50 protein-coding genes and 5 tRNA genes (2 of these 55 only partly in view) are annotated in these 57197 nt (G+C 65.3%); 18 read left to right on the forward strand and 37 right to left on the reverse strand.

Annotated features, from left to right (window positions below):
• Both VT03_RS08200 and VT03_RS08205 read left to right on the forward strand, forming a co-directional pair.
• Window positions 1-151 carry the end of a DUF1697 domain-containing protein gene (locus VT03_RS08200; RefSeq protein WP_075092541.1) on the forward strand. 404 nt of this gene lie to the left of the window's left edge, so the window shows 151 of its 555 coding nt (coding positions 405-555); its start codon lies off the left edge, out of view; its stop codon occupies window positions 149-151.
• 508 nt (window positions 152-659) lie between these two features.
• Window positions 660-1235 carry a hypothetical protein gene (locus VT03_RS08205; RefSeq protein WP_075092542.1) on the forward strand — a complete coding sequence of 192 codons (576 nt, stop codon included), beginning with the start codon at window positions 660-662 and terminating at the stop codon, window positions 1233-1235.
• 55 nt (window positions 1236-1290) lie between these two features.
• Here VT03_RS08205 and VT03_RS08210 read toward each other — a convergent pair whose 3' ends face one another.
• Window positions 1291-2181, reverse strand: a complete 891-nt coding sequence (locus VT03_RS08210; RefSeq protein WP_075092543.1) for an SDR family oxidoreductase — start codon at window positions 2179-2181, stop codon at window positions 1291-1293.
• Between the two features lie 183 nt (window positions 2182-2364).
• Between VT03_RS08210 and VT03_RS08215 the strand changes: the two genes are divergently transcribed.
• Window positions 2365-3507 carry a hypothetical protein gene (locus VT03_RS08215; protein ID WP_156514354.1) on the forward strand — a complete coding sequence of 381 codons (1143 nt, stop codon included), beginning with the start codon at window positions 2365-2367 and terminating at the stop codon, window positions 3505-3507.
• 59 nt (window positions 3508-3566) lie between these two features.
• Here the strand turns inward: VT03_RS08215 and VT03_RS08220 are convergent, their stop codons facing one another.
• Together VT03_RS08220 and VT03_RS33285 are read right to left on the reverse strand one after the other, a co-directional pair.
• On the reverse strand, window positions 3567-4289 hold the full coding sequence (locus VT03_RS08220; protein ID WP_156514355.1) for a hypothetical protein: 723 nt from the start codon (window positions 4287-4289) through the stop codon (window positions 3567-3569).
• Window positions 4290-4562: 273 nt separating this feature from the next.
• Window positions 4563-4775, reverse strand: a complete 213-nt coding sequence (locus tag VT03_RS33285; protein WP_075096999.1) for a hypothetical protein — start codon at window positions 4773-4775, stop codon at window positions 4563-4565.
• 376 nt (window positions 4776-5151) lie between these two features.
• Between VT03_RS33285 and VT03_RS08230 the strand changes: the two genes are divergently transcribed.
• From VT03_RS08230 to hpnE, 3 genes are all read left to right on the forward strand, one after another.
• Window positions 5152-6000 carry a hypothetical protein gene (locus VT03_RS08230; protein WP_156514356.1) on the forward strand — a complete coding sequence of 283 codons (849 nt, stop codon included), beginning with the start codon at window positions 5152-5154 and terminating at the stop codon, window positions 5998-6000.
• Window positions 6001-6418: 418 nt separating this feature from the next.
• Window positions 6419-7912, forward strand: a complete 1494-nt coding sequence (locus VT03_RS08235; protein ID WP_075092546.1) for a PQQ-dependent sugar dehydrogenase — start codon at window positions 6419-6421, stop codon at window positions 7910-7912.
• Complete coding sequence (gene hpnE / locus VT03_RS08240; protein WP_075092547.1) at window positions 7909-9360, forward strand: hydroxysqualene dehydroxylase HpnE; 1452 nt, start codon at window positions 7909-7911, stop codon at window positions 9358-9360. The genes VT03_RS08235 and hpnE overlap by 4 nt, the downstream gene beginning before the upstream one ends.
• A 362-nt stretch (window positions 9361-9722) precedes the next feature.
• Here hpnE and VT03_RS08245 read toward each other — a convergent pair whose 3' ends face one another.
• The gene (locus VT03_RS08245) at window positions 9723-10892 is read right to left on the reverse strand and encodes an efflux RND transporter periplasmic adaptor subunit (RefSeq protein ID WP_075097001.1); all 1170 of its coding nucleotides are present in this window, start codon (window positions 10890-10892) and stop codon (window positions 9723-9725) included.
• A gap of 501 nt (window positions 10893-11393) precedes the next feature.
• On the opposite strand from VT03_RS08245, the gene VT03_RS08250 reads away from it, so the two are divergent.
• On the forward strand, window positions 11394-12593 hold the full coding sequence (locus tag VT03_RS08250) for a M28 family metallopeptidase (RefSeq protein WP_075092548.1): 1200 nt from the start codon (window positions 11394-11396) through the stop codon (window positions 12591-12593).
• Between the two features lie 36 nt (window positions 12594-12629).
• On the opposite strand, the gene VT03_RS08255 is transcribed toward VT03_RS08250, so the two are convergent.
• A complete protein-coding gene (locus tag VT03_RS08255) occupies window positions 12630-13142 on the reverse strand; it encodes a MarR family winged helix-turn-helix transcriptional regulator (protein WP_075092549.1) in 513 nt (170 codons plus the stop codon).
• Between the two features lie 501 nt (window positions 13143-13643).
• Between VT03_RS08255 and VT03_RS08260 the strand changes: the two genes are divergently transcribed.
• The 3 genes from VT03_RS08260 (at window position 13644) to VT03_RS08270 (ending at window position 16177) form a co-directional block, all read left to right on the forward strand.
• Window positions 13644-14426, forward strand: a complete 783-nt coding sequence (locus VT03_RS08260; protein ID WP_075092550.1) for an SDR family NAD(P)-dependent oxidoreductase — start codon at window positions 13644-13646, stop codon at window positions 14424-14426.
• A gap of 218 nt (window positions 14427-14644) precedes the next feature.
• Complete coding sequence (locus VT03_RS08265; protein ID WP_075092551.1) at window positions 14645-15646, forward strand: DUF1559 domain-containing protein; 1002 nt, start codon at window positions 14645-14647, stop codon at window positions 15644-15646.
• A gap of 114 nt (window positions 15647-15760) precedes the next feature.
• Window positions 15761-16177: a hypothetical protein gene (locus tag VT03_RS08270; protein ID WP_156514357.1), complete on the forward strand. Its 417-nt coding sequence runs from the start codon at window positions 15761-15763 to the stop codon at window positions 16175-16177.
• A gap of 52 nt (window positions 16178-16229) precedes the next feature.
• Here VT03_RS08270 and folK read toward each other — a convergent pair whose 3' ends face one another.
• From folK to VT03_RS08365, 19 genes are all read right to left on the reverse strand, one after another.
• Window positions 16230-16760, reverse strand: a complete 531-nt coding sequence (folK, locus tag VT03_RS08275) for a 2-amino-4-hydroxy-6-hydroxymethyldihydropteridine diphosphokinase (protein ID WP_075092553.1) — start codon at window positions 16758-16760, stop codon at window positions 16230-16232.
• Window positions 16750-17115, reverse strand: coding sequence for a dihydroneopterin aldolase (folB, locus tag VT03_RS08280; protein ID WP_075092554.1), 366 nt, complete (start codon window positions 17113-17115; stop codon window positions 16750-16752). Before folB ends, folK begins: the two co-directional genes overlap by 11 nt.
• Window positions 17116-17145: 30 nt before the next feature.
• Window positions 17146-17895 (reverse strand): SDR family NAD(P)-dependent oxidoreductase, encoded by a 750-nt coding sequence (locus tag VT03_RS08285; RefSeq protein ID WP_075092555.1) that lies wholly within the window; start codon window positions 17893-17895, stop codon window positions 17146-17148.
• A 434-nt stretch (window positions 17896-18329) separates the two neighbouring features.
• Window positions 18330-21317: an MMPL family transporter gene (locus tag VT03_RS08290; protein WP_075092556.1), complete on the reverse strand. Its 2988-nt coding sequence runs from the start codon at window positions 21315-21317 to the stop codon at window positions 18330-18332.
• Between the two features lie 660 nt (window positions 21318-21977).
• Window positions 21978-26279 carry a DNA-directed RNA polymerase subunit beta' gene (gene rpoC / locus VT03_RS08295; protein ID WP_075092557.1) on the reverse strand — a complete coding sequence of 1434 codons (4302 nt, stop codon included), beginning with the start codon at window positions 26277-26279 and terminating at the stop codon, window positions 21978-21980.
• Between the two features lie 150 nt (window positions 26280-26429).
• A complete protein-coding gene (rpoB, locus tag VT03_RS08300) occupies window positions 26430-30137 on the reverse strand; it encodes a DNA-directed RNA polymerase subunit beta (protein WP_075092558.1) in 3708 nt (1235 codons plus the stop codon).
• 731 nt (window positions 30138-30868) lie between these two features.
• On the reverse strand, window positions 30869-31267 hold the full coding sequence (gene rplL / locus VT03_RS08305) for a 50S ribosomal protein L7/L12 (RefSeq protein WP_075092559.1): 399 nt from the start codon (window positions 31265-31267) through the stop codon (window positions 30869-30871).
• 86 nt (window positions 31268-31353) lie between these two features.
• Complete coding sequence (rplJ, locus tag VT03_RS08310; RefSeq protein WP_075092560.1) at window positions 31354-31908, reverse strand: 50S ribosomal protein L10; 555 nt, start codon at window positions 31906-31908, stop codon at window positions 31354-31356.
• Between the two features lie 93 nt (window positions 31909-32001).
• Entirely contained in the window at window positions 32002-32706 is a 705-nt protein-coding gene (rplA, locus tag VT03_RS08315) for a 50S ribosomal protein L1 (RefSeq protein WP_075092561.1), read from the reverse strand.
• 47 nt (window positions 32707-32753) lie between these two features.
• Complete coding sequence (gene rplK / locus VT03_RS08320; protein WP_075092562.1) at window positions 32754-33179, reverse strand: 50S ribosomal protein L11; 426 nt, start codon at window positions 33177-33179, stop codon at window positions 32754-32756.
• Between the two features lie 110 nt (window positions 33180-33289).
• Window positions 33290-33973: a transcription termination/antitermination protein NusG gene (gene nusG, locus VT03_RS08325; RefSeq protein WP_075092563.1), complete on the reverse strand. Its 684-nt coding sequence runs from the start codon at window positions 33971-33973 to the stop codon at window positions 33290-33292.
• 137 nt (window positions 33974-34110) lie between these two features.
• Window positions 34111-34548: a preprotein translocase subunit SecE gene (secE, locus tag VT03_RS08330; protein WP_075092564.1), complete on the reverse strand. Its 438-nt coding sequence runs from the start codon at window positions 34546-34548 to the stop codon at window positions 34111-34113.
• Window positions 34549-34597: 49 nt separating this feature from the next.
• Window positions 34598-34670 (reverse strand) — tRNA-Trp (locus VT03_RS08335).
• A gap of 84 nt (window positions 34671-34754) precedes the next feature.
• Window positions 34755-34910 carry a 50S ribosomal protein L33 gene (gene rpmG, locus VT03_RS08340; protein WP_075097002.1) on the reverse strand — a complete coding sequence of 52 codons (156 nt, stop codon included), beginning with the start codon at window positions 34908-34910 and terminating at the stop codon, window positions 34755-34757.
• A gap of 238 nt (window positions 34911-35148) precedes the next feature.
• Window positions 35149-36345 carry an elongation factor Tu gene (gene tuf, locus VT03_RS08345; RefSeq protein WP_075092565.1) on the reverse strand — a complete coding sequence of 399 codons (1197 nt, stop codon included), beginning with the start codon at window positions 36343-36345 and terminating at the stop codon, window positions 35149-35151.
• Between the two features lie 146 nt (window positions 36346-36491).
• Window positions 36492-36564: transfer RNA gene (locus tag VT03_RS08350), tRNA-Thr, on the reverse strand.
• A 74-nt stretch (window positions 36565-36638) separates the two neighbouring features.
• Window positions 36639-36709 (reverse strand) — tRNA-Gly (locus tag VT03_RS08355).
• Between the two features lie 159 nt (window positions 36710-36868).
• Window positions 36869-36950, reverse strand: a tRNA-Tyr gene (locus VT03_RS08360).
• Window positions 36951-37080: 130 nt separating this feature from the next.
• A tRNA-Thr gene (locus VT03_RS08365) sits at window positions 37081-37152 on the reverse strand.
• A gap of 484 nt (window positions 37153-37636) precedes the next feature.
• Between VT03_RS08365 and VT03_RS08370 the strand changes: the two genes are divergently transcribed.
• Both VT03_RS08370 and VT03_RS08375 read left to right on the forward strand, forming a co-directional pair.
• The gene (locus tag VT03_RS08370; RefSeq protein ID WP_075092566.1) at window positions 37637-38425 is read left to right on the forward strand and encodes a DUF3050 domain-containing protein; all 789 of its coding nucleotides are present in this window, start codon (window positions 37637-37639) and stop codon (window positions 38423-38425) included.
• A 249-nt stretch (window positions 38426-38674) separates the two neighbouring features.
• Entirely contained in the window at window positions 38675-39487 is an 813-nt protein-coding gene (locus tag VT03_RS08375; RefSeq protein ID WP_075092567.1) for an FHA domain-containing protein, read from the forward strand.
• A 415-nt stretch (window positions 39488-39902) separates the two neighbouring features.
• Here VT03_RS08375 and VT03_RS08380 read toward each other — a convergent pair whose 3' ends face one another.
• A complete protein-coding gene (locus tag VT03_RS08380; protein ID WP_075092568.1) occupies window positions 39903-41423 on the reverse strand; it encodes a hypothetical protein in 1521 nt (506 codons plus the stop codon).
• 461 nt (window positions 41424-41884) lie between these two features.
• On the opposite strand from VT03_RS08380, the gene VT03_RS08385 reads away from it, so the two are divergent.
• From VT03_RS08385 to VT03_RS08400, 4 genes are all read left to right on the forward strand, one after another.
• The gene (locus tag VT03_RS08385; protein WP_075092569.1) at window positions 41885-42523 is read left to right on the forward strand and encodes a PRC-barrel domain-containing protein; all 639 of its coding nucleotides are present in this window, start codon (window positions 41885-41887) and stop codon (window positions 42521-42523) included.
• Between the two features lie 158 nt (window positions 42524-42681).
• Window positions 42682-43611, forward strand: a complete 930-nt coding sequence (locus VT03_RS08390; RefSeq protein ID WP_197489252.1) for a hypothetical protein — start codon at window positions 42682-42684, stop codon at window positions 43609-43611.
• 316 nt (window positions 43612-43927) lie between these two features.
• Complete coding sequence (rpsU, locus tag VT03_RS08395; protein WP_231870629.1) at window positions 43928-44122, forward strand: 30S ribosomal protein S21; 195 nt, start codon at window positions 43928-43930, stop codon at window positions 44120-44122.
• Between the two features lie 165 nt (window positions 44123-44287).
• Complete coding sequence (locus VT03_RS08400; protein ID WP_075092572.1) at window positions 44288-44950, forward strand: phosphopantothenoylcysteine decarboxylase; 663 nt, start codon at window positions 44288-44290, stop codon at window positions 44948-44950.
• Between the two features lie 10 nt (window positions 44951-44960).
• Here the strand turns inward: VT03_RS08400 and VT03_RS08405 are convergent, their stop codons facing one another.
• Together VT03_RS08405 and VT03_RS08410 are read right to left on the reverse strand one after the other, a co-directional pair.
• Entirely contained in the window at window positions 44961-45650 is a 690-nt protein-coding gene (locus tag VT03_RS08405) for a metallophosphoesterase family protein (RefSeq protein WP_075092573.1), read from the reverse strand.
• Window positions 45651-46645: 995 nt separating this feature from the next.
• On the reverse strand, window positions 46646-46978 hold the full coding sequence (locus VT03_RS08410; protein ID WP_075092574.1) for a hypothetical protein: 333 nt from the start codon (window positions 46976-46978) through the stop codon (window positions 46646-46648).
• A 142-nt stretch (window positions 46979-47120) separates the two neighbouring features.
• Here VT03_RS08410 and VT03_RS08415 point away from each other — a divergent pair, with 142 nt between their 5' ends.
• Complete coding sequence (locus VT03_RS08415; RefSeq protein ID WP_075092575.1) at window positions 47121-49583, forward strand: vWA domain-containing protein; 2463 nt, start codon at window positions 47121-47123, stop codon at window positions 49581-49583.
• Window positions 49561-50043 carry a hypothetical protein gene (locus VT03_RS08420; RefSeq protein ID WP_197489253.1) on the forward strand — a complete coding sequence of 161 codons (483 nt, stop codon included), beginning with the start codon at window positions 49561-49563 and terminating at the stop codon, window positions 50041-50043. The genes VT03_RS08415 and VT03_RS08420 overlap by 23 nt, the downstream gene beginning before the upstream one ends.
• Here VT03_RS08420 and VT03_RS08425 read toward each other — a convergent pair.
• From VT03_RS08425 to VT03_RS08470, 10 genes are all read right to left on the reverse strand, one after another.
• Window positions 50028-50984, reverse strand: a complete 957-nt coding sequence (locus VT03_RS08425) for an MDR/zinc-dependent alcohol dehydrogenase-like family protein (protein WP_075092576.1) — start codon at window positions 50982-50984, stop codon at window positions 50028-50030. The genes VT03_RS08420 and VT03_RS08425 overlap by 16 nt on opposite strands.
• A gap of 399 nt (window positions 50985-51383) precedes the next feature.
• A complete protein-coding gene (locus VT03_RS08430; protein ID WP_075092577.1) occupies window positions 51384-52139 on the reverse strand; it encodes a hypothetical protein in 756 nt (251 codons plus the stop codon).
• Window positions 52140-52254: 115 nt separating this feature from the next.
• Window positions 52255-52851, reverse strand: coding sequence for a GTP cyclohydrolase I FolE (gene folE, locus VT03_RS08435; RefSeq protein WP_075092578.1), 597 nt, complete (start codon window positions 52849-52851; stop codon window positions 52255-52257).
• A 155-nt stretch (window positions 52852-53006) separates the two neighbouring features.
• On the reverse strand, window positions 53007-53591 hold the full coding sequence (locus VT03_RS08440; RefSeq protein WP_075092579.1) for a bL17 family ribosomal protein: 585 nt from the start codon (window positions 53589-53591) through the stop codon (window positions 53007-53009).
• A gap of 125 nt (window positions 53592-53716) precedes the next feature.
• Window positions 53717-54727, reverse strand: coding sequence for a DNA-directed RNA polymerase subunit alpha (locus VT03_RS08445; protein ID WP_075092580.1), 1011 nt, complete (start codon window positions 54725-54727; stop codon window positions 53717-53719).
• A 128-nt stretch (window positions 54728-54855) separates the two neighbouring features.
• Window positions 54856-55266 (reverse strand): 30S ribosomal protein S11, encoded by a 411-nt coding sequence (rpsK, locus tag VT03_RS08450; protein ID WP_075092581.1) that lies wholly within the window; start codon window positions 55264-55266, stop codon window positions 54856-54858.
• Window positions 55267-55429: 163 nt separating this feature from the next.
• A complete protein-coding gene (rpsM, locus tag VT03_RS08455; RefSeq protein WP_075092582.1) occupies window positions 55430-55816 on the reverse strand; it encodes a 30S ribosomal protein S13 in 387 nt (128 codons plus the stop codon).
• A gap of 113 nt (window positions 55817-55929) precedes the next feature.
• Window positions 55930-56046, reverse strand: a complete 117-nt coding sequence (rpmJ, locus tag VT03_RS08460; protein WP_075092583.1) for a 50S ribosomal protein L36 — start codon at window positions 56044-56046, stop codon at window positions 55930-55932.
• Between the two features lie 173 nt (window positions 56047-56219).
• Window positions 56220-56729, reverse strand: coding sequence for a 50S ribosomal protein L9 (gene rplI / locus VT03_RS08465; RefSeq protein WP_075092584.1), 510 nt, complete (start codon window positions 56727-56729; stop codon window positions 56220-56222).
• A 117-nt stretch (window positions 56730-56846) separates the two neighbouring features.
• Window positions 56847-57197, reverse strand: the 3' portion of a protein-coding gene (locus VT03_RS08470; protein ID WP_075092585.1) for a single-stranded DNA-binding protein. Its footprint extends 171 nt past the window's final position; 351 of the gene's 522 nt are visible here — the last part of the coding sequence; the start codon falls outside the window, past its right edge — the gene reads right to left on this strand; its stop codon occupies window positions 56847-56849.

A 57197-nucleotide genomic window follows, 5' to 3' on the forward strand; every position in this document is an offset into this window, starting at 1 on the left:
CGGTGCGGGAATGGGGCGTTCCAAACTGGCCATTCCGGCGGCGAAGGGAGCGACGGCCCGCAACATGAACACCATCGCGAAGCTGGCTCAGATGGCCGAGGAGGTCTCGCCCGCGCCCGCGAAGTCCCGCCCCAAGCGTGGCAAGGCGTAACGGTGGAGGGGTGCGGATCGGTGCGTTCGCCGAATAGTGGCCGGTCGAGGAGTGAGTTGGGTCGCGGTATCTCGAAGCCCATTCTTGCCGGCACAGCGTTGATAGCTCAAACCCAACGTGCCACGGCAGCCGGGGTCAAGGGGGTCACCCCTTGCCGCCGGAGGCGCTTCGATGAGGAACCGTGGTAAGTAACGGGCGTCCCCTTTGTGGAACCGGCGGTGAGAACTTCCCGCTCGCCCTGGACTCCCCGCAGGGTGGTGAGGGGGCATACGGCACGGTGTCCGCGTTTGGACACGATCTCCTTCAGACGTCTCTCGACGGCCAGGCCTCCGGCGGGCAAAGGGGCGTTGCCCCTCTGCACTCCCCACCAGGGGTGCCCCCTGGACCCCGGTTCACTTACGCAATGAATGCTCCCGTGCGGATCCGAGCAGGAACAGCCCGTTGACGCCATCGGGCCGGTTCACACAATGAACGCCCTCGACCCGGTCCCACCTGTCACGACATCACCATGCCGCTGACTCTGTCACGCTCGTTCCTCGTCAACGTCCTCCCCGGCTTCGTGGCCATCGCCCCGTGGGTCATCCTCGTGGCAGTCCACTTCCCCCAGTTCGCCACGCTCTACGAAAAGTTCTCCACGGTCGTGCACGGGGCTCTCGTCGGGGCGGCCATCCTCGTCGGCGCAGTTCTCGAAACCGCCATGACCTACCTCGAGAACAAATGGGATGAAAAGACGCCGAAGGAACTGAATATCGACGAGGACTGGTACGAGTACCTCGCGCTGGAAGTGAAGGACAAACCGATCGGCTTCGACTTCATCTCCCGCAAGGTGACCTCGCTCTACTTCGAGCTCACCATGATCCCCGCCTCCTTCCTCTTCTTCCTCGGACTCGGCCTCCTCCCACGCGTGATGTTTCACGAGCCGGCCCCCATCTATCCAATCGGAGCAACGGTCCTGGCCTTCGCTTCCGCCTGGATGTTCAAGAAGACCGCGCGGCACTCCTTCGACGTGCTGCTGCTGACACGCAAGGAACTCGTGACCCGGATCAAGAGAGCCCAGGCCAACCGCGTCGTCGAGAAAGACTGACGGTCGCTCCCGCCGACAGCGGCGGCGGCGGTCTGCCCCAACGGACGCGAGCCGATCAGTACGGCGTGCGGCCCCCGGTCAGGCCGTACACCTCGCCGGTGATGTAACTCGCCGCGTTCGAAGCGAGCAGCACGTAGACCGGTGCGAGTTCCCCCGGCTGAGCCGGACGCTCGAAGAGCGTGTTGTCTCCGAACTTCTTGGTCTTCTCCTCCGACATCGTCGACGGAATGAGCGGCGTCCAGACCGGCCCCGGAGCGACGGCGTTGACGCGGATTCCCTGCGGCGCAACCAGCTTCGAGAGTGCCTTCGTGAAGCCGATGATGGCGCTCTTGGTCGAAGCGTAGTCCAGAAGGTTCGGGGACGGATCGTAGGCCTGGATCGACGTCGTGTTGATGATGCTGGCTCCCGCCTTCATGTGCGGAACCGCCGCCTTGGCGAGATAAAACATCGCAAAGACGTTCGTGCGGTAACAGCGGTCGATGTGCTCCGCCGTGTAGTCCTCGAGCTTCTCGATCGCTGTCTGAAAGGCCGCGTTGTTCACCAGGACGTCGATCCGGCCGAACTCCTCCATCGCCTGATCGACGAGCTTCCGGCACGTCGCCTCCTCCTGAATGTCCCCGCGGGCCACGATCGCCTTGCGTCCCGCCTCTTCGACCAGCCGCCTGGTCTCGTTGGCGTCGCGATCCTCCGAAAGGTAGGAGATCACGACATCGGCCCCCTCGCGAGCAAAGGCGAGCGCGACCGCACGGCCGATGCCGCTGTCCGCCCCCGTGATGAGAGTTCCGTATCCCTGAAGCCTGCCGGTCCCCTTGTACGACTCTTCGCCGTGGTCCGCCTTCGGCGACATCTTGTCCTCATAGCCCGGATACGGTTGCTGCGGCTGAGGGAAGGGGGGCTGAGCCTCTGCGGTCTTGGGATTCTTCGGGCTTTTAGCTGATGTCGACATCGCGCGTGACTCCGTTCCAGATGGCGGGGTGGCCGCGATCCTCCGGCAAATGATGTACCCCCCGGGCTCCGCCGACCTTGTCCTCTCGGACCACGCATCGCCGTGCGCACCGGTACGCGAGTTGCGACTGGACGCCTCACCGATTGAAGTCCATATCGGAGTACCCAGCTCCCGGAGGCTGCCATGATTCGCTTACTGAAGTCGTCACGTGTCTGGATGGTGGCCCTCCTGCTGGGGAGCCCCAGCTTGAGCTCGGCTCAAGGAACTGCGCCTGACCCCGATCGGAACGGCGCCCCGGGGGCGACGACACAGCCCAATCCCGCCCGCCCGAATCCGCCTCCTCCGAAGCCCTCCGACCTGAACCCGCAACCCGTTCCCCTGGTTCCTCTCGGCGGAACGGTGCAGGGGGGAGGGGCCGCGGTCGTTGAACAGCAGTCCGGCGTTGTCGGGCAACAGTCCGGAACGGTCATTCAGCGGACGACGAACCGGGTGGGAGTTCCGATTACGGGCCTGCCGCGCCGTACGATCTCGATCATGAACGTCGAGCAGATTGACCGGACGCTCGCCGGCAGCCGCGTGGCAGGATCGCCCGAACTGGATGCCTACCTGGCGAACGAACTGATCCTCAACAGTCAGGAGGTCATCGCCCGGGCGCGGTTTGCCGCGGCTCGCACGACGAGCGACGCGGTCAAGCGAACCACCGAGCGGATGATCAGCGACCACACGAACTCGATCACCGCGCTGCAACCCTTTGCCTCCTTCCAGGCGAATCTGCTGCGGCTCGGTGTCGATATCACGGAAGCGGTCAACGAAGCGTCACCACCGCCGAAGGCCACCGCGGCCGGCACTCCGAAACCGGAAGAGGTCGTCCCCGCCCCGGGACAGGTCCAGGCGAACGCCGCCAACCAGGAATCGCCCTACGTGCGGTTCAATCCCAACGGATCGAGCACCGAGCTGATCGACGCCTACCTCGGCCCGAACAAGAGCATCCAGAACCAGCGGATCTTCGCGATCAATTTCCGGACCCGACAGGTCCTGCTCCTGCTGACCCTGCGGGATCTCGATGCCGAGCCGGCCGATCTGTTCGACCAGGCCTTCCTGCGGAACGAGCAGACCAGCCAGACGGATCGTCTCGCCCTGCTGACGGCCGCCGAGGGGAATGTCTCGGGGCCGCTGGGAGAAGTCCTTGCGGCCGAACAGGGAAAGACGGCCCAGCACAAGTCCCTGCTGATGGACCTGCGAGCTCTGCTGGAAGCGAGTCAGAAGCCCACCCCCGCCCCCGCGGCTGAGCCGAAGCTGGACGAACCGCCCAAGCCGCAGCCGTAAGCGGCCCGTCCATCGACGCAACGACATCGAAACCTGCGGTCGCACCAATTCAGCGGCCGTCAGGTTTCGATCGTTTCCAGGGCTGGCTCGTAGCGATGGAGCCAGGCCCGGAGTTCTTCAGGGCGAAGGTACTCCCGGCTCCGCTTGACGAACTCACCGGAGGAGCGGCCGAGGAGCCGCCAGCGGACATCGTCTTCCGCGTCGCGGTCGAGCAACGAGAGGACGAAGCTGCGGCTCTCCTCGGCTCGGCACTGGGCCAGGAACAGGGTGGCGGTCAGCCGTTCGATCGCCCGGCACTCCGGAACCGTGTTCCGGATCAGATCCTGGCCCGATTCGTCGTAATGCCACACAAGGGCAAAGGCGGCGGCGGCCCGCCGCGAAGGATGTGTGGCTGCCACCATGATGTGTCGCAGGGCGGTGACCGCTTTGTCCGTCCCGAGGGCGCACAGCGCCATGACGCAGGACTCGTGGTCGTCCCCGTCGAGTCCGAGTGCCGATTCCAGGCAGGCGGAGACGATCATCTCATCCCCTGCGAGCCCGCGGCAGTGAAGACCGAGCGGCGTCGCGGCGAGTTCAGGACGCTGGATCACCAGTTCCCGCACCGCCATACCCTCGGGCGTTTCCGCGAAGCCGACGGAGCAGGGGCCCCGTGTCGCGGTGCCGAACCGCATCTCGTCGGGAAGGGCGTCCATGAGGGCATGGATCAGGTGCCGCAGCACCTGGGCCTGGTCCCGCGAAGCGCCCGCCAACAACTCCGCTACCAATTCTGCAATGGACTTCATGACGATCTCACTGCCGGTTCGATACGTCGAAGCCCTCCTGGCCCTGCCTGCGGATTGATCCTCAAAGCCCGCTCCACCCTCCGTCGGCTCACGCGGCCACTCGGAGAGTGCCCGGTCAGTCTGAGCCCTCCCTCCGACGGTGGTCAAGACCGGTCCCGCCCCGATCGGAGATTCCAGGGTTGCAATCGGCAAACCAGGGATCCTCCGGGTGGGATCGCGACACCGCCGATGAGTGTCGCGGCCCCCCCAGCGCTGGATGCGGTTCGGCCAGCCTCAGGCCACGGTGTCCCGCTCCACCCAGTACAGCTGCTTGTGCCCGTACGATTCCAGCTCCGCGGCGATTCGGTCCGCCTCCGGCCGCGGGAGGTGCGACTCGACCAGAAACCGGTTGCCGTTGTCGTCCTGGCGGTAGACGGACCAACCGGCCGGATCTTTTGCCCGCTCCTCGGGTTCGGTCGGCGGCGCGGCGTCAGAAGTGGAGGTCACGGTGAAGTTCTCCGGCGGACTCCTCACGACGCGTTCACCCGAACAGAACGCAGATCCATCTGACGGCGGACGGCGGCTGCCGTCAAGCCACGGCATTTGCCGACACGCCGAAGGACGTGGGTCGCCGCCCTCGATCAACTGAAACGTCCGCGGGCGGAACCATCGGGGTGGCGAGCGACGACGTAGCGGGTTTCGATCCCCCTCCCGCCCGGACGCCATGTCGGCCGCCGGAGTGTTTTCCCGGGATCGACTCCCTTACACTCGCCTCCGCGCGTCCCGGATCCCCTTCAGAGAAACCGCCGGCATGCCGGATCCCGCTGATCTCCCCGCACACGCGACGGCCCACCCAGACTCTGCGCGTCGCGAGCGGGTGATCGTGAGCGCGCTGTTCATTGCCGCGGCGATCTGGATCGCGTATCGGCTCTTCACCGGCGGGATGGGCTACGCCTACGTGTCGGACCTCAACGGCGTCGTCTCCGAAGCGTCCTACAACGACTTCGCCGCCGGGACCGCCCAGTTCAGCCTCCCCCGCACGATCGGAATCTGGACAGCCGCCTTCTTCACCCTGGCGGTGTTCTCGTTCCTCTATCGCGACAACGTCTTCTACAAGGTGACGGAGGCGATCTTCGTCGGCGTCTCGGCCGCGTACTGGATGGTCGTCGGCTTCTGGACGGTTCTTGTCCCGAATCTCTTTGCCAAACTCGCCCCGGCGGAGGTCCATGCCTGGGCCATGCCGGGCCTGTCACCTCTCCGGGAACAGCACTGGTACATCAACCTCATCCCGCTGGTCCTGGGGGTCATGCTGCTGTGGCGGCTTGCGCCCCGCGGGACGTGGATTGCGAGGTGGCCGCTGGCCTTCATTATCGGGACGACGGCCGGTCTGCGGCTCGTGGCGTTCCTGCAGGCGGACTTCCTCAGTCAGATCCGGGCCAGCGTTCCGGAGTTCGCCTTCGTCTCGCAGGACAGCCTCTGGAAGGTGATTGAGGACCTGCTTACGGTCACGTGCACGCTGGCGGCTCTGGCGTACTTCATCTTCTCGGTCGAGCACAAGGGGACGCTCGGGAAGGTGACGCGGGCGGGGGTCTGGATCCTGATGATCACCTTCGGGGCCGCGTTCGCGAATACGGTCATGGCCCGTATCGCTCTGTTGGGGATCCGGTTCGAGTTCCTGTTTGACGACTGGCTGTGGCTGGTCGATCCTCAGGGGACGCGGATCGGCCAATAGCCGGTCTCGAACAGCGTTCTTGCCGGCACGACGTCCATCGCTCAAACCCAACGTGCCACGGCAGCCAGGGGTCAAGGGGGCCACGTCCCCTTGCCGCCGGAGGCGCTTCCCTGAGGAACCGCGGTAAACAACGGACGTCCCTCTTGTGGGACCGGCGTTGAGGACTCCACGCTCGCTCCGCAGTCCCCGCGGGTTGGCGAGGGGGCATCCGGCACGTCATCCGCGTCTGGACACTCACTCCTTCAGATATCTCTCGACGGCCAGGCCTCCGGCGGGCAAGAGGGCGTTGCCCCCTTGCATCCCCCACCAGGGGTTACCCCCCTGGACCCCGGTGAACAGCTCCCTTCGCTGTTCTCGCACCAGATCACCGACTACCCTCACCCACTCCACCGTGCCGCCTCTTCCCAAGGGTTCCCGAATGCTCCGCTCGTCCTGGCTGGGAGTGCTGTTGTGGTGTCTCGCCGCCGGTCTCGTCGCCCCAGCCTCCGGAGACGAGAAACCCGCAGCACCAACCGAGGATGACTACTACCCGATCACCCGCTTCGAAACGCCCGAAGGCCCCGTCCTGGAAGCAGGCGCCTTCCAGCTCATGCCGGACGGACGGATGGCGGTCTCAACCCGCCGCGGCGAGATCTGGATGATCTCCGATCCACTCGCCAAAGAGGTCAAAGCCAGCCAGTTCAAGCGGTTCGCCCACGGCCTGCATGAAGTCCTCGGCCTCGCGGAGAAAGACGGCTGGCTCTACGTCACCCAGCGGTGCGACGTCTCCCGGCTCAAAGACACCAACGGCGACGGCGCGGCCGACGTCTTCGAAGTCGTCAACGACGGCTGGGAGATCAATGGCGACTACCACGAATACGGCTTCGGCTCCAAGTTCGACAAGGACGGCAACCTGTGGGTCGTCCTCTGCCTCACCGGCTCATTCAGCAGCGAGGTCAAGTACCGCGGCTGGGGCCTGCGGATCACGCCGGACGGAAAACTGATCCCCTCGACCAGCGGCATCCGCTCACCGGGCGGGATCGGCTTCAACGCCACCGGAGACCTCTTCTACACCGACAACCAGGGCCCCTGGAACGGGACCTGCGAACTGAAACTCCTGGAGCCCGGCAAGTTCGTCGGCCACCCGGGGGGCTTCAAATGGTACGACCTCCCCGAAGCCCAGGCGGCGATGGGCAAGAAGCCGCAGGAACCGGTGAGCGGCAGCCGCTTCGCCACCGAAGCCAAGAAGATCCCCGAATACCTCCCGCCCGTGATCCTCTTCCCGTACGCAAAAATGGGACAGTCGGCGAGCGGCGTCGCCTGCGACACCACGGGGAAGTTCGGTCCGTTCCGGAACCAGATGTTCGTCGGCGACCAGACCTTCAGCACCGTTATGCGGTGTTACCTCGAGAAGGTGAACGGCCGCTACCAGGGAGCGTGCTTCAACTTCCGGAGCGGGATCGGGTCGGGCACGCTGCCGATCGAATTCACGCCGGACGGTTCGATGTTCGTCGGCGGCACGAACCGCGGCTGGGGGTCGCGAGGGAACAAGCCGTTCAGCATCGAGCGGATCGGCTGGACCGGTAAGGTCCCCTTCGAGATCCAGGAGATGCGGGCCAAGCCGGACGGCTTCGAGCTCGTCTTCACGCAACCGGTCGATCCGGCGACCGCGGGCAACATCGCCTCCTACAAGCTCCAGACCTATACCTACATCTTCCAGGCCAGCTACGGCAGCCCGGAAGTCGATCACACCGAGCCGACGATCGAAAGCGCGACCGTCAGCGGCGATGGAAAGAGCGTGACGCTCAAGGTGAAGGGGCTGATGGAAGGGCACGTCCACGAGCTGCACTCCGAGGGAGTCCGCTCGAAGGAGAATCTCCCGCTCCTGCATCCCGAGGCGTACTACACGATGATGCAGATTCCGGCGTCATGAGCGGCATGCAGGACGTCATCATCATCGGCGGCGGACTGGCGGGACTCGCCGCCGCGACCGCGCTCGCCGAGCAGGGGCTGCGGCCGCTGTTGCTCGAATCCCGCGACCGGCTTGGCGGCCGGGCGAGTTCATTCGAGGACGCCCGGCAGGGCGAGACGATCGACAACTGCCAGCACGTCAGCATGGGCTGCTGCACGGCCCTGGCCCAGTGGTGCCGGAGCGTCGGGATCGCGGACCTGTTCCGCGTCGAGCCGGAGCTGACGTTCATCGGCCCCGAGGGACAGCAGTGCCGGTTCTCGGCCGACCGACTTCCGGCGCCGTTTCATCTCACGCGGGCCTTTGCCCGTCTGACCTACTTCTCGTGGGGGGAGCGGTTCCGCCTCGCGCTCGGCCTGCGAAAGCTCGCGAGGACGCCCGCTGAAACGCTCCGAGGACGCTCGTTCCTCACATGGTTGCAAGAGAACGGCCAGGGACCGCGGCTGCAGGAGCGGTTCTGGCACGTCGTTCTCGTCAGCGCCATCAGCGAGACGCTGGACCAGATCGACGCGGCCCACGCCCGCAAGGTCTTCGTCGACGGCTTCCTCGCCAACCGCCGCGCCTGGGAAGTCCACATCCCGCAGGTTCCTCTCGGCGACCTCTACGGCCCGCGCGTCCAGTCGCGGCTCGCGGCCCTCGGCGGCGAGGTCCGGCTGCTCGCGGGAGTCGAGCGCGTGGAACTGGCCGGGGAGGGGGAAGCCGCGGGGATCACGCTTCGGAACGGCGAGCGGCTGGAGGCCCGCGACATCGTGGCGGCCGTTCCGCATCACCGCGTTCTCGACCTGCTGCCGGAGTCTGTTGCCGCCAGCCCGTTCTTCTCGCGGATCGCGCGGATCGAGAGTGCCCCGATCGCCAGCGTCCACCTCTGGTTCGACCGGCCGATCACCGATCTCCCGCACGCGACGCTGATCGGGACGCTATCGCAGTGGGTTTTCCGGAGACCGTCGGAGGAAAGTCCACCGGCGGTTTCGGCGCAGTCGAACGAGGGAACGGAGGCCGAGGGCAACGGACCGCGCGGCGCTTACTATCAGGTCGTCATCAGCGCCAGCCGCGGCGTGCGGGAGCAGGGGCAGGAGGCGACGATCGCCGCGGTGGTCGAGGAATTGTCGCGAGTCTGGCCCGTCGCCCGCGGGGCGCGGCTGCTCCATGGCCGCGTCGTCATCGAGCAGAAGGCGGTCTTCTCGGCCCGGCCGGGGATCGACGAGCTCCGGCCGCCGCAGACGACGCCGATCTCGGGCCTGCACCTCGCGGGGGATTGGACGCACACCGGGTGGCCGTCGACGATGGAGGGGGCGGTCCGGAGCGGCTATCTGGCAGCCGAGAGTATTCTTCGCCGCCGCGGTGCGCCGCGGTCGATCCTGCCGCCGGATCTCCCGGTGGAGCCGCTGGCCCGCTGGGCGTTCGGCCTCTGATCGGAGAATGCGTAACACCGCTCCCCCAGAACCGGGTCCAGGGGCACCCTGGTGGGGAGTGCAGAGGGGCAACGCCCCTTTGCCCGCCGGAGGCCTGGCCGTCGAGAGATGCCTGAAGGAGTGAGTGTCCAAGCGCGGACGCCGTGCCGTATGCCCCCTCACCAACCCGCGGGGATTCCGAAGCGAGCGGGGAGTGCTCAACGCCGGTACCACAAAACGGACGTCCGTTGTGTACCACGGTTCCACATGGAAGCGCCTCCGGCGGCAAGGGGGCGTGGCCCCCTTGACCCCGGCTGCCGTAGTACGTTGGGTTTGAGCGAGCAAAGCCGTGCCGGCAAGGACGCGGTTCACGACCACAACGGTCAGAAGTTCGTCTTCGGCTTGCTAGTCGGCGTCGTCGCGCCCGGAGGAAGCGCCGAGTTCGGAGGAGCGGCCGACGGAGCCGCCGCCGGCGTCGTACCAGGCGAACGAGCGACGGTTCCCGCCGCCACGCCGCCGCGCGGCGTCAGACGGTTGCCGTCGACCAGCGGAATCGAACTCTTGACGATCAGCTCGTCCTTGGGACCGAAATCCCCGCTGATGAAGATCCGGTCATCGCCGATCTGCCCCAGCGTCTGGACCTTGATGTCGCGAACGATGCCGTCGCGGACCACCTGGACCTTCCGGCTGCCGTCGTCACCGTTCGCCAGCGTCGCCGTCGAGACCTCGACCACCGGGAACCGCGGGATCAGCGGGCTGTAGACCGTTTGCCCCGCCTGGAACTTTCCGGAGGCATTGTCGATCGTCGCCCGGCCGGTTCCGACCGCCAGGAACAACTCGCGGATCTTGTCCATTTCGGGCGTCAGGGGAAGGACCGTCGCCAGCTTCATCTGGGCCGGCTGGTCCTCGATCTTGACCGCCACGTTGTCCCCGGCCTTCTGAGCCCGACGGTCGACCGGCAGCTCCGCAACGAGCTGCGAACTGTCGATGATCGTCGCCAGCGCCTGGCCGGCCCGGACGTATTCCCCTTCCGCGACGTGAAGCTTCACGACCCGTCCGGCGAAGGGGGCCTTGATCGACGCCTGCTGCACCCGCAGTTCGGCGATGTCGAAGTCCGCTTTGGCGACCTGAACGCGAGCCTCGGCCGCCTCCTTGGCCGGTCCGGTGACCGCGGCGACTTCCGCTTCCGCGGCGCGGAGCGCCGCCTGGGCCCGCGTCACGGCGAGCTGCAGGAGCTTGGTGTCGAGCCGCAGGACTTCCGCCTGCGAGGCCGCCTGGTCGCCCAGCTTCATGAGGATCGACGTCACGGTCGTATCGAGCGGCGAAGCGAGCGTGATTTCGCGGAACGGCGCCAGATGGAGCGGGACCTGATACGAGGTCGGATCGCGGAGGACGAGCGGAGCCCGGTCGACGACCGCCTCCTTGGGGTCCGCGGCCTTTGTGGTGGCCGAGGGAATGGGAGTGTCCTGGGCTTGGGCAAACCCGACAGGGATCACGCCGAAACCGATTGCGAGCCCGGCAAACACGGACGACAGCGACCTGACGGACGGCATCTGACCCTCGAGCGAAAAGAACTTGGCAAACGGGACGGGAATGAACGGGAGTTCGGCAGCTTCCTGATGATCAAGGTACGGCATGGTCTGGCGGCGTTGCAACTTGGAGGGCTCTCGCCGGTCGTCTTGGGAGGTGTCTGCTGGATGGCGGTCAATTGCCTCGTCGCCCCGAATGATCCATCACGCGCCCCCAACCGGGTCCAGGGGCACCCTGGTCAGGGGGTGCAGGGGGCCTGTGTTGTTTTTTGGCCCTCTGCCCGCCGGAGGCTTGGCCGTCAGGAGATGTCTGAAGGAGGGAGTGTCCAGGCGCGGACACCGTGCCGGATGCCCCCTCACCAACCCGCTGGGACTGCAATGCCAGCGGTGCAGCTTGAGGGAGTCCTCAATGCCGGTCCCACAAACGCGTCCCCAATGCGGAGCCAACGTCGCTCTCCGGTCGACGCCCCGGGGAGTCACACCGGCCGCTGGTCGGGGACTTGGCGTTCCCGATAGGATCGCCGCATGATCCCTTCGCCTCGCCATGCGATTTGTCTGACGACCGCCGTTTTCTTCGCTGCCTCGCTCGCGGCGGCCCTTCCATCACTCGCCGCGGACGAGTCGGCCGCACCGATCCCCGTCCCCTCGACGATCACGGCCTCGGATGTCCGGCCGCATATCGAGTTCCTCGCCCATCCCGACCGGATGGGACGCCAGGGAGCAGGACTGGCCGCGGCGGCGGATTACATCGAAAACTGGTTCCGCGACCACAAACTCGCCCCGCTGTTCGAAGGGAGCTATCGGCAAGCCATTCCCGACGGCCAGACCCCGGCGGGCGCCCTGGGGACCAACCTCGGTGCCGTCATCCCCGGCAGCGACCCGGCGGTCCGCGACGAGATCATCCTGATCACGGCCCACTACGATCACCTGGGGAAGCGAAACGGCGTGATCTACCCCGGCGCCGACGACAACGCCAGCTCCGTGGCGATGCTCCTCGAATCGGCCCGGCAGATCGCCGCGATGCCGGTCAAGCCGCGTCGAACGGTGGCGTTCGTCGCCTTCGATCTCGAGGAACGTCTGCTCCACGGCTCGCGGTGGTTCGCCGCTCATCCGCCTTGGGACATCCACCGCATCCGCCTGTTCATCACGGCCGACCTCATCGGCCGGTCCCTCGGCAATCTCGAACTCCCCGCGGTCTTCGTCATGGGGAGCGAACGGTCGACAAAGGCGCGGGAGATCCTCGATCGTCTCCAGCCTCCCGCCGGCCTCGAAGTCGCCCGCCTGGGGGCCGATCTCGTCGGCACCCGCAGCGACTACGGTCCGTTCCGGGACTTCCGGATCCCGTTCCTGTTCTTCTCGACGGGAGAGCATCCGGACTACCACACGCCGCGCGACACGCCGGACCGGATCGACTATCCCAAGTGCGCGAGCATCTCCAACGTGATCCTGACGACGGCCCTGGAAGCGGCGAACGCGGACGCGGCCCCCGTCTGGATCCGCGATCCCGCGCCCGATATCGAGGAGGTGAAGGCCCTGGCCCGCGTGACGCGGCTGCTGCTCGACGCCGACGGAGCCGGCACACCCCGGCTGTCCGATCTTCAGCGGGCGTTCATCGAGCAGGTTCACGCCAAGACGTCGTTCATGGCCCGTCGCGGCACGGTGACGGCGGAGGAGCGGGTCTGGGTCGTCCGGGCGGCCCAGTGGCTCATGATCTCCGTGTTCTGAGGACGTTTTTCCTCGCTCAGCTCAGCCGGGACGGCCTTAACCGATCGGTACGTCGCCGGTAGGACTCTCTTCGCCGTGGTGTGCCGGCTCGTGCGGGCGGCGGGCGGCCTTGAGCAGTTCGATCAGCCGACGCTGCTGGTCGGGAGTCAGGTGGCCGAGTTGTTCCGAATGCATCTGGCGGACCGGCTCGAGCATTTCTTCGAGGAGTTCCAGTCCGGTGGGGGTGATCGACACCTCAACCACGCGGCGGTTTTCGCTCCGGCGTTCGCGGACGATCAGGCTCCGGGCTTCGAGCCGGTCGAGCATCCGGGTGATGTCCGGACCGCGGGAGATCAGGAGACGCCCGATCGCCAGCGTGGGGAGCTTCCCGGGGTAGGCCGATTGCAGGATCCGCAGGGCGTTATACTGCTGGGCCGAGAGGTCGTAGTCGCCGAAGACACGTTCTTCGAGGGCTTTGAGCGTGTCGTACGTCCGCCACAGGTTCAGGAAGACTTCCTGTTCGGGGGAGTCGAACGGGACGCCGGATCGGTCATGGGAGCTGTGGGCCATTCGCAAAAATTCGAGGTTTCGGTGACAAATGTCAACGTGGGAGACGAAGCCGCAGCGTCGAAAGCGGAGCGTGCCGAGTGCATTTGCTCGAACCGCGTCCTTGCCGGCGCGGCTCGATAGCTCAAACCCATCGTGCGACTGCCGCTGGGGTCAAGGGGGTCTCACCCCCTTGACCCCGGAGGCACTTCCATGAGGAACCGTGGAACACAACCGGTGTCCGCTTTGTGGGACTGGCGTTGTGGCTTCGATACTCGCTCTGGAATCCCCGTGGGTTGGTGAGGGGGCATCCGACACCTTGTCCGCGTTTGGACACGCACACCTTCAGACATCTCTCGACGAGAGGGCCTCCGGCGGGCAAGGGGGCGTTGCCCCCTTGCATCCCCCACCAGGGGTGACCCCCTGGACCCCGACTGGCCTCGCTTTTCAAATCTCAGACCGTCTTCCATCATTCGACTCTCCCATCGTTCGACCTCCCAAGGTCCCCTGATCGACGAGTCCACCATGAAACTCTCCGGACGCAACATCCTCATCACCGGCGCCTCCCGCGGCATCGGCCGCGGCTGCGCCATCGCCCTCGCGGAACAAGGGGCCAACATCGGGATCAACTACCGCTCCCAGGCCGCCGAAGCTGAAGAGACCGCCGCCATCGTCCGCAAGCACGGCGGCAAGGCCGAGCTCTACCAGGTCGACGTCTCCGACCAGCCCGCCGTCGAAAAGATGGTCGAGTCCTTCGCCAAAGACTTCGGCAGCGTCGACGGCTTCATCTCGAACGCCGTCTACAGCGACCGCGAAGTCATGATCAAGGCCGACATGGCCGGCTTCCGCAAGACGATCGACGTCTCCATGTGGGGCGCCTTCTACGGAGTGCGGGCCGCCGCGCAGAAGATGGTCGCCCAGGGGAAGGGGGGCTCGATCATCGTCGTCAGCTCGCCGCACGGAAAGATCCCCGTCCCGACCGCCATGGCCTACAACATGGCCAAGGCGGCCATCGACCACATGGCCCGCACGGCCGCGATCGAACTCGCCCAGTACCGCATCCGCGTCAACATCATCCATCCGGGCTGGATCGACACTCCCGGCGAACGGAAGTTCTTCTCCGACCAGCAGCTCGCCGAAGGGGCCGCCAACATCCCCTGGAAGCGGATGGGGACGGCGGAAGAAATGGGGCGGCTGGCGACCTTCATGATGTCGGACGACTGCGACTACATGACCGGCAGCACGGTCCTCATGGACGGCGGCATCAGCCTCCCGTGGTGGTCCAAGCGGGAAGAAGGAAAGCAGTAGGCCGCCCCCTCCCGTAAGTCGTTCCATCACGGTTCACGGGGGCCGGAAGCCTCGCTTGGAGGCGGAGTCACCGCAAAACGACGCAGCGGAAAAATACAGGCCCGCAGCGGCTTGAGACGCGCTCGGCGACGTTTACGGAACGTGAATTCCCCGCTTGTGTTCAACGCAGAGCCCGGTGAGAATGACGGAGTGGGCTCCCCAACATCGAAGGTGGTCGCATGAAGAGGCACGGGTTCACGTTGATTGAGCTGCTGGTGGTGATCGCGGTGATCGCGGTCCTCGTTGCGATCCTCCTTCCGGCGGTTCAGCAGGCCCGTGAGGCGGGACGCCGGGCGACGTGCCTCAACAACATCAAGCAGCTCGGGCTGGCAATCCACAACTACCATGAGACCTACAAGGTCCTGCCCTACGGCAGCGGCTACCGGCTCCGGTACGGGACGGCGATGAACGCGCCGAACATGGGGGGTGCGCAGCACAGCTGGGTCGAACTGATCCTGCCGTACATCGAGCAGGAAAACACCTACAAGAAGCTCGATTTCAAGCTGGCCAACGTCGACCCGGCCAACGTCCCGCATCTGGCCAACAAGCAGTTCTCCGTGCTGCGTTGCCCCTCGAATCCCTTCGCGCTGACGAACAAGCGGCGGGACAACGCCGACTTCGTCGACTCCGGGACGGGGACGCCGGGGCTGTACTATCCGGCCGTCGCGGGATCGATCGAAATCGAGCCCGGCACGCTCTCGCCGGATTGCGGCTGTCGGTCAACCGCCGTGACCGGCGCCTCAAACTGCTTCTGCAACACGGACAACCCGATGGCCAACGGGGACCGGTATCGGTCACGAGACTCGGAATGGTTCCCGATCAACAAGATCCCGGGGGCGTTTAACCGCGGCGTGACCCGCATCACTCTCGAAGACATCATCGACGGAACCAGCAACGTGCTGCTCCTGGGCGAGCGGAATGCCGAGGAGTGCTCGACCGGTGGGGCGTTCAGCTGGAATTGCCCCGTGCTGTTCACGGGGCAGAAGATCAACAGTCCCACGCGGACCAACGTTCCAACGGACACGTGGCGGAACTGCGGGGCGTCGAGCTATCACGTCGGGGGCGCGCACTTCTGCTTCGCTGACGGCTCGGTCAAGTTCCTCTCGGACTCGCTCGACCACCGGGTTTACGTCTACCTCGGCGACAAGTCGGACCAGAACATCGTCCAGGTTCCGGACTGAGCGTTTCTCGACGGCCGGATACAGCGGACCGATTCCGGAACATCGGTCCGCTTCTTCTTTGTGGACTGTGGGCTCGGATCACGCACGCCGCGGGTTCGCGGAATGGGAAAGAACATGATGGGAAGATGGGTTCTCTGCGCGGTGCTTCTCCTGGCCGGGTGCGGCGCCAAGCCCAAGGTGACCGAAGGGCTCAAGGCAGTGACAGGGAAGATCACCTACAAGGATCAGCCGGTCACGAGCGGCGTCGTGACCTTCTACACGGACCGGCGGGAGGGGATGGGCGCGACCGGCAACATCAATCCCGACGGGACGTACTCGCTCCAGACCAACGCGAATTCGCCCGGTGCGAAGCCCGGCGCATACAAGATCCGCATTGAATCGTGGTCCGTCCCTCCGAAGGTCACCGACGATGCCGTCGTCCCCGGAAAATCGGCCATCCCGGAGAAGTACGGCAACGTCGAGCAGTCCGGCCTGACGGCGACCGTCAAAGAGGACGCCAGCCAGACGATCGACTTCAAGCTGGTGGATTGACCGGGGTGGACGGTCCAGGCTGAGCCGGTGGGCGTAAGCTTAACGGGCCCGCTCAAAGCAGGATGTCGGCCCGCGGCTGCAGCCCCGCATCGTTCTCCAGATCGGCGGCAATGTCCGCAAGCCGCCGCCCCGTCACCGGGTGCCGCGTGTCGGGAGCGATCTCGGCCAGCGGGATCGCCACGAACGCTCGCGTCGCGATGTCTGGGTCGGGGATCGTCAGGCCCGCCTCGCGAGAGACCCAGTCGTCATAAAGGCCGATGTCGAGATCGATCGTCCGCGGGGCGTTCCGGTTGTCGGGATCGCGAACGCGACCGAGGGTCGCCTCGATCTCCCGCAGCCGCTCTTTCAGTTCAGCCGGCGTCAGCGCCGTCTGCAGGTGAATGGCCCCGTTGCAGAAGTTGGCCTGGTCCGCGAACCCGACGGGAGGGGACTCCCAGACGCGCGACGCCCGGACCACGCGGCCCAGCCGCTCCAGAAGCCTCCGCGCCGCGGGAAGACACTCCGCGGGACGGATGTTCGACCCCAGCAGCAGAAGAGCGTCATGCAGCGCGCCGGGGGGGGGCGGGGGGGAGCTACTCGCCATCGCGGCTCCGCTCGATCGTCACGCCGACCGAGCGGGCGAACCGCAGCGCCCCCGGCTTGCGGACCGTGACCCCCACCTGCTCGATCCGCGGGTCGAAGGCCAGGCACAGCCCGGCGACCCGCTCGGCGAGATGCTCGACCAGCTTGAACCGGTTCTCCTCGACCTCGTGGATGATCGCCTTGGTCAGCGTCCGGTAGTTGACCGTGTCGTCGATGTCGTCGGAGATCCCGGCCGGACGGCAGTCGACGTTGAGACGGATCTGGAGCGTCACGTCCTGTCGGCTCAGCTGCTCTTCGGGGTTGATGCCGACGAACGTCCGGAGCAGGAGATCTTCGATGTCGATGGAGTCGCTCATAGTCCCAGTTTCCCGCGAGATTGCCCGCCGTCAAACGTCGCGGGGAACGACGAGCTGTTGCCCGCCCGTGACGTGAAGAACCTCGCCGTTGACGAAGTCGTTCGTCAGGAGGAATTCGACCGCATCCGCAATGTTGTGCGGACCGCCGACTCTTTGGACCGGAATTCGGCCGGCCAGGGCTTCGAATTCCTCCCGACCGAATCCGGGAGGGGGAAGGATCGCCCCCGGCGCCACGCCGTTGACCCGGATCCGGGCCCCCAGTTCCTGGGCCAGAAGCTGCGTCATGGCGGCGAGGCCCGCCTTGGCGACCGTGTAGCCGGCCTGTCCCGGAACGGGATGCGTCCCCCGCCAGTCGATGATGTTCACGATATCGCCCGCCGTTCCGGCGGGAAGCTGTCGGGCCAGGGCTTGGCTGAGAAAGAACGGGCTCTTGAGATTGATCGCCTGGTGCCGGTCCCAGGAGGCCTCGGTCGTCTCTTCGAGCGTGGCGTTCTCGAAGATGGCGGCCGAGTTGATGAGGATGTCAGCCGTCCCGAACTTCGCCCGGACCGCGGCGAAGATTGTTTCCGCCGCCCGGACGGGGTCAGCCAGATCGGCCGAGACGAATTCGATGTGCCGTCCCTGCTGGCGAAGTCGTTCGCAGACCGCGGCGGCCTCGTCGACAGACCGGCCGCAGTGGAGGAGGATCCGGGCACCGCGTTCCGCGAGGCGTTCGACGATTGCCCGTCCGATGCGGACTGCGCCTCCGGTCACGATGGCGGTCCGTCCTTCGATCGTCATGAGCCTCCCCTTCACTCGGCGATGCATTCTATGGCGATGATAGAGGGTTGGTGGCTCCAGATTCAGGCACTTGCAGAAATCGGAGGCCTGCGCCGATGAGTGCCCCATCTCACCGGGTCCAGGGGCACCCTGGTCAGGGGGTGCAGGGGGCAGAATGCCCCTTGCCCGCCGGAGGCCTGGCCGTCGAGAGATGTCTGAAGGAGCGCGTCTCCAGACGCGGACACCGTGCCGTATGCCCCTCACCTAAGACGCGGGGATTGCAAAGCGAGCGTGGAGTCCTCAACGCCGGTTCCACAAAGGGGACACCCGTTGCTTACCACGGTTCCTCAGAGAAGCGCCTCCGGCGGCAAGGGGTGACCCCCTTGACCCCGGCCGCCGTCGCACGTTGGGTTTGAGCTATGGATGCTGTGCCGGCGAGGACGCGGCTTAAGCGATTACGAACGCGTCAGAGCAGGCACCGACGAGCGGCCATCAAAAGCAACATCACCCGCCGCATGAGACTCTGCAGCCCTCGGCGGGACATCCTCCGCCAGGCTGTACCGGGAATTCCAGCGATCCAGCACCGTCAGCAGCGACGGCAGGAAGATCAACGACACCAGCATCGAGCAGGTCACACCGATCGTCAGCGTCAGACCGAGACTCACAATCCCCCGGTGAGCCGAAATGATCATGCAGCCAAACCCGACCACCGTCGTCGTCGAGATCATGATGATCGAGTTGATCGTACACGTCGACATCCGGTACCGGCCCGCCTTCCCAGTCCCGATCGTCTGCTCGCGATAGTCGTGGACAACGTAAATCCCGGCATCGACCCCCATCCCCAGGAGCAACGGAAGGACGATCATGTTCGCCGGGTTCAGGTTCATCCCCGTGAGCCCCATGATCCCGAAGGTCATGAAGCCCCCCGCCACCGGCGGAAGCAGAGCACAGAACGTCTTGAAAACGCTCGACCCGTCGAACACCGCCCCGACAAAGAACGCGACCGTCGCATAGATCGCCGCCAGGACCTTCGGCTCGAGCGGAGTCCCCCGCGACGCCCCGGTCCACGCCGCGAACGTGACGACGGCCACGGGCGTCAGCAGTGCGATGATGAGCGTCCCTCGCGGGAGGAAGTCGACAAGCAGGACGAGGACGATCATCGCCGTCGCAAAGACCGCCGCGTCGTAATAGCTGTCACGGATCTGCCGGGCCGCCTCGTAGTTCTGCAGCGGCGTCCCCGTGATCTCCGGATCGACGGAGCGGACCTCGCGAACGAACTCGCTCAGCGGCTCCTCGTCCCACACCTGGTGGGCCGGATAGACCTGGAGAGCCCACTCGCCGTGCCGGCTGACGAACCGGGACCGGAGCGATTCCGGAAGGTCCTGGATCGAGGCCGGCTGCGGATCGGCCACATCGAGCAGCATCCGGAACTGCGTGTGCAGAGCCATTCGCATGGCGTACTGATAACCGATCAGAAGCCGCCCCAGATGCTCCGGCGGCGCACTCTTCAGACCTTCGAGCAGCCCCCGCAGCATCGCGCCGGCACTGAGAGCCTCATTCCGCGAGACGGCCGACAGGGCGCCCGACAAATGCCCCAGTCCCATCATCATCGGCATCGGGTTCATCGAGCCGGGGGGAAGTTCGGCGGGGATCCGCTGGAGACGCGAGTGGAACTCCGAAACGAGCGGCACGACCCGCGACGCTGGAGACTCGGGGAGGGCGGAAGCGAGTTCCACAACCCGGCCCACCGACGGCAGAGCTTCGAACGCGGCCTTCCGCCGACGGGCTTCCTGCGGCGTGTCGGCGATCGAGACGCCATACAGCAGCGAGCCGTTCGATTGTTCAAACACGCGGTGCTGCAGGACGACCGACGGTGCGTCGGCGACCTGCATGTTGAGCAGGTTCGAGTCATAGACAACCCGCGAACCGAGCCGACCGTCCTGGATCTGGAATCCGAGGCACCCGCCGCCGATGACGATCGCCGCGGCGGTCAGCCCCATCAGCCAGGGAGCGGTCGCCACCCATCTCTGGAGCCGGACGCCGCTGAACGGACGCGGAAGGCGGCCCGGCTCGACATTGCGGTCGGCCAGGACGACGAGAGCGGGGAGCGACAGGAACGCCGCGACGACGCAGAGCAGGACCCCGCCGCCGGCGATGATCCCCAGTTCCTTGATCCCCTGGAAGCTCGTGAGAGCCGCGCAGAAGAAGGACATCGCCGTCGCGACGGCGCACGTGAGGATCCCCGAGCCGACCGACCCGGCGGTCCGGGCGAGGGCCGGCACGAGGTCGAGTCCTTCGTGGCGCAGCTCGAGGTAGTGTTCGAGGTAGTGGATCGCGTAATCGACCCCCAGGCCGATCAGGATCGACGCGAAGGTCATCGAGAGGATGTTGAGGTGGCCGACGACGACCGTCGCGAACCACAGCGACCAGCAGACCCCGACCCCCAGCATGACCATCGAGATCATGGGGTGCCGCAGGCCGCCGAACCCGAGGAGCATGATCGCCAGGACGATGACGCTCGAAAGGATCGAGGCCAGCGTCATGTCGTCCTGGGAGCGGGCCATCTCGTCCGCCTCCAGGATCGGGATTCCCGTCAGGCCGACCGAGATCGATTCGTCGCGGCCATTGAACTCACGGATGATTTCCCGCAGCCGGGCGATCGACGCCGAGCCGCCGGCGAAGTCCTGGTCGCGGATCATCGGCGAGACGAGGAGGAACCCCATCGTTCCCGAGTCGCTCAGCTGGTACTGCGGCTTCTGGAGGTCTGAGAGCCCCTGTCCGGCCGAGGCGGGGATGATCTCCGGCCAGGGGGACTGGAAGTCGGTCGGGCTGGCGGAGAATCCCTGCAGGCTGTCGACGAGCTGCCGCGCCCGGATCAGGGCGTCGTCGAGGCGGGCTTCATTCTTCTGCCCGAGCGCCGATTCGATCTGCCGCGAAAGGCTCTCGGCATAGGCTCCGAGTTCCACGCGTTCCCAGTGCCCTTCCAGGATCGGCTCGAAGACATCGAGCTGCCGGAGGCCGAATTCCAGGATCGCCGGGGGGAGGTACTGCAGGCCTTTGGCCCGGAGCCTGGCCGGGTCGGTCCGCCACTGGACACGTGTAAACAGGTCGGGTTCCGCCTCGAGGGCGGCTCCCAGCGTGTCGAGGGTGGAAAGGATCTTCGCGCGGCTGTCGGCTTCGACGACGACGAGGATGTCCGGCGTTTCGCCGAACCGCTCGGTGTAGCGGAGCCAGCGCTGGTGGAAGTCGGCCGAGGGGTCAATGAGGTCCGCGCGGTCCGTCTTGAACTTGAGGACGGCGGCGGTCCAGCCGAGTGAGACGACGCAGCTGATCGTCAGCAGCAGGATTGTGAGCTTGGGGAAGCGAGCAATCGCGAAGGTCAGAGCGGATAGGAACCGCCCCAGCAGGCCGAATTCGGGCTTCCGGGACGCTTCGCCCTCCATGGTCTCCCTTTGTCCTCAATACCGTTGTGGAAAACATCGCCGGGAGCCAGCCACCCGGAGGATGCCACACAGGACCACCCGCCTCATTGCGGGGGGAACGCGTTCCAACCTGATCAATGGGTCCAAGTTAAACACGAAGGGCAATTCGAGGCAAGAGCGGGTCACCTTACAAGGCGGTTACCCTGGGCTGGCGGCGGGAGTTCGTCGCGAAGAACCCGGTCCCCGGCTCCCTCGAATACCGTCCTTGCCGGCTCAGCGTTGTTTGCTCAAACCCAATGTGCCACGGCAGTCTGGGGTCAAGGGGGCCACGCCCCCTTGCCGCCGGAGGCGCTTCCATGAGGAACCGTGGGAACAACGGACGCCCCCTTTGTGGGACCGGCGTTGAGGACTCACCGCTCGCCCTGAAATCACCGCCGGTTGGTGAGGGGGCATCCGACAGGGTGTCCGCGTTTGGACACGGCGCGCTTCAGACATCTCTCGACGGCCAGGCCTCCGGCGGGCAAAGAGGCGTTGCCCCTCTGCACTCCCCACCAGGGGGACCCTGGACCCGGTTCTATGGCAACCGCTTCCGGGCCTCGGAGGTTCTCCGGCCCCTTAAACACAACCGGCCGTCAGCAATGGCTGACGGCCGGTTGGCGAATTTCTTCCTGTCTCCCCAACTCACTCCGGAGCGAGATCCTTCAGCGACGGAACATCGCCCCGCGGCTCGAGGCGATCGATCTCGCCCAGCAGCTCGCGGCGAGCCGCCAGAACGCGCTCCTTCTCCGCCTTGGCTTCCATCTGAGCCTCCGGACGGATCCGGACTTCGGCGCTCTGGTGCGTCTTGAACCCGGTCCCGGCCGGGATCAGGTGACCCAGGATGACGTTCTCCTTGAGGCCGACCAGCTCGTCCGACTTCCCAGCCAGGGCCGCTTCCGTGAGGACCTTCGTCGTTTCCTGGAAGCTCGCGGCCGAGATAAAGCTTTCGCTCTGAACGGCCGCCTTGGTGATCCCCAGGAGCTGCGTCGACCCCTTGGCCGGACGCGGCTTGGCAGTCTTGGCCGGCTTGCCGCCGTCCGCTTCGATCGCCGCGTTCGTCTCCTCGATGACGGCGATCGGGACCACTTCGCCCGGCTGGAACTCGGTGTCGCCCGGATCGGTCACCTTGACCGCCTCCTGGATCTTCCGGTTGATGCGGCGGAACTCGAACTTATCGACCACGACACCCGGGAGGGAGTCGGTGTCGCCCACGTCGTCGATGCGGACCTTGCGGAGCATCTGGCTGACGACGAGCTCGATGTGCTTGTCGTCGATTTCCACGCGCTGCGCCCGGTACACGTTCTGGATCTCATGCAGCAGGTACTGCTGGACCGCCTCTTCACCGGAGACCCGCAGGATGTCGTGCGGGACGAGCGGGCCGCGGACGAGGGCATCCCCCGCCTTCACCCGGTCGCCGGTGTGCACCATCATCTGCTTACCGTGCGGAACGATGTGCTCCACGTCGTGGTTGTTCGTTCCATGCACGACGATGACGCGCTTGCCGCGTTTCTTCTCCTGCATGATCTCGACTTCGCCGTCGATCTCCGCCACGACCGCCGGCTCCTTCGGCTTGCGGGCCTCGAAGAGCTCGGTGACGCGGGGCAGACCCCCGGTGATGTCCTGCGTACCCGTCGCTTCGCGGGGGTTCTTGGCCAGAGCCGCACCGGCCGCGATCTGCTGGCCGTCGGTCACTTCCAGGATCGCCCGCTCGGGGATGTGGTAGAAGTCGAGGATCTTCCCCGTCGCGTCTTCCACGATGATCTGCGGATGCAGGTCACCCTTGTGCTCGATGACAACGCGGCGGGCGTTCCCGGTGGCGTCGGTCTCGGTCTTGATCGTCCGGCCTTCGATCAGGTCTTCCAGGCGGATCTTTCCGCCGACTTCGGCGAGAATCGGAACCGAGTGCGGATCCCACTCGCACAGGACCTGGCCGACCTTGACCTCGTCGTCTTCCTTCACGCGGAGGACGGCACCGGCCGGAATCGTGTACTTCTCGAGCTCGCGGTCCTTGGAGTCGATGATCACGATTTCGCCGTTTCGGGCGAGAACGACCGACTGACCTTCCGTGTTCACGACGCTCCGGATCCGGGCGAACTTGGCACGACCGGCCTTCTTGGCCTTGAGGTCCTTGTCTTCCAGTTCCTTCTGGGCGGTTCCCCCGAAGTGGAAGGTTCGCATCGTCAGCTGCGTACCAGGCTCACCGATCGACTGGGCGGCGATGATCCCCGCCGCGAGCCCTTCTTCGACCATCGCACCGGTCGACAGGTCCATCCCGTAGCAGAGCCGGCAGATGCCGAGCTCGGCCTCGCAGGTCATCGGGCTGCGGACCTGGATCCGCTCGATCCCCATCGCCTCGATCTTCCGGGCGATGTCCCAGGTGATCAGCTCCCCTTCGCGGACGATCACTTCGTCCGTGATCGGGTTGACGATGTTGGTCCGGCTGACGCGGCCGCGGATGGCCTGGGCCAGGCTGACTTCGACCTTTTCACCGCGATACAGCACCCCGCGGGTCACACCCTTGGTCGTGCCGCAATCGTGCGTCGTGACGACCATGTTCTGGCAGATGTCCGCCAGCTTACGGGTCAGGTAACCCGAGTCCGCCGTCTTGAGGGCGGTATCGGCGAGACCCTTACGGGCACCGTGCGTCGAGCTGAAGTACTCGAGAACGGTCAGACCTTCCTTGAAGTTCGACTTGATCGGCGTCTCGATGATCTCGCCGCTCGGCTTGGCCATCAGTCCTCGCATGCCGGCGAGCTGACGGATCTGTTCCATACCACCGCGGGCACCCGACTCCGCCATCAGGTAGATCGGGTTGACGTAAGCGCCCCCTTCGCGAAGGTCCCCTTCCAGGGCGGTCTTCATCGAGTTCGTGATCGACTCACGAGCGTGGGTCCAGATTTCGATGACCGCGTTGTAGCGTTCTTCCCCGGTGATAATCCCGCGGTCGAACTGCTTCTGCTTCTTGAGCACTTCCCCTTCGGCGGCCAGGATCAGCTTCGCCTTGTCCGGGGCGGTCACGAGGTCGCTGACGCCGAACGAGAGCCCCGACCGGGTCGACTCTTCGAAGCCGAGCCGCTTCATCCGGTCGAGAAGTTCGATCGTCGCCCGCCGTCCGAGCTCCAGGTAGGTGTCGGAGATGACGTTCTGGAGGTCCTTGCTCTTCAGCGTGATGTTGTAGTACGACATCGAGGGCTTCAGGATGTCGTTGAACAGCACGCGGCCGACGGTCGTCGTGACGACGGTGCCGGGCTTGTAGGTCTGAGCCCCTTCGCCCTTGACCCGCTTGTCCTTCGGCAGACGCAGCTTGATGACCGCATGCCGCGACACCCGGCCGAGCTGGTAAGCCATGATGGCTTCCTTGGGCGACCCGAAGGTCATCCCTTCGCCCGGCTGGCCCTCGCGCTTGACGGTGCAGTAGTAGCAACCCATCACGATGTCCTGCGACGGCGAAATGATCGGGCTGCCGTTCGCCGGGCTGAAGACGTTGTTCGTCGACATCATCAGCGTGGTCGCTTCGACCTGCGCCTCGATCGACAGCGGCAGGTGAACTGCCATCTGGTCGCCGTCGAAGTCGGCGTTGAAGCCGCGGCAGACGAGCGGGTGCAGCTTGATCGCGTTCCCTTCGACCAGGATCGGCTCGAAGGCCTGGATCCCGATCCGGTGCAGCGTCGGGGCCCGGTTCAGGAGCACCGGATGGTTCTTGATGACTTCGTCCAGAATGTCCCAGACCTCGTCGTCCTTCCGCTCGAGCATCCGCTTGGCGGACTTGATCGTGTCGGCGTGGCCGAGCTCCTTGAGCCGGCGGATCACGAACGGCTGGAACAGTTCGAGGGCGATCTTCTTCGGCAGACCGCACTGGTGCAGGAACAGCTCGGGACCGACGACGATGACCGACCGGGCAGAGTAGTCGACACGCTTACCGAGGAGGTTTTCGCGGAACCGCCCCTGCTTCCCCTTGATCATGTCGGTCAGCGACTTGAGGGGCCGGTTCGACGAACCGAGCACCGGCCGCTTGCAGCGGTTGTTGTCGAACAGGGCGTCGACCGACTGCTGCAGCATCCGCTTTTCGTTGCGGACGATGACCTCGGGAGCGTTGAGGTCGACCAGCTTCTTGAGCCGGTTGTTCCGGTTGATGATCCGGCGGTAAAGGTCGTTCAGGTCGCTCGTGGCGAAGTTGCCCGACTCGAGCAGAACGAGCGGCCGCAGGTCCGGCGGAATGACCGGAACGCAGTTGAGCACCATCCACTCGGGACGGTTCTCGCTGTCGCGGATCGCCTCGATGATCTTGAGCCGCTTGATCAGGTCCTTCTGCTTCTGGACGCTGCCGGTCGCCTTCAGCTCGGCCCGGAGCTTCTTCGACTCGTCGTTGAGCTGAATCGTCGTCAGGAGCTTGAAGACCGCCTCGGCACCCATTTCGGCCGTGAACGCGGTCTCGCCGTACTTCTCCTTCGCCTGACGGTATTCCTCTTCCGTCAGCATCTGCGTCTTGCGGAGCGGGGTGTCCCCCGGGTCCGTGACGACGTAGTCCTGGAAGTAGATCACCTTCTCGAGGCTGGTCGTCTTCATGTTGAGCAGCGCGCCGAGACGGCTGGGCATGCTCTTGAAGAACCAGATGTGAACGACCGGAGCCGCCAGTTCGATGTGCCCCATCCGCTTGCGGCGGACGCGGGAGTGGGTGACCTTGACGCCGCAGCGGTCGCAGATCATCCCCTTGTACTTCATGCCGCGGTACTTGCCGCAGGCGCACTCCCAGTCCTTCTCAGGCCCGAAGATCCGCTCGCAGAACAGACCGTCGCGCTCGGGGCGGTAGGTCCGGTAGTTGATCGTTTCCGGCTTCTTGACTTCGCCGAAGGACCAGCTGCGGATGTCATGCGGGCTGGCGAGGGTGATCTTCACCGCGCCGTAGTCGTTGACCCGATCGTAAACGCCTTCACCAGTGCTCATGCGAACCTCCTTTGGAGGAGTTTTCAGTGGTCGGTATTAGTCGTCAGTCAGGAAGGCCGGCGGACATCAGAGGAGTCTTCGTCACCCGTCAGCAGTTCTCAGCCAAGCCTTCTCTGGCTGAGAACCGATCACTGACAGCTGACAACTCGCTCAGACCTTGGCCTTCTCCAGCTGGAGATTGAGGCACAGGCCGCGGATTTCGTTCATGAGCACGTCGAAGCTGGCGGGGGTGCCCGCTTCCAGCGTGTTCTCTCCCTTGACCATCGACTCGTAAATCTTGGTCCGGCCTTCCACGTCGTCGCTCTTGACGGTGAGGAGCTCCTGGAGGATGTAGGCCGCCCCGTACGCTTCGAGGGCCCACACTTCCATCTCCCCGAACCGCTGACCGCCGAAGCGGGCCTTTCCGCCCAGCGGCTGCTGGGTGATGAGCGAGTAGGGTCCGGTCGCCCGGGCGTGCACCTTGTCGTCGACGAGGTGGTGCAGCTTGAGCATGTAGATGATCCCGACGGTCGTCTTCTGCTCGAACGTCGTTCCCGTCCGGCCGTCGTTCAGGCGGACCTTTCCGTCTTCCGGCAGCTCGGCTTCCTTGAGAGCCTCGGCCATGACTTCCGGGCTGCAGCCGTCGAACACCGGGCAGATACAGCGGTAGCCGATCTTCGAGGCGGCCCACCCCAGGTGGGTCTCGAGGATCTGACCGACGTTCATACGGCTCGGCACCCCCAGCGGGTTGAGGACGATGTCGACCGGCGTGCCGTCGTCGAGGTACGGCATGTCTTCGATCGGCAGGACCTTGGAGATGACCCCCTTGTTCCCGTGCCGTCCGGCCATCTTGTCCCCGACGGAGATCTGCCGCTTCGAGGAGACGTAGACCTTGACCATCTGCAGCACGCCGTTCGGGAGTTCGTCCCCGCGCTTCATGCTGTTGAGCTTGAGGTCCGCGTCGTCGATCGCGTCGTCGACAGTCGGCCACGACTCCTTGAAGAGCTTGCGGGCGTCGGCCTGCTTCTGCGGGCTGCGGACGTCCAGCGTCTCGAAGGCCGACGGGAACTTGCGGGCGTACTCGGAGAGGAACTTGTGGTCCGTCACCGAGCGGAGCTCGCGGCCGTCGTCGTCGGTCAGGTGCTTGCCAAGGACCTTGTCCATCTCGGAAACGAATGCCAGGAAGGCTTCGGCCACGGCCGTCTGGCCAACCTGCTCGACCTTCTTGACGTCCTGGTCGAACTTCTTGCGGTCCGCTTCCGACAGGCTCATCCGCCGCGAGAACTTCTCGGTGTGGATGACGATCCCTTCGACGCCCGACGGGACTTCGAGGGACTCGTTCTTCACGTCTTCCCCGGCCTTGCCGAAGATCGCCGCGAGGAGCTTTTCTTCCGGCGTCAGCTCGGTCTTGGCCTTCGGCGTGACCTTCCCGACGAGGATGTCGCCGGGGCGGACGCGCGTTCCGACGTGGACGATCCCGTTCTCATCGAGATGGCGGAGCGCCTTCTCGCTGACGTTCGGGATGTCGCGGGTGAACTCTTCCCGGCCGAGCTTCGTCTCGCGGATTTCGACGTCGAACTCGTCGATGTGGATCGACGTGTAGACGTCTTCCTTCACGAGCCGCTCGGACAGAATGATGGCGTCTTCGAAGTTGAACCCTTCCCACGACATGAAGGCGACGAGGACGTTCCGGCCGAGGGCCAGCACGCCGTTCCGGGTCGCGGCACTGTCGGCGAGGATCTCCCCCTTCTTGACCCGCTGGCCGACGGCGACGATCGGCTTCTGGTTGAGGCAGGTCCGCTCGTTGAGGCCGGTGTACTTGCGGAGCGGGTAGTTCTTCCCTTCGATCTCGACGCGGTCCGCGTCGACGTAGGTCACCTTGCCCGCCCGTTCGGCGCGGGGAACCATCCCGGAGTACTTCGGCAACTCGTCTTCGAGACCGGTGCCGACGATCGGCGGCTCGGTGACCAGGAGCGGCACCGCCTGCCGTTGCATGTTCGAACCCATCAGGGCCCGGTTGGCGTCGTCGTGCTCGAGGAATGGGATCAGACCGGCCGAGATCCCGACCATCTGGGCCGGGGCGACATCGATGTACTGAACCGCCTTCCCTTCCACCCAGTGCACGTCGTTCCGCCAGCGGGCGAGGACGCGTTCCTGGGCGATCTTGCCGTTCTCGACGACCGTATCGGCCGGAGCCACGATCACGTTCGCTTCTTCGTCCGCCCGCAGCCACTCGACGTCTTCGCCGATCTTGCCGCTCACCACCTTCCGGTACGGCGTGATCAGGAAGCCGTAGTCATCCACCTTGGAATAGATGCTGAGGCTCGAGATCAGGCCGATGTTCGTACCTTCGGGCGTCTCGATCGGGCAGATGCGGCCGTAGTGCGAGATGTGCACGTCGCGGACTTCGAAGCCCGCCCGCTTCCGGTTGAGACCGCCGGGACCGAGGGCCGACAGGCGCCGCTCGTGAGTGATCATCGAGAGCGGGTTCGTCTGGTCGACGACCTGGGACAGTTCGCTCCGACCGAAGAAGAACTCGATCGCCGCCGAGACGCTCTTCGGGTTGACGAGCGTCCGGGGGGTCATGTTCTCCATTTCCTTCATGCTCATCCGCTCCTGAACGGTGCGGCGGAGCTTCAGGAAACCCTTGCGGAGCTCTTCCGAGGCGAGCTCGTCGATCGTGCGGAGACGGCGGTTCCCCAGGTTGTCGATGTCGTCGACATGGGCCGTCTGGTCGTGGACCCGCAGCTTGACGAGGTACCGGATCGAGTTGATGAAGTCGAGCGGCTGGAGGGTCATCTCCTCGTCGGAGATGTCCTGGCCGAACTTGCGGTTGATGCGGAACCGGCCGACGCGGCCGAGCCGGTACCGGTTGACGTCGAAGAACTTCTCCTTGAAGAGCGCCATCGCCTTCTCGAGCTGCGGCGGGTTGCCGGGCCGCAGCCGCTGGTAGATCTTGAGCAGCGCCTCTTCGTGGCTGTTCGTCGAGTCTTCGATCACCGAGCTCAGGATCAGCGAGTCTTCCCCTTCGCCGATCAGATCGACCGCCTTGACGCCGGCTTCGATGATCTCCTGGGCATTCGACTTCGTGATGCGGTGGCCGACTTCCGTGATGATCTCACCGACCCGCTCGCCCGACGGATAGGCGATGTCGTCCGCGGCGAACTTGCCGACGAGCGAGTCGTCGCCCCCCGCCTTCACCTTGACGTGCTCGACCTTGTAGAACAGCTTCAGGAGGTCCGTGCTCGTCGAATACTCGGGGCTCATGGCCCGAAGCAGAGTCATCGCCGAGAACCGGCCGCTCTGGTCGATGCGGACGCCGAGCGTTTCCTTCTTGCTGACGGCAAGCTCGATCCAGCTTCCGCGCTCGGGAATGATGCGGCAGCTGTATCCCTTGCGGTCCGGCTCGTCGCTCTTGACGAAGTCGACGCCAGGCGAACGGTGAAGCTGGCTGACAACGACGCGCTCGGCACCGTTGATGATGAACTCGCCGCCGCCGAGCATGATCGGCATGTCGCCGAGGTACACTTCTTCCTCGATCGGCTGCTCCTTGACGAGCCGCAGCCAGACGCGGAACGGCCGGCCGTAGGTCAGGCGGAGCTGACGGCATTCCGTCGGGGTGTAGCGGGGTTTGCCGAGTTCGTAACGGATGTATTCGAGCCGGTGCAGGCCGTCATAGCTCTCGACCGGGAACACTTCCCGGAGAATCTCTTCGAGGCCCTGGTTCTTCCGCTGATCCGGACGCTTCTCGAACTGCAGAAACCGGGCGTAGGACTCGGTCTGGATCTGCGTCAGATCGGACAGGTCGAACTGCCCCTGGATCTGACCAAAGTGCCGAACTTCCGGCATCTTGAGAATGCGTTCGGAAGAGATTGCCATGCTGAATCCTCAAATCCCGTGAGTCGGGGGTTGTACGAGCGAAAGGCGAAACGAAACCGAAGGCCCGAGGGCTGTGCTGTCACAGAGCAGCGGCGGCCAGACAGCGAGGCGGCCGAAAACGCCACGCCGCCCTGAAGGGGAGGGGAACGGCTCGTGGCGATAAGAGAATGTGGTCCAGCCGAACAATGTGATCTTGCCGAATGCGGCGAGACCGGGCACCATCACCGGGCGACTTCAACCCTTTCAGGCGTGCGCGCAACGGCGGAACTCCTTGCAGCGGCGCGAGGCTTCTTCCTTCCACCACGCGCTCTCCCCCAATGTGTCGTTGACCTGCCGGACCGAAGCAGCTCCCCCGCTCGTCCCGACACCGTCCGTTTGCGACGACCATTCCTTCGCGGCCCGTCGGCCACTGCCGGAACAGTCGACGCCGATTTCCCGGCCCCTCAACGAAGACACGAGCGGCGCGGAAATCCACGCCCCTCGGCTGACTTCTGTGGAGAGACCTCTCCTGCGGGAAGGTCGGCAATCCGAATGATAGGCAGCAAATCCCCCTGCGCCAACTGACTGGCGAGAGATTTGCACTACGTCGCAGCCATCCATGCTGTCAAATGCGAAATCCCAACCCGGCCGAATTTGACGCGAGTTGGGATTGCTGAGAGTTTTCAGTCGTCAGCTTTCGGCTATCAGCAATTCGCAGCCGACCACCGAAAGCCATCAACCGACAACCGAAACTACTTGAGCTCGACCTTGGCGCCGGCCGCTTCGAGTTCTTTCTTGATCTTCTCGGCTTCTTCCTTCGGAGCGCCGGTCTTGACGGGCTTCGGAGCCCCTTCGACGAGGTCCTTGGCTTCCTTCAGGCCCAGAGCGGTGATCGTGCGGACGACCTTGATGACTTCGAGCTTCTTCTCACCGACAGCGGCGAGAATGACGTCGAACTCGGTCTTCTCAGCAGCGGCCGGAGCAGCGCCCGGGCCAGCCGGAGCGGCAGCCATCATGACGGCCCCGCCGCCAGCCGGCTTGATGCCGTGAACTTCTTCGAGGTAGTCCGCCAGGGCCTTGGCCTGGAGGAGGGTGAGGCCGACGAGCTTGTCGCCGAGTTCCGTGGTCGCCGAATCAAATTCCTTGGACATGGTTCTCTCTCAGTTTTCGCGTGATCGCGTGTGTTAGGAATAAACAGAAAAACGAGCTCAGCTGGGATCGGAAAAGAGGAGCGCTCCTATGCGGCGTCTCCTTCCTTCTCTGCACCGGCCTTCTCCGCGCCTTCCTTCTCGGAGAGCGCTTTGACCTGACCGGAGAGATAACCTCCCGGTCCCAACAGGGCACCTGACAGCCGCGATGCCGGACTGAGAAGCAGTCCCGAAATCTTCGAGAGCAGTTCGGCGCGACCGGGGCTCTTGCTCAGATCCTCGACGCCCTTGGCATCCAGAACCTGACCATCGATGGCCCCGCCCTTGATCGCGATCTCCTTGACGTCCTGGGACCACTTCACCAGCTCCTTGGAGAGCTGGACGACGTCTTCCCCACCCCACGCCAGAAGCGAGGGGCCCTTCAGGAGACCGGCCATTTCGTCAAGCCCCGCTTCCCGCAGTGCGACGCGGGCGAGCGAGTTCTTGACCGTCGAAACACGGATCCCCTTCTGCACGAGAGACAGACGGAACCGGTTGTCCACACTGGGCGTCATCTTCGACGTATCGAGCACGAGCATGTCCCGGCTCTCCCCCAGACGCTTCCGGAGGTCGTCGATCAACATACGCTTGACGACTTTACTCATGATTCCAACGAGAGGCTGAAGGCTATGGGCTGCAGGCCAAATGGAGCCGACAGCAAAGCTCACCCGGCAGAGGACGCCGGGGCAAAACGAAAACTAGGCCAGGATCCGGACACCCGGGGTCTGCGTCCCCGAGATCGTGACGCTGCGAACGTACTGCCCCTTCGAGGCGGTCGGCTTCAGCGTCTGGATCATCTTGAGGAGGGCATTGGCGTTGTCGGTGAGCTGCTCTTCCGAGAACGACATCTTGCCGACGATCGTGTGGACAATTCCGGCGTCATCGCAGCGGAACTCGACCTTACCGGCCCGGTATTCCCGAACCGCATTGGCGACGTCCATCGTGACCGTCCCGGCCCGCGGCGACGGCATGAGGCCGCGGGGACCGAGCACGCGGCCCAGGGGACCGACGACGCCCATCATGTCCGGCGTCGCGATCGCGACGTCGAAATCCATCCAGCCTTCCTTGATCTTGTCGGCGAGCTCCTTGCCGCCGGCGTGCTCCGCCCCAGCCGACAGGGCGACCTGAACGTTCGGCCCCTGGCAGAAGACGACGACACGCTTCGACTTGCCAATCCCGTGCGGATAGACGATCGAACCGCGAACGATCTGATCGGCATGCTTCGGGTCGACGCCGAGACGGATCGAGACTTCGATCGTCTGATCGAGCTTCGACGGCTTGATGCCGGCCGGGAGGCTCGTTTCGAACTTCTTGAGGGCGGCAACCGCCTTGGGGAGATCCAGGACGCCGAGCTTGGCAGCCTGCTCCTGAAGGAATTTCTGACGCTTGGAGAGCTTGGCCATGATCCACCGACGAAAACTGTGTTCTAAAAACTTCGGGCCGCGGCCGACTACTCGACGATGGTGATCCCCATGCTGCGGGCGGTCCCGCAGATGATCCGATAGGCGTGATCCATATTGGGGGAATTCAGATCCTTCTGCTTCGTCTTGGCGATCTCCAGGACCTGCTCCTTGGTCACCGTCCCGACCTTCTCGGTCCGGGGATTCGCCGCACCCTTGGCGACTTGGGCGTACTTCTTGAGAAGGACGGCCGCCGGCGGGCTCTTGAGAACGAAGTCGAACGACCGATCGTTGTAGATCGAGATCACGACCGGAACGATCATCCCGTTCAGGTCGCGCGTCGCGTCGTTGAACTGCTTGACGAACTGCCCGAGGTTCACACCGTGCGGTCCGAGCGACGTACCGACCGGAGGAGCCGGCGTTGCCTGGCCACCCGGGATCTGAACCTTGACCTCTGCGGTCTTCTGCTTAGCCATCGCCGTCCCTCTATTCCAATCGCTCGGTCAACAACCGGTCGCTGCCAACAAAATCGCCGCTGTATTCTGAAACGTGTCCCCCGACTTCCGAGCACCGGAAGCGGCCAGCCCTACACCTTTTCCACCTGCCAGTGCTCAAGCTCCACCTCGGTCGGGCGACCGAAGATCTGAATCAGCACCTTGACCTTGCCGCTGGTCGAGTCCAGGGAGTCCACGGTCCCTTCGAAGCTTTCGAAGGCCCCCTCCTTGATCTTCACGTGCTCGCCGACCGCAACGCTGAAGCGAACCTGCGGGGTGGCGTCCTTGGCCCCGGCTGCCGCAGCCCCTTCGGCGTCCCCTTCCACGGGAACATCCAGGCCGAGCATCCGCGAGACCTCGACATCGGACATCGGAATCGGCTTGCCGCCGGCCCCCGTGAAGTCGCCGATGCCGGTGGTGCCCAGGACGAGATACCACGTCTCGTCGTTGAGGTCCATGTTGATCATCATGTAGCCCGGAAAGAGCTTCTGCTCCCGGACCTTCCGCTTGCCGTTCTTCGTCTCGACGACCTTTTCGGTCGGAATGACGATCTCGCCGAAGTGCTCCTGGAGCCCCTCCATCTTGATCCGCTTCAGCAGCGAATCCTTGATGCTCTTCTCGCGGTTGCTCTGAACCTTCAGAACGTACCAGCGGAAAGGAGACTCCGGAACTGCCGCGGCGGCAGGAGCTTCCGGCGCGGACTCCTCCGGCGCAGCGGAGGCCGCAACGGCCTGGCCGTCGTGCGCGTCGTCGGTCGTGTCTTCCGGCTCGCTCATGGGGGGGAGCATTTTCAACGAACGGTTAAATTATTTCAAGCCACAACGATTGCGTTTTCTTGACGTTGCGGCATAGGCGACAACGGCGCCCGCATCAACGGCCCGCGAATCCTTCGCAACGACCCGTACCGCCAACCTCAGGCGCTGATTTCCAGGAACCCGATGAGGCGGAACAAGGCGACCCACAGGTAATCGCAGATCGCCAGGTAGGCGCCGAACAGGAACATCACGCCGACCACCACCATTGCGGCGCGACGGAGGTACTCCCAGCTCGGCCAGTTGACCTTGGCCATCTCCGCTTCAACGGAGATCAGGAAGTTGGCGAACGGCGGGTAGTTGACGATGCGGTACGCGCCCCAGGCGGCCACGGCCGCGAGAGCCACCGGAACCCCGAGGTTCACCGCGCGAGGCGCGTCGCTCAGGAGGGTCTCCTTGAGCCGCCAGCAGCCAACGACTGCCAGCGCGAAGATCGCCACGGCGGTCGCCTGACGAACCAGCCGCCCTTGCGTCCGCTTGAAGATCCCGGTCCCGAAGAACGCGGAGAACATCGATTGATCGTCCAACGCCTTCGACATGGACTTCCGTTCGCTTGCTTGTCGCCAGGGACTCGATTTCCGAATTGAACACGAGCGGAAGGAATCGAACCTTCAACCTGCGGATTTGGAATCCGCTGCTCTGCCAATTGAGCTACGCTCGTCTGAAGGAGCTCTCCAGCCTTCGGTTGCCAGTTCTCAGCCAGAGACCCTGACTGACGACTGAAAACCCTCGACTGACGACTTCCTCACTTCTTCCGCGATTCCTTGTGATCGGTGTGCTTGCGGAGCTTCTTGTTGTACTTCTTCAGCGTCAGCCGCTCGGTGCCGCGCGTTTCCTTGGGAGTCCGGTAAGTGCGGAGGCTCGTTTCCGTGCACTCGAGCCAGACATATTCACGGGCCATGATCGACTCCAACCGCCTGACGCAGGCGTCCTGATTCTGGAAGACCACAAAGGCCGCCGGGCCCAAACCCGCCAGCCTTCGCGACTGCTTTCACTGATCCGCTGAGCGGACGCTCTTCAATTCGTCCGCCGCCGGGACCATTCATTCGATTTCCCGCCGGGATTCACTCCCCGCGGCAGCCGGCGATCCGGCAAAGCCGAAACCCGGCGAAGATCGCCGGGCTTCGGAAGTTCAACAACTAGGCGAGGATCTTGGTGACGACGCCCGAACCGACCGTGCGGCCCCCTTCGCGGATCGCGAAGCGGGAACCTTCGTTCATGGCGATCGGCTTGCCGAGCTCGACTTCCAGCTTGACGTTGTCGCCAGGCATGCACATGTCGGCTCCGCCCATCAGCTTGACGCCGCCGGTCACGTCCGTCGTGCGGAAGTAGAACTGCGGGCGGTATCCGCTGAAGAACGGGGTCTTGCGGCCCCCTTCTTCCTTGCCCAGCACGTACACTTCGCACTCGAACTTCGTGTGCGGCTTGACCGAGTTCGGAGCGGCGAGCACCTGGCCGCGTTCGACGTCGTCCTTGCCCGTACCGCGGAGGAGCAGACCGACGTTGTCGCCGGCGATCCCTTCGTCGAGGGTCTTCTGGAACATTTCGACGCCGGTCACGACAGTTTCCTGCGTGTCGCGGAGACCGATGATCTGGGCCTTTTCGCCAACCTTGATCTTGCCGCGTTCAATACGGCCGGTAATCACGGTACCGCGGCCGGAGATCGAGAACACGTCTTCGATCGCCATCAGGAACGGCTTGTCCTGCTCGCGGGCCGGTTCCGGGATGTCCTTGTCGAGGGCGGTCATCAGCTCGATGATGCACTTCTGGCAGGCCGGATCCTGCGGGGTGTCGAGAGCCGCGCGGGAGTTGCCGCGGATGATCGACACGGTGTCGCCCGGGTAGCCGTTCTTGTTCAGCAGGTCGCGGACTTCCATCTCGACGAGCTCGAGGAGCTCCGGATCGTCGACGAGGTCGCACTTGTTGAGGTAAACGACGAGGGCGGGCACGTTGACCTGGCGGGCCAGGAGGATGTGCTCGCGGGTCTGCGGCATCGGGCCGTCGGCGGCGGACACGACCAGGATCGCGCCGTCCATCTGGGCGGCACCGGTGATCATGTTCTTGATGTAGTCGGCGTGACCCGGGCAGTCGATGTGAGCGTAGTGACGGAGGTCGCTCTCGTACTCGACGTGCGAGACGGCGATGGTCACGGTCTTGGTTTCGTCGCGGACCGTACCGCCCTTGGCGATATCGGCGTACGACTTCATCTTGGCGAGACCGCGAGCGGACTGAACGGCGAGGATCGCCGCCGTCGTGGTCGTCTTACCGTGGTCGATGTGCCCGATGGTTCCCACGTTGACGTGCGGCTTCGTGCGAACGAAATTTTCCTTCGCCATTTCTCTTGCTCCAACTCCCAGTTACGAATGGTTTTCTGCGAATACGACAGCCGACTCGGCTGTTCGATATGGACTCACGGGCGTCCTGGCACGTCACTGGAAATCTAAACCGCGACCGACGCCGACACGACCGGCAACATACCGGAAGCTGCTGCTGGGATTTGAACCCAGGACCTCGTCCTTACCAAGGACGCACTCTACCAGCTGAGCTACAGCAGCAGAGAGTTTTCGATTTTCGGCCGCTCGCCCCCAGCTTGAAACTGAAGACGGGAAACCGATCACCGACGACTCACAGCGGGTGAAGGGAATCGAACCCTCACCACCAGCTTGGAAGGCTGGAGCTCTACCATTGAGCTACACCCGCAGGGGGAGAGCTTTTCGGCAGCCAGCACCTGGTGGCCGGCCAGGGTCACTGGACGGCCCCTTCGCCTGGCGGGCGGAAGGCTCGAACAAATTGTCCTCGTCAGTCTTCGCCGCAGCCATTTCTGGCTGAGAGCGGGTTCCCGACGGCGAGTTACATCAGTGGGGAGAACAGGATTCGAACCTGTGAAGGCAGAGCCACCAGATTTACAGTCTGGCCCCGTTGGCCGCTTGGGTATCTCCCCGATTTTTCCAACCGGGCGATTCACCCGGATCTGTCAATTTCGGACTGGTCGTCGCCGACCGTTCATTTCGAACCGGAACACCGTCCCGGCTCCGCCGAACCCGCGTTGCCGCAAGTTCGGTTTCCATCAGAGCTAGCGGAGGGATTCGAACCCACAACCGCCTGTTTACAAAACAGGAACTCTGCCGTTGAGCTACGCTAGCGGGATCGTGTTTCGACGCGGAAGGGGTCGAAACTATATCGTTCCGGACCTCGTCTGCAAGTGGAACACCGCCTGCAAGGGGAACGCGTTCGCCAACCGCGGATCGCGGTTTCGAACTGCGGGCTCAACGAAAGGCCGAAAAGTATAAGGACGGCCCGGGGATCTCTGCAAGCGCGTCGCGGAACGGCGCGATTGCGGATCGTGCTGGCCCCCAAAGTTTTCGGTTTCCTGGCCCGCTCTGTCCCGTCATTCGGCCTCCAGCCCCCCGATTCGACCGGCCGCCGCCGCCTCTCGTTTCCCTCGGCCACGGCGAATCGACGGAACTGCGTCCTCCACCGGCCAGGACGAATTATTCCAACAGACCCGGCCAGGTGAACACACGGCCACAACCGCCCGCGGACGACCGCCGCGCCATGCGTCGGAACTCGCTGGCAAAACCGGTAGACTCCCGACACAGACACGCGACGCGCCCCTCAGGTTCCCCCATGTCCACGCCCAGCCCGCTGGCCCAGATCGACGCCCGCCTCGTACCTCTGCGGGGCCGACTGCTCTCGCACCCCGTCTACGACGCCATCCGGGACCTCGCCGGCCTCACCACCTTCATGGAGCACCACGTTTTTGCGGTCTGGGACTTCATGTCCCTCGTCAAGACGCTCCAGCGGCAGCTGACGACGATCACCGTGCCGTGGACCCCGCCGGCCGACCCGATCAGCGCCCGGATGATTAACGAGATCGTGCTGGGAGAAGAGACCGACCTCGACGACGAACAGCGGCCGCTGAGCCATTTCGACCTCTACCGCAGCGCCATGACGGAAGCCGGGGCCTCCCTGGAAGGGTCCGAAAGCCTGATCCGGGAGATCCGGGCGGGGACCCCGCTCGAGCCGGCGCTCGCCGGCCCCGCGATTCCCCCCGCGGCAGCGGAGTTCGTCCGGCAGACCTTCCGCATCATCGACTCGGGCGACATGCCGACGATCGTGTCGGCCTTCGCGTTCGGGCGGGAAGACCTCCTGCCGCGCGTCTTCCGCAGGCTGGTGGCGGACATCTCGCAGCGGTTTCCCCATCGGCTCGGGCGATTCCTGTACTACCTCGACCGCCATATTTCGCTCGATGGCGAAGCGCACGGCCCCCTCGCGATGCGGCTCGTGACCCGGGCCTGCGGCGACGACCCCGAGCTCTGGAAACGGGCCGAGGAAGCCGCCGTCGCGTCGCTCGAAGCCCGCATCGCCCTCTGGGACGCCATGGCGGCAAAGATTTCCGCTTCCACTCCAGCCTGATCCGGCGGGCCTCAAAGTCTTCCCAGGCTGCCTCGCCGCGTGCCTCGCGGCCATGCAAAACGCTACATCCGCCGCGGACGCGCCGTTTTTCGGTATTCCTGCCCGCCGGCACCGGACGATGTCCAGTAGGACGACGGAAAGTCCGGCGGAGCGAGTTCGCCTGGACGCCTCCCGCATTGAGTTACCGAAACCGGCCCGACGGGACAGCCCGCACCCCTTCCTCACGGCCAACGCGAGGCGGATGGATTCATGGAAGAGCACAAACCGCGAATTGCAGGGACCTGGTCTCCTGCTGCCGGCCCGTGGCTGGAGATCGTCCGGGGGAAGACGAGCTTTCCCTGCCGCCCGATCCAGAAGGACCGGTTCCTGATCGGCGCCGGCAGCCAGTGCGACCTCCAGCTGGGAGGGACGTCGACGCCGATGCTGCACTGTCTGATCCTGGCCACGGAGACCGAGGTCTCGATCGAAGCCTTCGTCCCCGCTCCGTCGCTGCGGATCGACGGCGTGGCGACGCGTTCAGCCGAACTCCTGGGGGGAGAACTGATCAGCATCGGCGGCGTCGACCTGCGGTTCCACGCCCGACCGGCGACCGCCAGCTCGACGCGGTCCGCGACGCTCCGCGAGCGGTTCGACGCCGCTCATCTCTCGCCGCCGGAATCCGCCGACGACACGGCCGATCCGGCGGACATGACCATGCCGCAGCTTCTGGACGCTCTCGAGGCGGAGATCGAGCGGGTCAGTGCGTCCGAAGAGCGGCAGGAGCTCGGCGCGATGGCCCTGCTGGAAGCGGTTCGCGGGGCCGCCGACGAAGAGGTCTCTCCGGAGTTCGCCCCACTGGGGGAGGCCGATACCGCCCATGAGTTCGCCACGCTGCCGATCGACACGGAAGCACTCACGGAGCGGGAGGAGCAGATCCGGGAGTTCGGCGAAGTCCTGTCCGCCCGGGCCACGGAGCTGGCCGGGATCCAGGAACGGCTTGCGATCCAGATCGACCAGGTCCGCGAGAAAGTCCGCCTGATGGAGCGGCCCGACGACTCGGAGCCGCTCCGGATCAGTGCGTGAACGGCCGGAGTGATGGCGAGGCGCCCGAAGAGGTCAACACTCGCCACCTCGAACAGCGTCCTGGCAGGCACGGTTCTGCCAGCTCAAACACAACGTGCCACGGCAGCCCGGGGTCAAGGGGGCCTGTGTTGTTTCTTTGGCCCCCTTGACCCCGGAGGCGCTTTCGTTGAGGAACCGTGGGACACAACGGACGTCCCCTTTGAGCAAACGGCGTTGAGGACTCACCGCTCGCCCTGAAATCACAGCCGGTTGGTGAGGGGACATCCGGCACGCTGTCCGCGATTGGACACGAGATCCTTCAGGCAACTCTCGACGGCCAGGCCTCCGGCGGGCAAAGGAGCGTTGCCCCTCTGCACTCCCCACCAGGGGGGCCCCCTGGACCCCAGGTAAGGGGCGCACCGCCGGACCACATGATCTACGTCGCTGGGGCCGGCTCCGCTTCCGGCGCCGCCGGCGGCAACCCTTCCAGACGAACTTCGCCAAACTTCTGCTGGCACTTGGGACACTTCGCCTTCGCGATCCCCTTCGCCCCCTTGCCGCCAAAGTCCGCCTTCGCCCGCCCCTCTTCACTCATCGTCAACCCGCAGCCGGCACACTTCCAGCCGACCGTGACCAGCTTGACCGTCGGGTCCGCCTTGTAAAACTCAAGGTTGTTGAGCGACTTGAACGCCCCGCCGTACGTGCAGCGGTGCTCCGTGAACTGATCCTGCATCGGGATCCCGCAGTCACGGCCGAAGTCCACGAGACCGTAGAGCTCGGAAACGGCCTGCGCCAGAGCGCGGAACTCCGTAATCCCAAACGACAGGTACCGCGGCGGATCGGTGTCGGCAAGCGACGGAAGCTGCACCGCAATGCGGCCGCCCCCAAAGACCGGAACGCCGGCGAACATCGACTGCGAGCGGTTGGCCACGGGCTGCACGACCCGCATTTCCTGGAGCTGCTCCGGCTTGAAGAACAGCTTGTCCGCGGCGGGAATCTCCGCCGGCGGCTTCCCTTCCTTGAGATGCTGAAGGACCACGTCCCGCGGATCCTTCTTGTCGCCGCCGCCGAACATTCCCCCGGCCTTCTTGCCGAGCGTCACCACGACCATACCCTCCGGCCCGAAGCCGAGGTCGACGTTCGTGAACACCTTGACGAGGCTGTCGGGCTTGAGGACCAGCTTCTCCGGCGGAACGACGTGCAGGTGCGCGTCCTGAATCCAGCGGCCGTAGGCGACCGACTGTTCGACGGCCGACTTGTCCCCGGCCCCCTTCGACTTGGAAACCGAGTAGTCTGGCGGATCGACCGGAACGATGAACGGGGCCCGGCAGCGCGGACAGCGGCCGGTCATCCCGCGATGCTGCTCCTTGACCTCCACGCGGCAGCCGTACGGGCAGAAGATCATCAGCCCGCCGGACGCCGTCCGCACACCGCCGGTCGCCGACCGCTTCTTGCGGCGGCGGGCGGACTCGGTGTCATCCTGCATCGCGATGTCGAGCAGTGCGTCGGCGGGGTTCTGCGGACGAGCCGGAGCTTCGACCGGAGCCTCAGCCCCCTTGACCGGCTCCAGCATCGGGATCGCGGCGGGGGCTTCGTCCTTCGCCGGGGCCGACGACAGCAGCGACGTCGGCGACCCGACGAGGGCTCCCCCCAGCGGCGCGATCGGCGAGAGCTGGAAGCCCCCGTCGTCGTCATCCTCCTCTTCCGCTTCCGGTCCCGCCTGGGCGGTCAGCGAAGCGGCCTCGCCGGCCGACATCGCGGTATAGGTGGAGGGATTCGGCCGCGCCTGCATCTCCTCGAACTTTTCCTGGATCTTGGGGTTCATGAACGCCCCGCAGTTCCAGCAGCGGACCATCCCACCCCGCACGCTCTCGCCGCACTCGGGACAGGGGCGGAGGGACTGCTTCGCCAGGACGTTGCCCGGGAGCATCGGCTCTTCGGTATCTTCAGGACTCATGGAGACCACCACAGACTTCAGTGAACAACGCAGAATGCAGGACCGGAGAATTCCGGGATCAGGAGGTTCGAGCCGGCGGGACCCGCGCGGCTCGAAGAATTCCTAGCCTACCGGCGGAATTGTCGGATGGGAACTACGGATCAGGAAATCCCGTTGCGGCACCGGAGCGGCGCGGCGTGGGGTCGAACAGGACACTTCGAAGGAAAGTAACAAGCGTGCGAATTGTGGCGGCTCGTCCGCCCGAATGTGCCGTCGCCAGCCAGAGGCGCAGGGGCCTGCCTGTCGTGCGAAGGCGCCCCGGACCGCACAGGCCCCGAAAACGGAGCGAGGCCTCGAATCTTCCCGCGACCGGCCGCGCCGGAATGCCGCTTGCGTTCGGAGTCCAGTGCCAGTGGATCCGTGTGGCCGTCCATACGGTGGCGCCCCTTCAGGCGTCTCGACACAGTGTTGCAGGTACGACGATGAAGACCATGTTTCAGAAGACGACGCTTGCCCTCGGGCTGAGTGCGGCCTTGGCGATCCCGACCCTCGCGGCCAACGCCCAGGAAGCTCCGCCGCGGCCGAGCGCGGACCGCAGCGACCGCGGCGCTCCTCGTGAAGAACCGGCTCCGCGGACCGCCCCGCGCGAAGCGGTCGAAGATCCGCAGGCTCCCCGCGATGCCGCACCGCGGACGACCGAAGCCGCTCCGGCCCGCCAGGCGCCCGTGGAAGACGCTCCCGCCGCCGAACGGCCGGCCCCCTCCGGCCAGAGCTACCGCGCCAAGCAGGTCCTCGGATCCCAGGTGAGCATCACCGGCAACGTCTCGATCGGGACGGTGGAGGACATCGTCTTCGGCGACGAAGGGTATATCGAGTACCTCGTCGTCCAGAACGAAGGGAAGCTCGTGACGGTCCCCTGGGAAGCGGCCAAGTTCGATTTCCAGCAGCGGAAAGCGACCGTCAACATCACCCAGGAACAGTTCAAGCAGGTCCCGACCTACACCACGAACCAGTACCCGACGTTCTCGGCCCCGCAGTATCGGGCCGAGATCTTCCAGCGGTACAACACGACGCCGCGGGTCGACCGCCGCGTCGACCGGCGGGTTGACCGCCGGAACTGAGTGGACCGGGCGTCAAAGACGCCGCGTCCCAAGGGACAGGTGCCGGGAAACCGCACCTGTCCCTTTTTTCGTTGGGGCCTTCTCGTTTGACGGCGCCCGCCGATCGGCGAGACTGGACCTCTGAGCCGGATTCCGGTCGAGGTCCAGAGGTGCTTCCCGTGAGACTTCCCATCGTCCTGGCGGTCCTGTGGCTGGCCAGACTGAGCGCGGCGGGCGAGTTTGTCGTCACGGCGCCGCCGGCAGACATGAAGGCCGACCCGTTCTATCGCAAGTACATCGATGCGGGGGGCTACCCCATCGTGTCGAGCGAGAAGGTGAGCGACTACGCCCTGAAGGAAGCGGCATATCTCGTCTCGACCATGCTGGCGAACCGCCCGGACGTGAAGGAGGCGATGGTCCGCGGCGGGTCGCGGCTGATCGTCATGGGGGCGGGCGAGTTCACGACGCAGGTCCCCGAGCACAGCCACCTGAAGCCGGCCGAATACTGGGACGCGCGGGCCCGCGGCCTGGGCGGCTCGGAGACCGACCCCGTCTGCTCCTGCGGGGAGGAAAACCTGCTGGGCTTCGAGGGGGACCCGTACGCCGCCGAATGCATCCTGATCCACGAGTTCGCCCACAACATCCACCTGCGGGGGATGCGGGTGGTCAATCCGGAGTTCGACGCCCGGGTCCGCGCGGCGTACGACGACGCGATGGCGAAAGGGCTCTGGAAGGGGAAGTACGCGTCGACGAACCACCACGAGTACTTCGCCGAAGGGGTCCAGTCGTGGTTCGACAATAACCGCGAGAACGACCACGATCACAACCACGTGAACACCCGCGCCGAGCTACAGGAGTACGACCCGCCGCTGGCGAAGCTCTGCGAAGAGGTGTTCGGCCAGACGGAGCTCACTTACACGAAGCCCGCCACGCGGCTGCGGGACCACCTCGCGGGGTACGATCCGTCGCAGGCCCCCCGGTTTGCCTGGCCGGAGCGCCTCACGGATCAGCGAACGGCGATCCGAAAGAAGTCGGCGGAACGATCGAAGACCGCCGAGGAGCAAGGGGAGCAACCGGCCCCGAAGGACGCTGACAAAGAGCGACGATAACTCTCATCGCACAATGGTGTTGCAGTCGACCACCCTGCGGTCGACGCCCGAAACTCCTGCGGCGACACCTCCGCGCAAGCCGATCTTGAAGCAGGAACGAACGCCGGCGTTGGCGAAACTCCCGCTGGGAACGCCAAAGACGGAACGGCTGGGGCCCGTGATTGCCGCCCCAGGGCCACCGCCGCCCGAAAACAAAAGCGGTCTTCCAGTCTTGTCCGGCCCCGGGATTCTGGTAACCTTTCCGACCCGTTTGTACAGCGGGCTCGGAACGTGTCGCGTTTCTGCCGGAAGTTTCTGCAGCGAACAGGAGTGTTGAGTGGTCAAGTTGCGTATGCGGGATAACGAGTCGGTGCAGGATGCGGTCCGTCGGTTTCGTAAGCTGGTCGAGCACAGCGGGATCAAGAAGGAACTCCGCCGCCGCGAATACTTCGAAAAGCCGAGCGAGCGCCGCCGCCGGGAAAAGCTCCGCTCCAAGCAGCGGGCCCGGATCAACCAGGCCAACAACACCTGAACCTCCTGTGCCGCCCGGCCGCTCCCTGCAGAGAGCGGAACGCAGCGGACAGTGAGTCGTGATGAACACAGGACCGCCGGAAATCCCGGCGGTCCTTTTGCGTTTGAAGCGGGCCGACCGCGCTGACGTGACGAGATCACCGACCCTCGAAAGCGGACCCCAGGCATGCGCGTCCTGATCACCGCCGGCCCCACGCGGGAATACCTCGACGACGTCCGGTACCTCTCGAACGCCAGCAGCGGCCAGATGGGCTACTCGATCGCCGAGGCCTGCCTCGCCGCCGGCTGGGAGGTCATTCTGGTGAGCGGGCCGGTCTCGATCGCCCCCCCGAAGTCTCCCCTTTGCGAGACCCGCGCCGTCGAGACGACGGCGGACATGCTCGCCCGATGCGTCGAAGCCTATCCCGGATGCGACGGGGTCATCGCCACGGCGGCCGTCTGCGATTACAAGCCGGTCCAGCGCGTGACGGGCAAGATGTCGAAGTCGGGCGGCCCGATCACGATCGAGATGATCGAGACGGACGACGTGCTGGCCAACCTCGGTTCGATGAAGCGGCCCGACCAGTGGATCCTCGGCTTCGCGCTCGAAGCCCAGAACCCGCGGGAGAACGCGCTGCAGAAACTCCGCCGCAAGAACTGCGACTGGATCATCCTCAACAGCCCGGCGGCGATCGGATCGGCCGACAACTCCGTCGAACTCATCGGGAGCGCCGGCGACACGGCCGCCACGTGGTCGGGCCCGAAGACGCAGGTGGCCGCCCAGATGGTGGCCTGGCTCCAGGCGACCCTCTCTCCTCCGGCGAAACCGGCCCGCCGCAAGAAGGCCTGAGCGACTGAAGTCACGGCTCCGAGAGCGCCCCCGGAAGCGGACGAACGTCGCTCCAGTCGTCCCACTGGCTCGCCTGGTAGATCGTCCCGCCGTCCAGATCGAGGCCCGTAAGACACCCGCTCCGGTCGTAGACCCAGGTATCGAGACAGATCCAGCCGGCGTGGACATGCGGCTGCCGACGCTTCTGCGGAGTGTGACCGCAGACGACGGTCTTCCCCGACAGATGGGGCGGAGCCGAGGGATCGATCCGCTGCCACCGCAGATCCCGAACCGTCTGCCGGTCGAGAGGGAGGGCAGGGGAGAGGGAGGCGTGGGAGACGATGTGGCGATCCAGCTCCAGCCACTCGAGGGAGTTCTCCAGCAGCGCGACATGTTCGGCGGGAATGCCCTGCAGCCCGCAGCCGTAGGACTCCAGCATCTCCGGCCCGCCGTGGTTCCACCACGCCTCGGCCCACGTCCCGCCCCGCAGGGCATCGAGGAACATCTCCTCGTGGTTCCCGCGAACCACGCTCACGAGGCCGCGTGACCGCAAGCGGAGAACGCGCTCGATGACCTGACGGGACTGCGGCCCACGGTCGATCAGGTCCCCCACGAACACGAGATGATCGCTCTCTCGCAGGGCCGCCAGATCGAGGACGCGCTCGAGCGCCCGGTCGCAGCCGTGGACATCTCCCACCACGATGGTCCGCGGTGAACTCACCAGCCGACTCCCTCCATCCGGATCGAAACCTCAACAGAACGTCAAGGGACTGCAGGCTCCGAAACAATAAAATTCACGTTTGCCGAATCTTGTGCCGCCGCAGCCAACTCGGGTTGTCAACCTGTTGACACGCTTCTTCCGGCCATTAATGTAAGCCGCAGAATCGCCAACTTTGACAAAGTCTGTCTACTTTACCAGGTTGGTCAGAGGCGGCACCCGTGAGGGATCGCGAGCTCGGACGCCCCCATGTGGCTTTCCCACATTTCCGAGGAGATCGAGGAGTGACACCCATGTTGCGTCAGATTGCTGTTCTCGCTGTTGCGGCCCTCGTCACGATGGTTTCGACCAACGACGCCCAGGCTGGCCGCCGTCACCGTGGTCACGGCCACGGTTGCTGTGCCCCGAGCTGCTGTGCTCCGAGCTGTGCGGCCCCGAGCTGCGCTGCTCCGTGCGGCGGCCATGGCTGTGCCCCGAGCTGTGCCGCTCCTTGCGGCAACGGCTGTGCCCCGAGCTGCGGTGCTCCTTGCGGCACCGGTGCCTGCGGCAACGGCTGTGCTCCGAGCTGCGGCGCCCCGTGCAACGCCTGCACCAGCGCTTGCGCTCCGGCCCCGACCTGCTGCCACACGGCCGCCGCTTGTGCGACCGGCTGCGGCGCTGCTCCGTGCAGCTACAGCCCGGCTGCTGGCCAGGCTGCTCCGGCTGCCCCGGAAAACGCTCCGGCTCCTCCGGCCGAAAAGCCGGCCGCTCCGGCCCCGGCCGAAAAGGCCGCCTGAGTTTGCTTCGAGCATTCTCTGCTCATCAGGAACCTGCTTCCTTACGGAAGCAGGTTCTTTTTTTTGCGCGCGTCGCGATCCGGAGGGTTGCGGCCGGAGGACAGCCGGAGGCGAGAAATCGGCCCCTCGAAAACGTTCCGTCCACACCAGCCCGAAGCGCAAGCGAGGGAACTCACCGGTCGTCGCTCGCGCGTCGGGCCAGTGCGAGTTTCCAGACCGAGCCTACCGCCGCCAGGGACGGACCACGACGGCGACGACCGCCAGAACGAACAGCGCGGGCAGAAAGGCTCCCGGCCGCCGGACGATAAACACCAGCCCGGCGATGATCGCCGCGAGCAGAATGGGAGACATCTGCATCACCGGCCGCGTGCTGGGACGCATCGGAAGGGCCAGCCAGAACGCTCCCATGAGGACCGAGACCCGCAGCAGGGCACTCCCGAGCGCCGTCGCCGAGGAGTCGACGAAGAAAAAAATCAGTCCGCCGCTCGCCGCGCAGACCAGCGCGATCGCCCCGACGAGCGTACGATTGATGCCGACAGAATTGGTCGTTGTCACGCCGCCGAGTGTAGCGGCTCCGGCGAGACCGGAAGCAAGGGCAGGTTCCGCCGGGCTGATTCCCAGGAGGAGCAGTCCCGGTCGTTTCCCTCCGCGATCTCGATAAACTGCCAGGGTCTCTCGGCTCGGTGTGGAAGGTGAGATGTCGCTGCTGAATCCCGCATTGCTGGCCGGCCTGGGGCTCGTCGCGGTCCCGGTCATCCTGCACCTGCTGCTCCGCCAGAAGCCGAAGCCGATGCTCTTTCCGGCGCTGCGGCTGATCCAGAAACGGAGCATGCAGAACAGCCGCCGCTTCCGCCTCCGGCACTGGTGGCTTCTCTTCCTGCGGATGGCGGTCCTGGGGCTCATCGTCTTCGCCCTGACCCGCCCCTCGCTCCCCCCCGCCAACTACGGTCTCTCGAGTCGCGAGTTCGTCACGCTCGCGGTCGTCGCCGTGGCCGGGATCGCCACGTATCTCGTCCTCCTGCGGAGGTCCAAGACTCAGGGCGAGAACCGGTCCGACTTCGCCTATCGCCGGACGCTCCTGCGGGGATGGACGACGGCGGGGACGCTGGCGGCTCTCGCCCTGCTCGTCGGCTGGCCCTACCAGCGACGCGTCGCGGCCGAGATCACCTCTCCCTCGCCGCAGGCGGTCATCGACCTGCCGGTGGCGGCGGTGTTCCTGTTCGACACCAGCCTCAGCATGACCTACTTCCAGGAGGGGCAGTCCCGGCTCGAAGTCGCCCGGACGCTGGCCGAGAACCACCTGGGGGAGCTGCCGGTCGGCAGCAAGGTCGCGGTGGCGGACACCGCCTCGGACAACCCGCTGATCTTCCAATCGACGCTCATCGCCGCCAAGTCGCGGATGACGGAGCTCAAGCCCGAGCCGATCGGCCTGCCGCTCAACCAGCGGCTGCGGTCCGCGCTGTCACTTCAGGAAGACGACCGCCGGCGGACGCTCGCCGAACTGGGGAACCTCCCCGAGCAGAGCCGCAAGGACCAGTACCTCCGCCGGGTCTACATCCTGACCGACCTGGCCAGCCACCAATGGCAGACCTCCGCGGCCGCGCTGCTCAAGGCGGACCTCGAACGGCTGGCGCAGGTCGGCGTCTACCTAATCGACGTGGGCGAGATGCAGCCCCGCAATGCCGCGATCCGCGCGGTCCGCCTCTCGCGGCAGAAGATCCCGACGGGCGGAAACCTCCTCGTGCAGGGGACCGTCCAGGTCGACGGCGAATCATCCGGCACGCTCCCGCTCCGGCTCCTGCTGAACGATGCCCAGGGAAACCCGATCCAGCGGGGACGGGTCGATGCCAAGGTCGAATCGGGACAGCCCGCGACCGTCGAGTTCGAGATGCTGACCGGTCTCGTCGGGAACGTCGTCCACGGCGAAGTCCGGATCGAATCGAGCGACCCGCTCGCGTTTGATGACGCACAGTTCTTCACGATCGAAGTCGGCGATCCGACGCCGGTCCTCGTCGTCGCTCCCAGCGAGGCGGTCGCCTTCGAGTGGCTCGTGGCGCTGGAACCGTTCGACGACCGCTCGACGGAGAAGAACCGGTTCGCGGTGACCTTCGCCACACCGCAGGAGCTCGAATCCGCCGACCTGCAGAAGTACCAGACGGTGTACCTCGTCAACGTCCCCGGTCCGTCGGACGCCGTCTGGTCCCAACTGGATCGCTTCGTCGACGCCGGAGGAGGCCTGGGAATCCTCCTCGGTGCCCCGAGCCCGCCGATCAAGCCGGAACTCTACAACCGCCCCAAGGCCCAGGTCTTCCTCCCCGGCCAGCTGATGTCCTCGACCTCCCAGAGCCGGCACCGGATCAAGCTGGAGCATGAGCATCCGATGTTCTGGAAGTTCCGCCAGTACGAGGGGAACGGGAGCTTCGCGATCACAGAGCAGGAAGTGAGCATCTTCCGGTTCTGGCGCGTCGATCCCGCCGCAGGCACGACGATCCTGGCCCGCTACAACGATCCCGACAACGCCCCCGCGCTGATCGAGAAGACGCACGGGCGAGGGCGGACGGTCATGTTCACGACGGGCGTCAATCTCCCGGACGCCGAGCGGCAGCGGTGGAACAACTTCCCCAGCACGCTCCTGGCCCCGTGGGTCTTCCGGGCCTTCGCGGACCAGATGACCGAGTACCTCTCGCGGGTCTCGGAGTCCTCCTACAACTTCCTCGCCGGCGAAGAGCCGCGGCTGGCGGTTTCCCCGTCGCCGGTCGACCGCGGCTTCCGGCTCCGTCACCCGGGCGTGCTGCAGACGCGGCTCGATGTCGCGGCGAACGCCTCTCAGGCCGCTGTCGGCCGCGTGCGGGAGATCGGCCACTTCGACCTGATCCCGCCGGACCAGCCGCAGCCGGTCACCGGCTTCAGCGTCAACGCCCGCCCCGAAGAGAGCGACCTCACGCGGCTCAAGCCGACCGAGATCGAGGACCTCTTCGGAAAAGACCGCTGCCAGGTCGCCCGCTCGCTCGACGAGCTCAAGGCGGACATCAACACGGCCGACCTCGGCAAGGAGATCTTCCCGATCCTGCTGACGCTCGTCGTCGTCTTCTATTGCGGCGAGCACCTCGTCGCGAACCGGTTCTACGAGGCGGAGAATGAAGTCGCCGTCCCCCGATGACCGCCCTCCGCCGGCCGGCCGGATCCGGACCGCGTGCGTGCTCTGCTGGGCGAGCCCGGCGACGTCGCTCGGCCTGCTGGCGGGGTTGCTGACGATGTCGAGCGGCGGCCGCGTGTTCCGGCATCGCCACACGCTCGAGTTCTGCGGCGGCTTTTCCGACTGGTTCCTCGGCCGGATCGCGCATGCGAGCGCCATGACGCTCGGCCACGTGATCCTCGGCCGGACGCCGGCGGACCTCGACCGGACCCGGCTGCATGAGTGGGTCCATGTCCGCCAGTACGAGCGGTGGGGCCCGGCGTTCCTCCCGGCTTACCTGCTGGCCTCAGGCTGGCTCTGGATGCGGGGCCGCGACTGTTACCGCGAGAACCCGTTCGAAGTCGAAGCTTTCGCCGACGACGCCCGCCGCGAGCGGGAACGCCGCTCCGGCGGCGGCGACGGCCCTTGTCAGTTCGAGACCTGAAGCAGGACCTTGAGATTCTCCGGCCGCGCGGCGGCCCGCATCGCCTCTTCTCCCTCCTCAAGCGGGAAGCGGGCCGTAATGAGCGGCCGGACGTCGATGTCCCGGTCGGCGAGCGCCTCGATCGCCTTATCGAACGGACCGCAGCGGGAGCCGACGACCGTGATCTCGTCGATGACGACTGCCGCCAGGTTCGGTCCGTGAGGCGCGGCGGTCGTGGTCTTGAGAACGAGGGTCCCTCGGGGCCGGAGGAGGCGGAGTGCCGTCTCGACGCCGCCGGACGAACCGGTGCAGTCGACGACGAGGTCCGCCTCGCGCTTGATCGGCAGGGCGTCGAGGAGGCAGGTGTCGACGCCGGCATCGGCCAGCCGCTGGAGCTTCCACTCATGCTTGCCGACCGCGGTCACCCGGCAGCCGGCGCGGTGCAGGACCTGGGCGCAGAGGTTCCCGAGGCGGCCGTCGCCGAGGACGACGGCGCTCCGGACGGGCTTCAGGTCGAGCTGGGCCGGAATCTGGAACGCGGCGGCGAGCGGCTCGATGAAGACCGCCTCGTCGTCGGAGACCGAATCGGGGATCAGGTGGAGGTTCCGCTCGGGGACGAAGACCCGGTCGGCGAAGGCGCCGTCGTGGTCGAGGATGCCGATGACGGAGCGGTTGGGGCAGTGGTTGGAGAGCCCCTGGCGGCACAGGTCGCAGCGGTGGCAGCTGCAGTTGATCTCGCCAGCGACGCGGCGGCCGGCGAACTTGCCGCTTTCCGCGATCCCGACGAACTCGTGGCCGAGGATCCCCTGGAAGCCCATGTAGCCGCGGGCCAGCTGGAGGTCGGTTTCGCAGACGCCGGCCCGCAGGACGCGGATGGGGATTTCGCTGGGTCGGGGATCGCGTCCCGTGTGTTCCGCCGCGTATCGAACCTGTCCGCCCGCTTCGAGAATGAGCGCTCGCATGTTGCCCTCCGGCTGGATCGTTGCGAAATCCGGCGAGTGTCGCAAGGAGCGGGACCGCGTCCCTGCCTCGTCGCTTGAATACCGTACCCGCCGGCGCGGCGTTGTTCGCTCCAACCCATCGTGCCACGGCGGCCTGGGGTCAAGGGGGCCACGCCCCCTTGCCGCCGGAGGCACTCCTGTGAGGAACCGTGGTAAGCAACAGACGGCCCTTTGTGGTACCAGCGTTGAGGACTCCACGCTCGCTCTGAAGTCCCCGCGGATTGGTGGGGTGGCATCCGGCACGGTGTCCGCGGTTGGATACTCCCTCCTTCAGACATCTCTCGACGAGAGGGCCTCCGGCGGGCAAAGGGGCGTTGCCCCTCTGCACTCCCCACCAGGGGTGAACCCCTGGACCCCGGATTAAACAGGTTGTCCCAGTGATTGCTGCAGCAGCGACGCCGCCATCTCACCCATGAAGACCAGAATCACCGCCGCAAACAACACCCCCGTCGCCGACTGCGTGTTCCGATACCGCAAGATCCGGAACACCAGAATCGCCAGAACAAAGGGCCCTACAATCCCCGCCCCCCACCGCAGCAACCACCACACCGGATGCTGACTCAGAAGCGACGTCGACGCAAACACCACCAGCCCGACCCCCACCGCCGCCCGAGCCACCACCGCCGCCAGATACTGCCAGTTCAGCCGAATGAGCGGAGCCAGCGGCATCCCGCGTGCCGTCAGATACCAGTGTCCAAGCAGCATCGCGGCCGTACTCCCGCCGATCAGCCACGCGGACGAAAGGGCGGAGACCACCGCCGGGACCAAGCCGGCACCGCGACTCTGCGTGCCGATCAACAGAAGCAGCGACAGCCCACACAGCAGCCACGCCCCCCAAGTCCCGCCAGTGCGGCGCTCGAGCGTCCAGAGCACCGAACTGACAAAGCTCGTCACCGCCGCCGCGATCGCGCCAACACGAAGCCAGACCGGGTTCACCAGCGACGTCCCGGCGGAAAGACTCGGAAGCTGGTCGATCGTCAGCAGCACCAGAACCGAAAGCCCGAGCGTCAGCAGATTCTGAATGCGGAAAAAGCCGGACGTCACCTGCCGCCGCGGCATCAGACACCACGTCAGGCTTAGGCCGCAGACGAGGCTCAGCGCGAACTGCGGAATCATCTATCGCCTCGGCAGAGCGCCCCAATGAAGTCGACTGGTGGAAACCCTCGGTCGCCACGCTCGCAAGCGTGTCATCCTCGCGGTTCAAACGGCCAGAATCACGCCTCGGAACCGCTCAATTCGAGCGATTGATCAGGGACATCGCCTCGGCCCGGCTCGACGGATTCGACTTGAAGAGCCCGCGGACGGCGCTCGTCACGGTCAGCGCCCCGGGCTTCCGGATCCCGCGAATCGTCATGCAGGAGTGCTCCGCCTCCAGGACGACAATCACTCCCTTGGCCCCCAGCTCGTTGTTCATCAGGTCCGCGATCTGGTGCGTCATCCGCTCCTGGACCTGGGGCTTCCGCGAAATCTCGTCGACGATCCGCGCCAGCTTCGAGAGCCCCACCACTTTCCCCTTCGGCAGATAGCCCAGGTGCGCCTTGCCGATGAACGGCAGCAGGTGGTGCTCGCACATGCTGTTGAAGCTGATATCCCGCACGAGGACGAGCTCGTCGTACTCCTCGGAGAAAACCCGCTTCATGTGACGGGAGGGATCGAGATGCAGCCCGGCAAACAGCTCCTTGTACATCCGCGCGACGCGGCCCGGAGTCTCCAGGAGCCCCTCGCGGTCGGGATTCTCGCCGACCGCCGCCAGGATCTCTCGAACGGCCCGCTCGATCCGAGGCAGGTCCACAGGGTTCGGCTCGTCGGGTGCGGAGCTCTCGGACACGGAGTGGCGACCTCGCGAGACAACGGAAAGACGGGCACTTCTCCCGTCGACGCCGTCAATTCTTACGGAAAACTGACGACTGAAAACTGGCAACTCAATAAAAAAAGCTCGACGCGAGCGACGTCGAGCTTCGTACTTCCGTCTTCAGAGCCACGTTAGCCCTGAGCTTCCGCCTTCGCGGGCTCGACCATCGGAGCGGCGCTCTTTTTCTTCCGGTCGCGATCCCCTCCCACAAACTCGATCAGGGCCTGCTCACCGCCATCCCCAAGCCGCCGGTTGGCGAGCCGAACAACTCGGGTATAGCCGCCGGCCCGATCACGGAACCGGGGACCCAGATCGTCAAACAGGATCCGCACCGCGTCCTTGTCGCGGAGCAGAGCCATCGCCTGCCGACGAAGAGCGATCGCCGGCGCGATGGCCGCGTTCCACTTCGTCCAGGCATCTGATTCACGCCACTTCTTGTACTCTTCCGACCGCTTCTCCGCCTTCGTGCCGAGACCAGCGGCCTTCTCTGCGTGCGGCAGAGACTTCTTGGCCATGGTAATCAGCTTCTCGACGTACGGGCGGATCTCCTTGGCCTTCGGAACCGTCGTCACGATCCGTCCCTGGACCTTGGCCGCCCCCGGCTCGTCCGCCTTGGCTTCCACGGTCTTGATCAGGGCGCAAGCCATGTTCTGAAAGAGGGCCCGACGATGCTGAACATCCCGTCCCAGTCGCCGGCCGCGTGCCAAGTGTCGCATTGCTCTTACCCTACTCCAGGGGAGCCGAACTTCGGCTCCTCAGTCATTCTTAAATTCTGTCTGCAACTCGTCGCCGGCACGTCATTCGAGCCGGCCACCGCACTACGTCGCACTACAACGTCGAACTACCGCGTCGAGCTGCTGGGAACCCGCATGCCGAGCCGCAGACCGATCGAGGTCAGCCGCTCGCGGACTTCCAGGAGAGTCGTTTCGCCGAAGTTCCGGACCTGCAGGAGCTGGTCTTCGGTCTTCTGGACGAGGTCGCGGACGCTCGTGATCCCTTCCGATTCCAGGCAGTTCGTCGCCCGGACCGAGAGGTTGAGTTCGGCGAGGGACATCGACAGCTTCTCTTCGAGCTCCAGGTCGATCGGAGCGTAGCCGGTCGACTCGAGCATCCCCTTGAGCCCCGCTTCCGGCGGCAGTTCCGGCCCCGGCTCGCGGTAGCTGATGAACGGGTTGAGGTGCTTCCGGAGGATCTTCGCCGCTTCGACGAGGGCCATGTCCGGCTTGACCGTCCCGTTGGTCCAGATCTCGAGGGTCAGCTTGTCGTAGTTCGTCCGCTGACCGACGCGGGTATCTTCCACCCGGTACCGGACGCGGGTCACCGGCGAGAAGGCAGCGTCGAGCGGAATCGATCCGAGCTCGGGCATTTTCTCGTGCGTTTCGATCGCCGGGATGTAGCCGCGGCCGTTCTCGACCGTCAGCTCCATCTGCAGCGGGACGTCGTCGGTCATCGTGGCGATGACGAGGTCCTTGTTGACGATCTCGATCTGGTCGTCGGTGATGACGTCGGCACCGGTCACAACGCCCCGCTCATGGCGGTCGATGCGGATCGTCTTGGTGGTCGTGCCGTGGTTCTTGACGACGAGCGACTTCAGGTTCAGGCAGATGTCCGTGACGTCTTCGACAACGCCCGGGATCGTGCTGAATTCGTGCTGGACGCCGTGGATCTTGGCGCGGGTGATCGCGCTCCCTTCCAGGCTGGAGAGGAGGATCCGCCGCAGGCTGTTCGCCAGCGTATGCCCGAAGCCCCGCTCGAACGGCTCAACGACGAACAGTCCGTAGGTCCCCGTGATCGTCGCCCGATCGGGCTCGACACGGCTGGGAAGCTCCAGGTTTCGCCAACGAATTCGCATGCTGCTGCTCCACTCGCGTGGACTGCCGGCTCTCCGCCCCGGAAGCCGTGCCGTCCACTCTCAGGACAATGGATGATCGCGTTCGATCCTAACCCCAACCTTGACCTTGCCACGCCACGAGGACGGGCTCAGACACGGCGCCGCTTGCGCGGCCGGCAGCCGTTGTGCGGCAGCGGGGTGATGTCTTCAATGCTCTTGACCGTGACACCGCCGAACTGCAGTCCGGTGATGGCACTTTCGCGGCCCGATCCCGGCCCACGAACGCGGACTTCCATTTCCTTCACGCCGAACTTGCGGGCCTTGTCGGCACACGTTTCGGCGGCTCGCTGAGCAGCGAACGGGGTGCTCTTCCGCGACCCCTTGAACCCCGAGCTTCCCGCCGAGGCCCAACACAGAACGTCGCCATTCACGTCGGTGATGGTGACGATCGTGTTGTTGAACGTCGCCTTGACGAAGGCAATCGCCCGCGTGACGTTCTTGCGAATCTTCTTCTTGCCACCCGAGGAAGATCCTCCCCCGGTCTTGCCTGCCTTGCTCACGTCCGGCTCCCCATCGTGCGACCTAGGTCGCGTGAATCGCGCTGTCTTTCAAACCTGACCGAGTACCGGCCTTAACAACCTGGCTCAACCGACCTGGCTCACCCGGCTTGAACTTGCATCTCCGCCAGAGCAGGAATGCCATTCGGCCGGCCCAGTCCGCCGCTCAGTGACGGGCGTCCTTGACGCCCTTCTTTCCGGCGACCGTCTTCTTGATCCCCTTGCGGGTCCGGGCGTTCGTCCGGGTCCGCTGGCCGCGGCACGGGAGGCTCCGGCGATGCCGAAGACCCCGGTAGCTGCCGATGTTCCGCAGCCGGCCGATGTTCTCCTGGACCTGGCGGCGAAGCTGACCTTCGACCGTGTAGTCGTTGTCCAGCGTGCTGTTGATCTTCTGGATGTCGTCTTCGCTCAGCTCGCGAGCGCGACGCTGCATGTCGAGGCCGAGGTTCCGGCAGATCTCGATGGCACGGGGCTGGCCGACGCCGTGCAGATACTGCAGGGCAATGTAGGTCGGCTTGTCGTTCGGGATGTCAACACCGAGAACACGCGGCATGAAACGCCTCTTGGAGTTGGAAAGTCGTCAGTCCTCAGTTTTCAGCCTGAGACAACCTGCGACTCCCACCTCTTCTTACTGATGACTGAGAACTGACGACTGAAAACTCCGAATCAACCCTGCCGCTGCTTGTGGCGGGGGTTCGAAGAGCAGATCACATAAGTCCGGCCCTTACGGCGAACGATCTTACACCCTTCGCAGATCCGCTTGACACTCGCACGGACTTTCATGACTTGACCTATCTCGGCAAACAACGCTCCCGGCGAACCCGCGCGGGAATCGCGAACTGTAATGGATTAACGCAAATCGAACAAGCAACCTCGAAAAATGTCCCTTGACGGGGCCCTTCCGAGTCCTCTCAACCAGTCCCCAGCGATGTCCGCCGAGCCCTGCCGAGGCCAGATTACTTGATCGAGCTGGCGGTCGGGACGACCCACACCTTGACGTCGGCTTCGATGTCCGGGTGGAACTGGATGCGGACAGTGTACATCCCCAGTTCCTTGAGCGGACCTTCCAGCCGGACGTGTTCCGGTTCAACCGGATATCCAGCGGCGACGAGCGACTTGCTGATGTCAACGCCGACGATCGAGCCGTACAGATGCCCTTCCTCGGTGGCGTTCGCCTCGAGGGTGACGCTGTAGTCCTTGATCTTCTTAGCGATCTCGCGGATCTCGGCCAGCTTCTTCTGAGCGGCTTCGTCCTGGCGCTTGCGGTGGCTCTCGACCATCCGCTTGTTCGCTTCCGTCGCCACGGTGGCGAGGCCCATCGGCAGCAGGTAGTTCCGGGCAAACCCGGGCTTGGCCCGAATCAGGTCCCCCTGGCTGCCGACCCCTTCCAGGTTCTCGGTCAGCATGAGCTGCACGCCGCCGCGCACGTCCTTGGAACGAACTCGTTCTTTCCGCTTCACTGGCATGGGTCTGATCCTCGTTCCAGCCGGGCACTCCCGGCCGTTCTTTCCGCCCGGCGGCGCTCGCACCGGCCGGCAGGTGAACTCAAAGTCCTCCGCCCCAACATCGCCTCGATGGCGACCTCAGAACGGCACCTCGTCATTCGGGGAGTCGAAACTCGACTCCTGGTTGTAATCACTGGACGGCGCGCTCTGCGGCCGGCCCCCACCACGGGAACCGCGCCCCTCGCCGCCGCCATACTGCTGCGGCCGACCCCCGGCTCCCCGGGCGCCGCCATCAGCTCCTCCACCGCCGCCGCCCCCGCCTTCACGGCCGCCGAGCATCGTCATCTGCTCGCCAACCACGCGGAGCTTCGACCGCTTCTGTCCCGACTCCTTATCGGTCCAGGAATCGAGCTGCAAACGACCTTCGATCAGGACACTCCGCCCCTTGGCGAGGTATTCCCCGGCCACCTCCGCCTGACGCCCCCACAG

The sequence above is a fragment of the Planctomyces sp. SH-PL14 genome, from assembly GCF_001610835.1.
Taxonomy (GTDB): Bacteria; Planctomycetota; Planctomycetia; order Planctomycetales; family Planctomycetaceae; genus Planctomyces_A.

Bases quoted from the DNA above. Each gene is read 5' to 3' on its own strand.
- VT03_RS08205 (WP_075092542.1), top strand. From the start codon at position 660: ATGCCGCTGACTCTGTCACGCTCGTTCCTCGTCAACGTCCTCCCCGGC.
- VT03_RS08210 (WP_075092543.1), bottom strand. From the start codon at position 2,181: ATGTCGACATCAGCTAAAAGCCCGAAGAATCCCAAGACCGCAGAGGCT.
- VT03_RS08215 (WP_156514354.1), top strand. From the start codon at position 2,365: ATGATTCGCTTACTGAAGTCGTCACGTGTCTGGATGGTGGCCCTCCTG.
- VT03_RS08220 (WP_156514355.1), bottom strand. From the start codon at position 4,289: ATGAAGTCCATTGCAGAATTGGTAGCGGAGTTGTTGGCGGGCGCTTCG.
- VT03_RS08235 (WP_075092546.1), top strand. From the start codon at position 6,419: ATGCTCCGCTCGTCCTGGCTGGGAGTGCTGTTGTGGTGTCTCGCCGCC.
- hpnE (WP_075092547.1), top strand. From the start codon at position 7,909: ATGAGCGGCATGCAGGACGTCATCATCATCGGCGGCGGACTGGCGGGA.
- VT03_RS08245 (WP_075097001.1), bottom strand. From the start codon at position 10,892: ATGCCGTCCGTCAGGTCGCTGTCGTCCGTGTTTGCCGGGCTCGCAATC.
- VT03_RS08250 (WP_075092548.1), top strand. From the start codon at position 11,394: ATGATCCCTTCGCCTCGCCATGCGATTTGTCTGACGACCGCCGTTTTC.
- VT03_RS08255 (WP_075092549.1), bottom strand. From the start codon at position 13,142: ATGGCCCACAGCTCCCATGACCGATCCGGCGTCCCGTTCGACTCCCCC.
- VT03_RS08260 (WP_075092550.1), top strand. From the start codon at position 13,644: ATGAAACTCTCCGGACGCAACATCCTCATCACCGGCGCCTCCCGCGGC.
- VT03_RS08265 (WP_075092551.1), top strand. From the start codon at position 14,645: ATGAAGAGGCACGGGTTCACGTTGATTGAGCTGCTGGTGGTGATCGCG.
- VT03_RS08270 (WP_156514357.1), top strand. From the start codon at position 15,761: ATGATGGGAAGATGGGTTCTCTGCGCGGTGCTTCTCCTGGCCGGGTGC.
- folK (WP_075092553.1), bottom strand. From the start codon at position 16,760: ATGGCGAGTAGCTCCCCCCCGCCCCCCCCCGGCGCGCTGCATGACGCT.
- folB (WP_075092554.1), bottom strand. From the start codon at position 17,115: ATGAGCGACTCCATCGACATCGAAGATCTCCTGCTCCGGACGTTCGTC.
- VT03_RS08285 (WP_075092555.1), bottom strand. From the start codon at position 17,895: ATGACGATCGAAGGACGGACCGCCATCGTGACCGGAGGCGCAGTCCGC.
- VT03_RS08290 (WP_075092556.1), bottom strand. From the start codon at position 21,317: ATGGAGGGCGAAGCGTCCCGGAAGCCCGAATTCGGCCTGCTGGGGCGG.
- rpoC (WP_075092557.1), bottom strand. From the start codon at position 26,279: ATGAGCACTGGTGAAGGCGTTTACGATCGGGTCAACGACTACGGCGCG.
- rpoB (WP_075092558.1), bottom strand. From the start codon at position 30,137: ATGGCAATCTCTTCCGAACGCATTCTCAAGATGCCGGAAGTTCGGCAC.
- rplL (WP_075092559.1), bottom strand. From the start codon at position 31,267: ATGTCCAAGGAATTTGATTCGGCGACCACGGAACTCGGCGACAAGCTC.
- rplJ (WP_075092560.1), bottom strand. From the start codon at position 31,908: ATGAGTAAAGTCGTCAAGCGTATGTTGATCGACGACCTCCGGAAGCGT.
- rplA (WP_075092561.1), bottom strand. From the start codon at position 32,706: ATGGCCAAGCTCTCCAAGCGTCAGAAATTCCTTCAGGAGCAGGCTGCC.
- rplK (WP_075092562.1), bottom strand. From the start codon at position 33,179: ATGGCTAAGCAGAAGACCGCAGAGGTCAAGGTTCAGATCCCGGGTGGC.
- nusG (WP_075092563.1), bottom strand. From the start codon at position 33,973: ATGAGCGAGCCGGAAGACACGACCGACGACGCGCACGACGGCCAGGCC.
- secE (WP_075092564.1), bottom strand. From the start codon at position 34,548: ATGTCGAAGGCGTTGGACGATCAATCGATGTTCTCCGCGTTCTTCGGG.
- rpmG (WP_075097002.1), bottom strand. From the start codon at position 34,910: ATGGCCCGTGAATATGTCTGGCTCGAGTGCACGGAAACGAGCCTCCGC.
- tuf (WP_075092565.1), bottom strand. From the start codon at position 36,345: ATGGCGAAGGAAAATTTCGTTCGCACGAAGCCGCACGTCAACGTGGGA.
- VT03_RS08370 (WP_075092566.1), top strand. From the start codon at position 37,637: ATGTCCACGCCCAGCCCGCTGGCCCAGATCGACGCCCGCCTCGTACCT.
- VT03_RS08375 (WP_075092567.1), top strand. From the start codon at position 38,675: ATGGAAGAGCACAAACCGCGAATTGCAGGGACCTGGTCTCCTGCTGCC.
- VT03_RS08380 (WP_075092568.1), bottom strand. From the start codon at position 41,423: ATGAGTCCTGAAGATACCGAAGAGCCGATGCTCCCGGGCAACGTCCTG.
- VT03_RS08385 (WP_075092569.1), top strand. From the start codon at position 41,885: ATGAAGACCATGTTTCAGAAGACGACGCTTGCCCTCGGGCTGAGTGCG.
- VT03_RS08400 (WP_075092572.1), top strand. From the start codon at position 44,288: ATGCGCGTCCTGATCACCGCCGGCCCCACGCGGGAATACCTCGACGAC.
- VT03_RS08415 (WP_075092575.1), top strand. From the start codon at position 47,121: ATGTCGCTGCTGAATCCCGCATTGCTGGCCGGCCTGGGGCTCGTCGCG.
- VT03_RS08420 (WP_197489253.1), top strand. From the start codon at position 49,561: ATGAAGTCGCCGTCCCCCGATGACCGCCCTCCGCCGGCCGGCCGGATC.
- VT03_RS08425 (WP_075092576.1), bottom strand. From the start codon at position 50,984: ATGCGAGCGCTCATTCTCGAAGCGGGCGGACAGGTTCGATACGCGGCG.
- VT03_RS08430 (WP_075092577.1), bottom strand. From the start codon at position 52,139: ATGATTCCGCAGTTCGCGCTGAGCCTCGTCTGCGGCCTAAGCCTGACG.
- VT03_RS08440 (WP_075092579.1), bottom strand. From the start codon at position 53,591: ATGCGACACTTGGCACGCGGCCGGCGACTGGGACGGGATGTTCAGCAT.
- VT03_RS08445 (WP_075092580.1), bottom strand. From the start codon at position 54,727: ATGCGAATTCGTTGGCGAAACCTGGAGCTTCCCAGCCGTGTCGAGCCC.
- rpsM (WP_075092582.1), bottom strand. From the start codon at position 55,816: ATGCCGCGTGTTCTCGGTGTTGACATCCCGAACGACAAGCCGACCTAC.
- rpmJ (WP_075092583.1), bottom strand. From the start codon at position 56,046: ATGAAAGTCCGTGCGAGTGTCAAGCGGATCTGCGAAGGGTGTAAGATC.
- rplI (WP_075092584.1), bottom strand. From the start codon at position 56,729: ATGCCAGTGAAGCGGAAAGAACGAGTTCGTTCCAAGGACGTGCGCGGC.